We start from the raw sequence: 56649 nt of genomic DNA on the forward strand, positions 1-56649 counted from the left end.
AGCAGCGCTGGAGCGCATTCAGGCTGAGCCCGGCCTGTCGGGCAATGTGGCTGAAATCGTAAATAAAGCATTAACTCTTTGACCTCGGAGTCTGTCTTGAAGAAAAACCTTACTCAGTATCTGGTAGAGCAACAACGCCAGAAAAAAACGGTCACCGCCGATGTGCGCCTGCTGCTCGAGACCGTCGCTCGCGCCTGCAAGGCCATCGGTCATGCCGTCAGCAAAGGAGCGCTGGGCGGCGTTCTGGGCTCTCTGGACTCCGAGAACGTCCAGGGCGAAGTGCAGAAGAAACTGGATGTACTGTCCAATGAAATCCTGCTGGAAGCCAATGAATGGGGCGGCAACCTGGCGGCCATGGCCTCCGAGGAAATGGACACCCTGCACCGCATTCCCGACTACTACCCCAAGGGCGAAAACCTGCTCTTGTTCGATCCGCTGGATGGCTCGTCCAACATCGACGTGAACGTCTCCATTGGCACCATTTTCTCGGTGCTGAGCGTACCGCCCGAAGCACGTGACCGCGTGATCGAAGAGCAGGACTTCCTGCAACCCGGCGTGCGTCAGGTGGCCGCCGGTTATGCTATTTACGGCCCACAAACCATGCTGGTGCTGACGGTAGGTGATGGCGTGGCCGCCTTCACGCTGGACAAGGAAATGGGCTCCTGGGTGCTGACCACCGAGCGCATCACCATCCCTGAGGACACCTCGGAATTTGCCATCAACATGTCCAATATGCGTCACTGGGAAGCCCCGGTAAAACGCTATATCGACGACTGCCTGGCGGGTCCCGAAGGCCCGCTGGGCAAGAACTACAATATGCGCTGGATTGCCTCCATGGTGGCAGACGTCCATCGTATCCTGACCCGCGGTGGCATCTTCATGTACCCACGCGATGCGCGCGCCTCCGGTCGCAAAGGCAAGCTGCGTTTGATGTACGAAGCCAATCCCATGAGCTTCCTGGTCGAGCAGGCCGGTGGCATGTCGATTGACGGCACCCAGCGCATTCTGGACGTACAGCCTACCGAACTGCACCAGCGTATTGGTGTGATTCTGGGTTCACGCAACGAAGTCGAGCGCGTGCGTCAGTATCACGAGCAAGGCTGATTCCAGACCGATGAGTATCGGCAGCCACCTCGCTGCCAGATGACAATGGCCTCCTTAGCGGAGGCCATTTTTTTTTAGCGCTTCTTATACGACAAGGCTGTCGGGTTTACAGCAAGACAGGGCGGTCAAGCTGCCTTGTGCCCTCGCGGCAAGCAGAATAAAGCCGATACAAAACGAGGCTGTGCACCTGAAAACCCGGACGGCTTGTCTTAACGCGACCACGCACTACAATCCTGGCCCGCGTCAATCCAGGGTCAAGACCGTGGAACCGGTCGTGCGGCGTCCCGCCAGGGCTTCATGAGCCTGAGCCACCTGATCCAGCGGGAAGCGCTGACCAATCAATGGCTTGATCTTGCCTTGCAGTACCAGCTCGAACATCTCATCGGCAGCAGCCTGCATGGTTTCCTGTGTCGGCACATAAGCACCCAGCACAGGGCGAGTCACATACAGGGAGCCCTTGGATGCCAGCGTCGCCAGATTCACGCCTGTCACCGGGCCGGAGGCATTGCCAAAACTGACCATCAAGCCGCGTGGCTGCAAGCAGTCCAGCGAGCGCTCCCAGGTATCCTTGCCCACGCCGTCATACACAACAGGTACTTTCTGGCCATTGGTCAATTCCAGCACGCGCTGCACCACGTCTTCGTGGGAATAATCAATCACTTCCCAAGCGCCATTTTCTTTCGCCAAAGCGGCTTTCTCGGGACTGGAAACCGTACCAATCAACTTCACGCCCAAGGCACGCGCCCACTGGCAGGCGTACAAACCGACGCCACCGGCCGCCGCATGAAACAGAATCGTCTGGCCTTCGTGCACGCGATAGGTCTGGCGCAGCAAATACCAGCAGGTCAGACCTTTCAGCATCATGGCTGCAGCCTGCTCAAACGTGATTCCATCAGGAATACGCACGACTCGATCGGCAGGCACGTTACGTGCCTCGGCATACGCTCCCAAGGGGCTTTGACCGTAAGCAACACGATCGCCCACTTTCAGGTGCCTCACCCCCTCCCCGACCGCCTCAACAATGCCGGAGGCCTCAAAACCCAAGCCATGTGGCAACGGGCTGCTATAGAGACCATTACGGAAATAAATATCGATAAAGTTCAAACCCACCGCCTTTTGGCGTATGGTGACTTCCTTTTCCTGCGGGGCAGGCAAGGCTACCGAAGCCCACTGCAATACTTCAGGGCCGCCATTACGTTCAATCCGTATCGCCTTGACCATCTGGGTCATTGTTTTACTCCTTTGATGAGGGGCCCTTGGCAATGTCTTAGAATAATGCCTTGCACCGATTGCCTGCCCCGCTCGCCCTATCACTGGCTGACATAAAACACCAGAATAGCCTAAATTGACTTCTTTTTTTCTGGGATCGCTATCCATGACGCATGGACGTGCCCTGGCTGCCATACATGTGGCGGCCGTTCTGTTCGGACTGACCGGTATTTTTGGTGAACTGATCCAGGTCGGCGCCATGCTGATTACCGCAGGCCGAGCCAGCTTTGCGGTTCTGGCCTTGTTTATCAGCATCCGCTCGCAAGGGCGCGGTTTGGGTCAGGGCATGAAAGCAGCGGACTTTCGTACCTTGCTCCTGGCCTCCATCATGCTGGCCATTCACTGGGCCACTTTTTTTGTGGCCGTCAAAGTGGGCGGTGTGGCCATTGCCACCCTGGGCTTTGCCAGCTTCCCGGCCTTCATTACCTTGTGTGAATGGGCCGTGCTGCGCGAGCGCGTTACCGTATCGGAATGGGTCATTCTGGCCCTAGTCACCTTGGGCTTGTTATTGGTTACCCCATCTTTCGACTTCCAGGACCAATCCACTATTGGCCTGGCCTGGGCGGTTGCCTCGGGCTTTACCTTTGCCATGTTCACCTTGATTAACCGCCGTGCGGCCAAGCACCTGTCGGCACAACAAGTGGCCTGGTGGGAAAACCTGTTTGTCGCCCTGATGTGCTGGCCCTTCGCCCTGCCACTGCTGGGCGACAGTACTTGGATGGACTGGGTATGGATTGCGCTGCTGGGGGTGTTTTGTACGGCTTTGTCGCACTACCTGCTGGTCTCTGCGCTCACCGTGCTGAATGCCCGCAGCGCCGGGATTGTGATCGCCCTGGAGCCTGTCTATGCCATCGCCTTTGCGGCACTGCTTTTTGCTCAATACCCCAGCAGCCGTGCGCTGCTGGGCGGTGCCATCATGATTGGCGCCATCACTTGGGCAGGCTTGCGCCCACCCAAGTCCCGCTAATGGTCTAGGCCATCGCCTCCAGAACCTGGGCAATGGCGGCACCGACTTCTGCGGTGCTGGCCTGCCCACCCAGATCCGGCGTACGTGGGCCATTGGCCAGAACCTGCTCGATGGCTTGCACCACTTCGGCGGCTGCCTGGGGGTAGCCCAGGAAATCCAGCATCAAGGCACCACTCCAGATCTGACCGACCGGGTTGGCAATGCCTTTGCCGTAGATATCCGGTGCCGAGCCGTGTACGGGCTCAAACAAGGATGGGAACACGCGCTCGGGATTCAGGTTGGCCGACGGCGCAATGCCAATGGTGCCGGTACATGCCGGGCCCAGATCGGACAAGATGTCGCCAAACAGGTTGGAAGCCACCACCACATCAAACCAGTCCGGGTGCTGCACAAAGTGCGCACACAGAATATCGATGTGATACTTGTCCCACTTCACGTCAGGGTAGTGCTCGCCCATGGCGGCCACGCGCGAATCCCACCACGGCATGGAGATCGAAATACCGTTGGATTTGGTCGCCGCAGTAACGTGTTTACCGCGTTTTTTTGCCAGTTCAAAAGCGAACTTCAAGACACGGTCTGTACCGGTACGGGTAAACACACTTTCCTGAATCACCACCTCGCGCTGCGTGCCTTCAAACATGATGCCGCCGCTATTGGAGTACTCGCCTTCGGTATTCTCGCGCACGATAAAGAAATCAATATCGCCAGGCTCACGACCTGCCAGCGGCGAACGCACGCCGGGCATCAAGCGCACCGGGCGCAAGTTGATGTACTGGTCAAATTCACGACGGAACTTGAACAGGGACTCCCACAGGGAAACATGATCCGGCACCAGATCGGGCCACCCCATTGCGCCAAAGAAAATGGCCTCGGTATCCATTAGTTGGGCTTTCCAGTCCGAGGGCATCATGACACCATGCTTCTGGTAATAGTCCGAGCTCCAGTCCAGCACCTTCCAATCAAAATTGATGGCGTGACGACGAGCGACCACCTCCAAAATACGCAGCCCTTCTGGCATGACTTCCTTGCCGATCCCATCTCCCGCGATCACGGCAATACGATGAACGTTACTCATTCCTCTTTCCTTGTGGTTTTACATGGCCGCAACGGCCTTATTCTGACAAGATGCTGCCCCGCTCAGGAAACAGCAAGCGGCCTGCCCGCGTCCCCGGTGCTGGCAGGCTGACCGAAACTGAAAATGCTTAATACCCCAGCGTGTGATCGACTTGCCCTGAAGCAGGCTTGCCTTGCTGCAACAGCACGATACGCGAGCCGATCTGCTCCAAGGCCAGGTCACGCACGGTGATGCCCGAGATATGCGGCGTAACCATCACAGAGGCAATACCCCAGTAGGGATGATCAGCCGGCAAGGGCTCCTGGGTAAACGCATCGAGCAAGGCGCCAGACAAATGGCCACTTTGAAGTGCTTCCACCACGTCAGCATCCACCAGATGCCCACCACGAGCCACATTGATCAAAAAGCCGCCCGGCTGCAGATGCGACAGAAGCTCGCGATTGATCAGACCTTCGGTTTGCGCAGTCAAGGGCAACGCATTGACCAGAATACGACTGGCCGAGACACAGTCTTTCAGCCCCTGATCACCGGCATAGCAAGGGAAATCCGCTTCACGCAGCCGACGGGACCAACCCTGTACGGGATAACCCAGACTGGCGATCACCTGGGCTATCTTGCTGCCAATCGCCCCCAATCCCAGCACCGCGACCGGCCACTGGCGACGATCAATCGGGCGATACGCCTTCCACGTACCCTTTCGCGCTTGCTCCTCATAAGGCGTGAAACGACCCACAGCACGCAAAACACCGTACAAGGCATATTCCGCCATTTGCTCGGCCATGCCAGCATCTTCAAGGCGATATAAGGGCATGCCAGCCGGAATAGAACCGGCCACTGCGTCCACGCCCGCGCCCAGATTAAACGTAGCGCGTAAGTCGGGCTCCTGCTGAAACAGGATCGGGTCCGGTTGCCACACCACGGCGTAAGTCGCACCCGTGCTGGGCTGTCCGGGGACGAACTCATCAACCTTCCAATCGGGATAGGCGTTGCGAAACTCCTGCGCCCACCGAGCGGTTTCAGTTGACCGCGCCGTAGCGATGATCAAATGAGGCTGTGATACTGGCATTAACGCTTCCCCCCGAACAAAGATCCCAACACCCCACGCAGCACTTTGGTCGCGGCCCGTTTGGTTTCCGTTTTGATCATGCTCTGCACCAAACCATCCTTTTTGCCACCTCGTGGCCCGGTTGATCCAAACAGAAAATCATTGACCACACCCATCAGCCCTTCGTCCTTGACTGCTGGGCCACCGGCTTGTGTTGCTCCAGCCGCCCCATTGGCAGCCGCATCCGCCGCCTTTTTCGCCAGCACCTCGTACGCCGATTCCCGGTCAATGGCCTGGTCATACTTCAAGCCGAGCAAGGAGGCCTGACGCACCATCTGTCGCTCAGCCTCCGTAGCCGGGCCAATCCGACTGCCCGGCGCCACCAGCCAGGCGCGCTCGGTAGGTGTGGGAATACCCTTGGCATCGAGCATGGATACCAGCGCCTCGCCCACACCCAGCTCGGTAATGGCCGCCTCAATGTCCAGGCCGGGATTGGGACGCATGGTTTGCGCCGCTGTTTTGACCGCCTTCTGATCGCGTGGGGTAAAAGCGCGCAAAGCATGTTGAACCCGATTGCCCAGTTGACCCAATACCGTGTCGGGAATATCCAGCGGGTTTTGCGTCACGAAATAAATACCTACCCCTTTGGAGCGGATCAGGCGCACCACCTGCTCGACTTTCTCCAGCAAGGCCTTTGGCGCGCCGGTAAACAATAAGTGGGCTTCATCAAAAAAGAACACCAGACGAGGCTTGTCCAGATCCCCCACCTCCGGCAGGCGCTCGTACAAATCAGCCAGCATCCAGAGCAGAAACACCGCGTACAAGCGCGGCGACTGCATCAGCTTGTCGGCAGCCAGTACATTGATCATGCCGCGCCCGGAGGCATCGGTACGAATCCAGTCCATGACATCCAGAGCAGGTTCGCCAAAGAAACGATCCGCCCCCTGGGTTTCCAGACGCAGCAAGGCGCGCTGGATGGCTCCGACACTGGCCGCGGCAATATTGCCGTACTGGCTGCGCAGTTGGGCCGCACGATCCGACACATCCAGCAGCAAAGCCCGCAAATCTTTCAAATCCAGAATCAGCTGCCCCTCGTCGTCGGCCACACGAAACACGATATTCAGAATGCCTTCCTGGGTATCGTTCAATTCCAGAATCCGGGAGAGCAGTAACGGCCCCATGTCGGAGATCGTGGCGCGAACCGGATGGCCCTGCTCGCCAAAGATGTCCCAGAAGGTGACCGGGTTTGCCCCCCAGACCGGCTCTGGCAGGCCCAGCCGCTGCAGGCGCTCCTGCAGTTTGGGGTTGGCTTGTGCTGCCTGGGATATGCCGCTCAGGTCGCCTTTGGCATCGGCCAGGAAAACGGGCGTTCCCAGCCGGGAGAAGGCTTCGGCCAACACTTGCAAGGTGACGGTCTTGCCGGTCCCGGTGGCGCCCGTAATGCAACCGTGACGGTTGGCCAGCGCAGGCAGCAGATAGACGGGAGTATGGCTGTTTTGAGCAAGCAAAATCGGATCGGCCATGATTGTTTGTTCTCTTCCAGATAGAATGCCAAGTGCCTAGATTCTAGCGACTTTCACCCAAGCTCGGGCCTTGTCGCCCAGACAGGTTAAAATAGATCTGTTTTTCTTTGAACGTAGTCTACTGAATTGGTAATACTTTATGGCCGGACATAGTAAATGGGCGAATATTCAGCACCGTAAGGGTCGTCAGGACGCAAAACGGGGCAAACTTTGGACCAAGATCATTCGTGAGGTCACCGTGGCCGCACGTACCGGCGGCCCTGACCCCGAGTCCAACCCACGTTTGCGCATGGCCTGGGACAAGGCAACCGCAGCCAATATGCCCAAAGACAATATCCTGCGTGCCATCCAGCGCGGCGCAGGCGGCGCGGATGATGCCAACTACGAAGAAATTCGCTACGAGGGCTATGGCATTAACGGTGCTGCCGTGATCGTGGACTGCATGACCGACAATCGTCAGCGCACCGTCTCGGATGTGCGTCACGCCTTTACCAAAAATGGCGGCAATCTGGGTCTGGACGGCTCGGTGGTGTTTCAATTCCGCCACTGCGGCCAGTTCCTGTTCGCCCCGGGCACCTCGGAGGACACCATCATGGAAATCGGCCTGGAGGCCGGTGCCGACGATATCGTCACGGACGAAGAGGGCCTGATTGAAGTGCTGTGCGCTCCCTCGGACTACCCGGCTGTGCAGGCTGCCTTTCAGGCCGCAGGCCTGACGCCTGAGGTCGAAGGCGTGGTCATGAAGGCGCTGAATGAAACCGAACTGAGCGGCGAGGACGCCGCCAAAATGCAAAAACTTCTGGACGCACTGGAAGGCCTGGACGATGTTCAAGAGGTCTACACCACCGCCGTCATGGACGAAGCCGAATAAGCCATTTCTGTAACCTCCTCTTTGCGGGCCCTGCCCGACTCATCACTATGAAGCTACTTGTTGTCGGCAGCGGCGGCCGTGAACACGCCTTGGCATGGCGCCTGGCCCAATCTGCACGTGTGCAGACTGTCTACGTTGCCCCTGGCAATGGCGGCACTGCGCGTGCCGAACGTATTGAAAACCTGGCCATCACCGATATCCAGGAACTGATTGCCTTTGTGAAGCAAGAGAAAATTGCCTTCACCGTCGTCGGCCCGGAGGCCCCGCTGGCAGCCGGTATCGTGGACGCTTTCCGGGCGGCCGGCCTGAAGATCTTCGGCCCCACCCAGGCAGCAGCCCAGTTGGAAAGTTCCAAAGACTACGCCAAGGCCTTTATGGTGCGTCACAACATTCCAACGGCGGCCTACGCCACCTTTACCGACCCCGAGGCGGCCAAGGATTACATCCGCCAGCAAGGCGCTCCGATTGTGGTCAAGGCCGATGGCCTGGCCGCCGGCAAGGGCGTAATCGTGGCCACCACGCTGGAAGAAGCGCTGGGTGCGATTGACGACATCCTCGGTGATGGCCGCTTTGGTGCTGCCGGTGCCCGCGTCGTGGTGGAAGAATGCCTGACCGGCGAGGAAGCCAGCTTCATCGTGATGTGTGACGGCAAAAATGTGCTGCCCATGGCGACCAGCCAGGACCACAAGCGTTTGAAAGATGGCGACCAAGGCCCCAACACCGGCGGGATGGGCGCGTACTCGCCTGCGCCTATCGTCAGCCCCACGCTGCACAACCGCATCATGCGCGAAGTCATTCACCCCACCATGCAGGGAATGGCCAAGGAAGGCCTGCCCTACTCCGGCTTCCTGTATGCCGGCGTCATGATTGGCGATGGCCCGGATGCCACCCGTCCCATCAAGGTACTGGAATTCAACTGCCGCATGGGCGATCCTGAAACCCAGCCCATCATGATGCGCATCAAGAGCGATCTGACCGAAACCTTCGAGCTGGCTCTGGCCGGCAAACTGGACGAAGCCACGATTGAATGGGATCGTCGTACTGCTATTGGTGTGGTTCTGGCCGCGGCCAACTACCCCGAAGAACCCCGCACGGGCGATGTCATCACCCAGTTTGCCAACGATACCGACGAGTGCATCACCTTCCACGCTGGCACCCAGATGAAGGACGGCGTCGTGGTGACCACGGGCGGCCGTGTGCTCTGCGTGACCGCAATGGCCGATTCCATCCGTCGTGCCCAGGAAGCAGCCTACCAGGCCATTTCCCAGACTCATTTTGACGGCAAACAATTTCGCACCGATATTGGCTGGCGCGCCCTGCCCAGCAGCGAAACCTGATTTACGCAGCAAGGTCTTTCCATGTCTTTACCCATTGATACCGTCCAGGCTTATTTCCGTCAGTTGCAAAGCCACATCGTGGACACCCTGGAGCAATTGGACGGCACGCCCTTCGAGTCGGACCAATGGGATCGTCCAGAAGGCGGGGGCGGCTTGTCCCGCCTGCTGGAGAACGGCCCCGTGTTCGAACGGGCAGCCGTTTTGTTCAGCCACGTCAAGGGGCATACCCTGCCCCCCTCGGCCAGTGCTCACCGTCCAGAGCTGGCCGGTCGCCCCTGGGAGGCCATGGGGGTATCGCTGGTGATTCACCCGCGCAACCCCTTTGTGCCCACCACGCACATGAACGTGCGTATGTTTGTGGCTCAGGCCCAGACAGCGGACCAGGCCGATGTGTTCTGGTTTGGCGGCGGTATGGACTTGACGCCCTACTACCTGAACGAGGACGATGCCCGTCATTTCCATCAGGTCTGCCACGACGCCCTGGCCCCACATGGTGAGGATTACTATCCGCGCTACAAGCGCTGGTGCGACGAGTATTTCTATCTGAAGCATCGCAACGAAACCCGCGGTATTGGCGGCATTTTCTACGATGACCTGAACGAGCCCGGCTTTGAGGCCAGCTTCGCACTGACGCGCTCGGTAGGCAATGCCTTTACCGACGCCTACGTACCCATAGTGCGTGCCCGCATGGATCACGCCTATACACCAGCGCACCGGGACTTCCAGGCCATACGCCGTGGGCGCTACGTCGAGTTCAATCTGGTGTTTGACCGGGGCACCCTCTTTGGTCTGCAGTCGGGAGGACGTACTGAATCCATCCTGCTGTCCATGCCTCCTCAAGCAAACTGGCGCTACAACTGGTCGCCCGAACCGGGCACGCCGGAAGCGGCCCTGGCGCAATATCTGGTGCCGCGCGAATGGATTTAAAGCGTGTAGGGCTTCTGGGAGGCAGTTTTGATCCCATCCACAAGGCTCACGTCGCGCTGGCGCTCGCCGCGCTTGAGCAATTGCAGCTGGATCAGGTACAGCTTCTGCCTGCCGCCCAGCCCTGGCAACGCGATGCGCTGGGCGCCAGCGCCCAGGATCGTCTGGCCATGGCGGAACTGGCGGCGCAAGGCCACTCCGGCTTGCGGGTGAACCCGGTAGAGATCGAACGCGGCGGCCCCACCTACACCATAGACACCGTGCGCCAGTTGCCTGCCGGAACACGGTTTTTCTGGATTTTAGGCAGCGATCAGTTGCATAATTTTTGCAGCTGGAACGACTGGCAGGAAATTCTCGAGCACGTCGAACTGGCTGTTGCCCAGCGCCCTGGCAGCCCCTTGGAAACGCCCGCGGCCTTGCAGCAGGAACTGAGCCGGCTTCAACGCCGTTTACATCAGATCGACTTTCTTCCCATGGATGTCTCGGCGACCCAGATTCGGGAGCGAGTGCAGCGTGGTGACAACATCACAGCCCTGGTCCCGGAAAAAGTCGCTCAATACATTGACAAAAAACGGCTCTATCTTTCCCACCCACAGGCGCGCCCTGTATAGTTCTTTTTATGAATATAGAAACACTTCAACGACTCGTCATCGATGCCCTCGAGGACGTCAAAGCTCAAGACATCAAGGTCTTTAGCACAACCCACATGACCGGCCTGTTCGATCGTGTGGTCATCGCCAGTGGTACGTCCAACCGGCAAACTCGCGCTCTGGCCCAGAGCGTTTCTGATAAAGCACGTCAAAACAAAGTCGAAGTCCTGGCGCATGAAGGCGAGGACACCGGTGAATGGGTGCTGCTGGACTTGGGTGACATCGTGGTGCATTGCATGCAGCCCGCCATCCGCCAGTACTACAACCTGGAAGAACTGTGGGGCGAGCGCCCCGTCGAAGTGGAGCTGCTGCCGCAATCGCGTCAGGTCCCACCGGCTGGTTTCTTCGCCAGCGCTGCCGACGACGAAGACTAAGCACCCCCTCCGCCCTTTCCCGGCGGTACTCAGGCCGCAACCAAGCTTGCGGCCTTTTTATTGCCGGGCCGCTCCCAAAGCTCGGCGCCTGCGGTAAAAAATGTCCCCTGGCGAATCCAAGCGGCTTGCTGGCCGCGAGGTGGAGCGCAAACCGAAGGCGCAGCGTGAGGGCTTTTTACCGCCGGGCCGCCCCAAGGTAACAAGCGCCCCGTCGGGAGAAGCAAGCCGAAGGCGTAGCGTGGGGGCCCTTTTTTCCTTCATTTCTTTTTTGTTTCTTCTGACGACGTTTCATGAAACTCATTGTCATCGCGGTAGGTCAGCGTATGCCCGACTGGGTGGAACAGGGCTGGCAGGAATATGCACGCCGCATGCCCCAGGACTGCGCCATAGAACTCCGTGAAATCAAGGCCGAACCCCGTACCAGCGGCAAAACGTCTGCCCAGATGATGCAGGCCGAGGCAAAACGTATTGAAGCGGCCATTCCCGCCCAGGCGATGCGCATTGCCCTGGACGAACGCGGCAAGGATCTGACCACCGTCAAACTGGCCCAGGAGCTGGAGCGTTGGCGCAATAGTGGTCAGGACATTGCGATTCTGGTGGGCGGCCCGGATGGCCTGGATTCGACCTTAAAGCAGAGCTGCCATGGCATGTTGCGTCTGTCCTCGCTAACGCTCCCCCATCCGCTGGTCCGCATCTTTCTGGCCGAACAACTGTATCGCGCCTGGTCCGTGATGACCGGGCACCCTTATCATCGCGCCTAAACCTATTTTTACTTCTGGTTCCTATGCCTTTTCAGCCCATCTACCTGGCTTCAGCCAGTCCTCGCCGCCACGACCTGCTCAACAGCATACAGATCACGCATGAGGTTCTGGCTGTTCCCAGCCCTCCCGGCGAGGACGAACCCCGTCTGGCACAAGAAACCGTACTGGAGTACGTACGTCGCACGGCTCGTGACAAGCTACAGCGGGCCCTGCAGTGGCGCGCGCAAAACAGCCAGCTGGATCAGGAGCGCGCCATTTTGAGCGCCGACACCACCGTGAGCATGGGCGAGGACATTTTTGGCAAACCCGCCGATCCGAGCGATGCGGCGCGTATCCTGCGCGAACTCTCGGGCCGCCGCCACAAAGTGACGACGGCCTTGTCACTGGGCGTAGGTGGAGTGGAATTTGAGAGCATCAGCATCAGTGAAGTCAGTTTCAAAACCTTGAGTGAGCAGGAAATCCAGGAATATTGCGCGGGCGGGGAACCGATGGGCAAGGCGGGTGCCTATGGTATTCAGGGTCTGGGCGGAGCGTTTGTCAGCCACCTGAGTGGCAGCTATACCGGTGTCATGGGACTGCCCGTCCATGAAACCTACCGCCTGCTGGAGCTGGCCAACCTGAAGCTGCGTACTTAAGTCCAGACCACAGCGGAAATACAGCCCGCTCGGAACAGGAATGGGGAACTATCCCTGCGCGACCTAGTCCCATTCTTTTATTCCATTTGGCTCTTAGTATATGTTTTCTGGATATATACATTCACCGACTGTTTTGCAGGATTAACACCATGCCGCTTTCCTCTTTTTCGATTCGTCTGGCTCTGGCCAGCCTACTGTACGCCGGCACCGCCGCTTACGCGGCTGAGCTTCCGGCTGCCTTGAAAGCCCTGGAAGAACAGGGGCTGTCTGTTGTGGGTGAATTTGACGCCCCGGGCGGGCTGAAAGCCTGGGGGGCCTACAGTGGCAATCAGGCGCTGGCCATTTACAAGCTGCCCGATGGACAACACATGATGGTGGGCACCATGATCGATGCCAAGGGCGAGGAAGTACGCCCGGCGGGTCTGGACAAGCTGGTGCAGCCGGTCATTGCCAAGGACATGCTGGGCAAGCTGGAAAAATCCCGCTGGATCAAGGATGGCGAAGACACAGCACCTCGCATAGTCTATGTCTTCACCGATCCCAACTGCCCTTACTGCATGCAGTTCTGGCAAATGGCCCGCCCCTGGGTCGAGTCCGGAAAAGTACAGTTGCGCCATGTGATGGTGGGTATTCTGGCTCCCAGCAGCAGTCTGAAGTCGGCTGCCATTCTCGCCGCCGACAATCCCACCCAGGCCTTGAACGAGCATTCCCTGGCCATGCTTAAAGACCGCAGCGCCGGTATCAAAGGCCTGGACAGCGTGCCCAGCGACATTGAGGCCGACCTGACCCGCAACGAAGATTTGATGATGGGATGGGATCTGCGCGCCACGCCCGCCATGATCTGGCAAGATGAGCAGGGCCGTATCCAAATGCAGACCGGAGCCTCACCCGACATCAGCGAACGGGTTTTCGGCCCTCGCTAATTCACCAGGAAAACCGACTCATGACAAGCCGTGTACTCTTGCATGCCCCCACCCCCGACGCCCTGGAGCGGGCCCGCAGCAATGCGCGTAACCTGCTCAAGGACATGCCCGAGGCCCAGATTCGCATCATTGCCAACGCACAGGCCGTTCAGGCTTGTGTCCAGGGCATGGAACACGATCTGGACACCGTGACCTTCCTGTGCCCGAATACGCTGCGCAATCAGTCGCTCCGCGCACCTGAACGCTTTCAGGTTCTGGCGCAGGGAGCCATCACGACGCTGGTGCAATTACAGGCTGAAAACTGGATTTATATTCGCGCCTGAGGGCATGTAGGGTCAGAACAACAGACCATACAGACCGGTCATGATTTTGTCGCCGCTGCCCCAAACCTTGATACGATAACGAGGCCCGCCACAAGCGGGCCTGTTTTTACCCGTATCACAAGGAAATCTGCCATGCCCACTCTCATTCGTTCTGCACTGCGTCCCTGCCTTTTAGCCATTCTGTGTACCGTAGGAACCAGTCAGGCACTGGCGCAGCAAACCACGGTGGGCGTGGGTGTCGGTTTTACACCCAAGTATGAAGGGGCTGACAGCTACGGCGGCCGCTTCTATCCCCTGCTGTCACACCGCAATGGGCACTTCTTTCTGGCCCCTAAAGCTGGCATGCCTGCCCTGGGCCTGCAAACCAATCTGACCGACAACTGGACCATCGGCACCTATGCATCTTTGGCCCGTGCCCGTGAATCGGGTGATGCTGACCGCCTGCACGGCACGGACGATATTGACCGTCACGGCAACCTAGGGGTGTTTACGGCCTACCGTCTGGGCAATGCCAAAATCGAGGGCAGTTACTATCAGGCGCTGAAAAGCGGCTACGGTGCCACAGCCGTTCTGGACTTGAGCTACCGCCTGTGGAATGACCAGGACAGCAGTTTCTCGATGGGTGCCGAACTGAAATGGTCCAATGAAAAAGCCATGCGTACCTACTTCGGGGTGAAATCGCATGAGGCCGCCGCCAGCAATGGTCAGTTGCAACGCTACCGCCCCGATGCTGGCCTGCGCTCCTATGCGCTGTACGGCCAGTACACCCACAAGCTCAGCGAAAGCTGGTCCCTGCAAGGACTGGTGGGCGTAAACACCTTGGGTGAAGAGGCCAAAGACAGCCCCTTGGTGGAGAAAAAAAGCAGCGTCTTTGGCGGAGTAGGCCTGGGTTACAGCTTCTAATTGGCTCTCAGGGTCTGCCTACCCGTTTGACCGTCAAGCCCTTTTCTTCCAGGCGCGCCTGCACAAGGGCTCGATGGTCTCCCTGAATTTCCAGACCTGCCTCTTTCAGTGTCCCGCCTGCCCCGCAGGCGTTTTTCAGCTCCTTGACCAAGGCCTTGAGCTGCTCCTCAGGCATCACCAGTCCTGTGACCACGGTCACGCCTTTTCCTTTGCGCCCTTTGGTCTCCAGACTCAAACGCACAGGCCCCTGCTCCTGGGCCAGCTTTTCCTGACGGCGCTTCTCCTCGCAACAGCACTGGTTTTTCGGCTGTTCACAGTCCGGGCATACGCGCCCCTGGTCCGTGCTGTAGACCAATCTGGACAACTGATCCGCTAAGCTGGCCATTAAATCCGCTCCGTTTTAAACACAAGAAACAAAAAAGGCCACATCCACGGTTTGCAGCCCCACACTAAAAAGCCCACCGGACTCCGGTGGGCTTTGCACTGGACCAGGTCCAGACCAATTACATCATGCCCATCAGGACCAGGCCCAACAACTGCTCGGACGTAAAGCGCTGACCGTTGATGTCGAACACACGATCCTGACCGTTGTACTTGATCGTGGTCGAAATGCTGTTCTCATCATTGTTGAGCATCTTGGACTCGGCATAAGGAGCCACGGCGGCATCCAGAACCATATCCAGCATGGCGGCATTGCCCTCTTCGGCGGACAGGCCCTCTGCCTTGTCCATCTCCGCGGCCAGGCCACGCAGCATAGGCTTGGAGATCAGGACATCCAGCTGGGCAGCAGGAATTGCCTCAACCCACAGCTCGGGACTTTCCAGCAATTCTTGTTGCGTCGCATTGGGCTTTTGGAACTCCATGCGCAGATTGGCCTTGGATTCACCAGCCTCTGTGTACCAACGCAGGGGTTCGATACGCAGCACAGGCTTGTGCTCCAGCGCTTGCAGCGCCAGCTCCATCACCTTCTGGGCGGTAGGCCCGTCAACCGCTTCCAGATCGTCTTGCACCTTGGTGTCAGAAATCAGTTTGGAGATGGCGGAGATAGCCGGCGCATACACGCGATCAAAACCCATGACCAGCTCAACTGAGCCCAGCTTGACCTTGTCCTCAAACACCAGGTCGGTCAACAGGTAGCTCACCTTGGTATCGCTGATGGAGTCTTTGGTGACGGCATCCGAATTGACAGCGATCTGCTTGAAGGTAATACCCTCGGTCTCGGCCGACTGCATCTTGACGTCATCTACGCTCAGCTTGCCGACCTGGTTACCATTGACATTGATGTCACCGGTCTGCTTGAAGTCCATGATGAAGTTGGAGGCTTCCAGCTTCAACGGCTCTTCGCTGATGTCATCGACAAACAGCTTGGGGAAGCTGCCGGTCACAACAATATCCTTGCTCTTGCCGCCGGCTTTGGTACGCAACTGGCCGCCGCTGAACTCGACCTTGATCTCATCGCCTTGATGCTTGATGGCTTCAAAGTGAACATTGGAGTCCACCGCGCCGTCAAAGCCCACCAGACTGTCGGCCCACAAGGGAGTCTTGTCGCCCGTCAGCTTGAACCAGCCTTCCGTATCTTTGGTCTTGACCAGGGTGCTGTGCGACAAGGCCGCAACAGGGGTGAAGTTGCCCATTGCCAAAGCGGACATGGGCAGCGGACCGTGGCTGATCTTGTCGTCGAAGGTCAACTCCAAGGGTTGCTCTTGTGCGTCGGCTGGCGTGAGTGTGAGGGTGTAACGAGCGGTAGAGGAAAACACGCCACGCTGGTAGTCGACTACATTCATGACGACCGTCTCGTTCATTCCCATTTGCTGCATTTGCTCGGCAGCCAGGGTGTTGAACTGGGCCACTTTCTCGCCCACGAGCGCTTCTGTTTTCTTGCCGGTGTACCAAGTCGAACCGCCATATGCGGCCGCTAGCACGACAACCAGTGTGACCAGCCCTGTACTTTTCTTCATGACTTCCCTTTTGTAGACCTACAGTCCCAACTTCAAATAGCCGACATAATACCGAAACTAAGTTTGACTGATGGTAGTTTATTCCCCGTAATTGTAACTATTCACCTGCGTAATGCGAGCGACATCTTCCTTACCCAGTCCCATCCGGTGGGCGTTACGGTACGTTTGTTGGGCAGCATGGGCCACCGGCATGCTCGTATGACTGACACTGGCCAACTGCGCCACCGTGTTCAAATCCTTCAGCATGGTGTCCACCGATGCCTTGACCTGCGTGTCCGGACGGGTCATGCGGGGCACGAACAATTGCAGCAAAACCGAATCGGCCCAGCCGCCCCCCAGCGCCTCGCTGATTCGGGAAGCGTCCACGCCATTGTCATTGGCCAGGCTCAACGCCTCGGCAATCGCCGTCAAAGTTGTGGCCACAATGGTCTGATTGCATAATTTTGTTACCTGACCAGCGCCCACCGCGCCCATCAGGGTCACGCGCTGTGAATAAGCGGCCAGCACAGGACGAACCCGCTCCAATGCCGCTGCCTGTCCTCCGACCATAATGGCCAGCGTACCTTGTTCGGCGCCACCGACACCGCCTGACACGGGGGCGTCCAGCCAGTGCGCGCCACAACGTTGCTGCAACTGGGCTGCCATGTCACGGCTTGCCTGCGGTGAAATCGAGGAATGGTCCACTACGATGCGCAACGCGCCCTGGACGCTGGCCAGCCCCTGTTCACCCAGAACGGTATCGTATACCGCCTGCGCATCAAAAACGCACAGAAACACGGCCTCACATTGCTCGGCCATCTGTGCCGGCGTATCGCAACAAATGGCACCAGCCTCTACCAAGGGGAGCACCTTGTCCCGGGAACGATTCCAAACCCGAACCTGATAACCCGCCTGTAACAGACGCCTCACCATAGGCTGGCCCATCCGGCCCAGCCCACAAAAACCAATCATCATGTTTCGTCCTTTACGCCCTCCTGCCAGGAAGCTCCCAGCAAGAAGTCAAGAAAAACCCGCCTGACAGGCGGGTAACATCCGGTCGGCCCCCGACCGGATCACCGTCACACCGCGCGTTCAAGCAGCATCGGGTTGACGGTCGGGAGCTGCTTCCTGAAAGGCAGACAGTTCCAGGCATTTCTCTTCTATGGCCAACAAGCGGGGGAAGGCGGTCAGATCGATGTCAAAGCGACGGGCATTAAACATTTGCGGAATCAGACAAATCTCGGCGATGCTGGGGAGATCACCAAAAATGAAGGCCTGACCCTTTTTGCCATGCCGCAGCACCAGGGCCTCCAGCCCTTCCAGGCCAACGCTGACCCAGTGGCGATACCACTGGTTGCGCGCATCCTCCTGAACATGTAAATCATTTTTCAGGTACTGCAATACGCGCAGATTGTTCAGGGGGTGAATATCGCAGGCTACCGTCTGAGCCATGGATCGCGCCCAGGCCCGATCTGCCGAGGCCTTGGGCAACAAAGGCAGCTCGGGATAACGCTCGTCCAGATACTCCAGAATGGCCAGAGATTGCGTAATGATCAGACCGTCATCATCCAGGGCGGGCAACAGTTGAACAGGGTTGACCTGCACATAATCGGGCTGATGCTGCTGTCCCCCATCTTTGAGCAGATGAACCGGCCTGATCTGATAATCCAGACCTTTGAGATTCAGACCGATCCGCACCCGGTACGCGGCGGAACTGCGAAAGTAGCTATATAGAATCATCTTGTCTCCTGTCCACCCTGCAAAATTCGTTTTTTTATTTGTTCAGGCTTTCAATCTTGCGCGACAGCTCTCGGGGCAGCGGGAAGGCAATATTTTCTTCCACCCCATCCAGGGCCCGCACTTTGCCTACGCCCAATTCCTGCAAGCGCTGAATCACCTGATTGACCAGAACTTCCGGTGCCGATGCGCCCGCTGTCACGCCCACGCGCTTTTTACCCACCAGCCAGGCCGGATCAATCATCTCCGGCTTATCCAGCAGATAAGCTTCCGCGCCCTTGCGCTCGGCTACTTCACGCAAACGATTGGAGTTCGAGCTATTGGTACTGCCGACCACCAGAACCAGATCACACTGCGGAGCCATGATCTTGACCGCATCCTGGCGGTTCTGGGTGGCGTAACAGATATCGCTTTTCTTGGGCTCGACAATGGTGGGGAAACGTTCGCGCAAGGCTTGGGCCACGACCGCCGCATCATCTACCGACAAGGTGGTTTGCGTCACAAAGGCCAGTTTGTCGGGGTCGGCCACATTCAGCTTGGCTACATCTTCCGGCGTCTCGACCAAGTACATCCCTCCGTCGGCTTGACCCAATGTGCCTTCGACCTCGGGATGGCCCACATGACCAATCATGATGATCTCGCGACCTTCGGCCCGCATACGGGACACTTCAATATGCACCTTGGTCACCAGCGGGCAGGTGGCATCGAACACTTTCAGGCCACGCCGCTCGGCCTCGTCACGCACCTGACGCGACACGCCATGCGCTGAAAAGATGACGATCGCACCGGCCGGTGCCTCGTCCAGCTCTTTAATGAAGATGGCCCCCTTGCTGCGCAGATCTTCCACCACATACCGGTTGTGAACAATTTCGTGGCGCACGTAGATAGGCGCGCCGTGCAACTCCAAAGCACGCTCGACAATATCAATCGCACGGTCAACCCCCGCACAGAATCCGCGGGGCTGGGCCAGAACAACCTCAGCGTTCTGAACAGGAGCAACTTGACTCATTACAGAATCCCCAAAATATGAACATCCAGACGCAAGGCCACACCGGCCAAGGGATGGTTGAAATCGAACAAGGCAGTCTTTTCGTCAATTTCCTTGAGCACGCCCGAGTAGCGGCTGCCATTAGGGGCAGCAAACTCGACCATATCACCGGGTACGAACTCCACGCCTTCAGCGGCGTTGCTGGCCAGCATTTCGCGGGTGATACGCTGCAAAAGGTCAGGATTACGGGCGCCGTACGCCTCCTCAGGGGCGATGTCGAGCTGAAAACGCTCATCTTCACGGTGCCCCAGCAACTTCTCTTCCATACCGGGGGCCCACTGACCGTTGCCCATCTGCAAGGTCGCCGGACGGCCCGTAAAAGTATCCGCAAACACAGAGCCTGCTGCCGGGCCGCTGGCCAGCTCTATACGATAGTGCAAAGTCAGGTAGGAATCCTGACGGACAATTCCAAGCTCGGAACTAGCAGAGTTACTCACGATCGCTCACTATAGAAAATCATTCAATTACCGCATTTTAGCGTTTCTTATGGCCACATCCACTTTACGCCGCCAAGGGCCCCGTGAGCGCATGTTGGCGCACGGCCCCACCTGTCTGACGACCGCTGAACTGCTGGGTATTGTGCTGCGCACCGGGACACGCGAGCGCAACGCTGTCGAGCTGGGCCAGATGTTGCTCGATCATTTTAACGGACTCAAAGGATTATTATCGGCCGATGCTTCAGCCCTGCGCCAACTGGATGGAATCGGCCCAGCCAAATGCACGGAACTATTGGTCATCCGCGAGCTGCAACGCCGCTGCGCCCTGGAATCCCTAAACGGCCTGCCAGTGCTGAACCATGCCGACAAAGTGCGCGAATACTGTCTGGCCCATCTGGGTCATTTGCCAGTGGAACACTGTCTGGCCCTGTTCCTGGACAACCAGCTTCGCTTGATCTGTGCGGAAGAGATCGCCCGGGGGACGATAAATCAAGCATCGGTCTACCCTCGGGAAATTGTGCGCTCAGCCCTGCGCCATCACAGCTGCGCCTTGATTCTGGCCCACAACCATCCCTCGGGCGCTGCGCACCCCAGCGCCTCCGATATCCGTCTGACCCGCCATATTCGTCAGGCCTTGGCCTTGGTGGATATCCGCTTGCTGGACCATATTATTGTCACCCCCAGTCAGACCGTCTCCATGGCCGAACGCGGAGATCTGTAGCCTGCTGCCCGACGGCGCATACCGGTTTTTGCCACCGTTTGACACGCTTGCCCGTAAAATCCAGAACACACCAACGCTGAGTACGGAACCTTATGTCTGATACCGCCGTGAAGTCCTTTGTCGGACGCATACGTGACATTCTTCACGATCTCTCCCCATCTGAACGACGCCTGGCGGAATTTGCCCTGGACTTTCCGGGGGATCTGGCGGGCTACACGGCCTCCGAACTGGCGTCCCTGGCCCATGTATCCAATGCGACTGTCACCCGCTTCATCCGGCGACTGGGTTATCGGAATTATGAAGCGGCCCGCAAACAAGTCCGATCTGAAAAAAAAGCGGGTTCTCCTCTGCTGCTGGCAGCCACCGAAACGGAAGCCGAACGATCACTGACGACGCATTTGCAGCAAAGTCAGAACAATCTGGCCTCCACATACCGACGCCTGCCCGAATCGCTGCTCAAGGAGGTGGCTCAGTCCATTCTGGATGCGCGCAAGGTATGGGTGCTGGGATTTCGCTCCAGCCAGGCCCTGGCCAGCTACTTTCGCTGGCAATTGCTCCAAATCGTCCCCGAGGCTCAACTGATTCCTGGCCCGGGTGAGACCATGGGCGAACATCTGGCAGGCATACATGCCGACGACGTGGTGGTCATTTTTGCCCTGCGCCGTCGGGTGCGCAATATGGACCAGCTTATTGAACAGATGGCGCAGCTGAACCCGAATGTGCTGCACATCACTGACCAGCTCAGCGCAGAGAAAAGCGCCTGTCGCTGGACCCTGCGCTGTGACGTCCAATCGCCCGGTGTGCTGGATAACCATGTGGCCGTGATCGGCCTTTGCCATTTGATCCTGAGCCAGGTCATGGATCAAGCCGGTCCTGCCGGACGTCGTCATTTAGGCCTGGTAGAGGCTTTCCACGACAGCTTTCTGGAGCTGTAGCTTACCGCCCTCGCCTCACAGGCACTTATCCAGCACGCCCACCCAGGCAGGTGTGGCCGCCCCCGGCGATGTCATGGCAGGAATCGTATAAGGATCATACGCAAATTGCGATGATCCTTTTTTTATTAAAAATCCTTTTATATCAACATCCCGCCCTAGTCTTACGCAAGACTTGCAAAAACTTTCTCGTTTACCCTAGTTTTGAAAATATTTTTTCATTTTCATAATGAGTGAAAAAATGATGTTGGGCCATACGCGTCCTGAAACGAGGAGAAACCATGTCTAGCAAGCAGCAAACCTTGCCAGCCGACACCGGGCCGGCACCGGCCAGTTCTACGGCCAGCGATCACCCTACGGTTCAGCAGCAACTGGAAAACTCGCTGGAAACCATAGGCGTCACCCATTCGCACCGCAAAGTGCTGGCCCTGATTTTGCTGGGCGTGCTCTTTGATGTGCTGGAGCAAAATGCCGTGGGCCTGGTCGGCCCGCTGCTGCAGGAACACTGGGGGCTGACACCGCGTGACGTCGGCTTTCTGAACACCCTGACCTTCGCCGCTGCTGCCCTGGGGCGCTTGCTCTCGGGCTATATCGCCGACCACTATGGTCGACGCGTCATGCTGACCATCAATCTGGCGCTGTTTACGCTGGGAGCCCTGATCTGCGCCCTGGCCCCCAGCTACTGGGTGTTAGGGCTGGGCCGGGTCATTGTGGGCTTTGGTCTAGGCGGCGAAATCTCGATTGCCGTCACCATGCTGGCCGAGTTCTGCTCCTCGCGCTTTCGCGGAACCGCCGTGGGCACCATCAACGTGGCAGGCGGCGGCCTGGGCAATATGCTCGCCCCCGCTTTCGGCCTGCTGGTCTTCACCCTGTTCCCCGGCCCTGAAAGCTGGCGCTGGGTATTTGGCCTGCTGGTCATGCCCGCTTTTATGGTGCTGTTCTATCGTCGCTACATACCTGAAACGCCGCGTTTTCTGGTGTCGCAAGGCCGGATCGAAGAGGCCAATCAGGTTTTGAACATTCTGGCTTCGGGCAAGCTGGGCCGCCCTGTTGCCCAGCCCTACCCTTATCTGCACAGCGGTCCGCAAGGGCAAAAAGTCGAACGTGTGCGCTTGGGCGAGATTTTCCAAGGCCCTCTGGCCATGCGTACACTGGTCACCGGCATCGCCGTGTGCATGACCTACGGGGCACAACTGACGGTTCTGACGCTGATGCCCACCTTGCTGGTCGAACAAGGCTACTCGCTGGTGAAAAGCTACACCTTTACGATCCTGATGCAATCAGGCAGTCTGCTGGGTGCCTTGACCGCCTCCTGGCTGGGGTCGCGTCTGCCCCGCAAACGTGTCTTTACCACGGGAGCCTTGCTGGCCTGCGCCAGTGGCCTGGCCTTCGGATTTCTAAGTACCAATATTTATCTGGTGCTGCTGTTTGGCGCAGCTTTCCAGTTTTGCGTCCTGCTGCTGAACACCACCATCTGGATTTTCGCCCCCGAGCTTTATCCCACCCGTGTGCGAGCCTTTGGAACCGCATTCATTCTGGCCCTGGGTACCCTGGCGGGCGCTTTCATCCCGACGCTGAGCGGCTGGGTACTGGAAGCTCATGGCGTAGCCGGCATGTTCTCCCTGATGGCGGGGATGTACATCACCTTTGCCGCGGTTCTGCAATTGGCACCCGAAACCTTTGGTCGCCCCCTCGATACCTGATTTCAATTGGATAAGCCGTGTTGCTGCGGCCCTCGTATTTATGTCTCATACCGTACTGCTCATCAATCCCAACACCTCCCGCCCCACGACGGACATGATGGTGGCGCTCGCCCAGGCGTGCTTCCAAAGCCTGCAGCGAAGCGATATCCAGGTCCGGGGGCTAAGCGCTCCCCAAGGCCCAGGCATGCTGACCACCCAGGAGGAGTTGGAGCAGGCTGCCGCCATGGCGGAACACCCGCTGGTACTGGCTCAGGTCAGGAACGCGGACGGTGTCATCATCGGCGCTTTTGGTGACCCTGGCCTGCAGCCCCTGAGCCAGAGCGTGAGCATACCGGTGATCGGTATAGGACAGGCTGCCATGCAGCAAGCCGTGCAGGTAGGCTCCCCTTTTGGCATCGCCACCACCACGCCACAGCTGGAGCAATCGATTCTGAATCAGGTCAGACGCTATGGCTGGATCGAACAATTCTCGGGCCTGCGCCTGACCCCCACCGCTCCGCTGGATCTGGCCCAGGCGCCGCAGCGTCAGTATCAGGAATTGGCCGACAGCGTCGCGGCATGTATTGAGCTAGACGGCGCGCGGGCCGTCATCATCGGCGGCGGGCCCCTGGCACAAAGCGCACAGGCGCTGCAAAACAAGCTGGCCGTCCCCGTCATCAACCCCATCGTTGCTGCCTGCGAGCTGATGGCCCAGCGCCTGCCCCCCACTTAGCCTTAACACGCGGTACCCACCTCAGGAGACTTCAATGACGAGCAGCACCCTCGTGGACGGCGAGCGCGCCTTGTCCGCTGATAAACAAGAACTGGACCAGATCTACAAGAAGGTCATGTGGCGGATCTTGCCCTTTATTTTTCTGCTGTGGATGCTGGCCTGGATAGACAGGCTCAATATTGGTTTTGCCAAACTGCAAATGCAGCCCGAACTCGGGTTCTCCGAAACGGTGTACGGCATAGGCGCGGGGATCTTCTTTCTGGGGTATTTCTTTTTTGAAGTACCCAGCAACTGGTTGCTGCTGCGCATTGGTGCGCGCAAGACCTTGGCCCGTATCGCCTTTGGCTGGGGGCTGATCTGTGTACTGATGATGTTTACCAAAACAGCTGCCTACTTTTATGTGATGCGCTTTTTGCTGGGTGCGTTCGAGGCCGGCTTTCAGCCTGGCGTGCTGCTGTTCCTGACGTTCTGGTTCCCGGCTCATCGGCGAGCCAAAGCCTTCGCGGTCTTCATCTCGGCCTCGGCGGTGGCCTCGGTGGTAGGCGCGCCCCTGGCGGGCCTGATCATGACCCGCCTGGACGGGGTCAACGACTGGTCTGGCTGGCAATGGTTGTTCCTGCTTGAAGGGCTGCCCACAATTTTTGCTGGCATTCTGGCCGTGATGTTCATCGTCGACAGCCCCGAAAAAGCCAGTTGGCTCAGTCAACGGGAAAAAGATCTGATCAAGCAAGAACTGGCTCTGGACGCCAAGGCCGCAGGACCACGCGAACACAGCTTCAAAAAAGCCTTGGGCAACCCCGACCTGTGGACCTTGACCCTGATGTTTTTTGGCATTGTGGCTGCCAACTCCACCTTGGCCTTTTTCGCGCCCACCCTGGTTCGCTCACTGGGCCCCAGCGATCCTTTACAGGTTGGCCTGCTGGTCGGACTGGTCTATGTCTTTGGAGCGGTCTTTCAACTGGCGCTGGGCTTTAGTGCCGACCGTCATCGCGAAGCCCGTCTGCACACCGGCGTCCCTGTCATCATCGGAGCAATCGGTCTGGCGGGGGTAGGACTGTTCCTGGGCAATAACACTGCCCTGGCCTTTATCAGCCTGATTATTGCCGTGTCCGGCACCATGGGATGCATTCCTGTTTACTGGCAATTGCCCAACGCGGTCCTGGCGGGCTCGGCGGCAGCTATCGGGGTGGCCTTCATTAACTCTGTCGCCAATCTGGCCGGCTTTGGCGCGCCCTTTATGTTGGGCGCCCTCAAAGACTCCAGCGGCAGCTTCCAAAGTGGCTTGTGGATTATCGCGGCTCTGGAGCTGGCCGTGGGCTTATGGATTCTGTCCTTTCGCAAGCGGCAGCATAAAGGCTGAAACAGTGTGCCCGCCTTGAGCGGGACGCAGCCCGAAACGCAACCGTGACACGGATTTCGGGCTGCTTTTTTACAGCGCACAATGGTGGCGCCCCGTGCAGTGAGACTGGGTAATGCGCTGATTTCGATGCCCGATACAGGACCTTGTCACGTTGTCGCCCGGATCAGGCTAGAGCCAAGCGCACCGCACCGCCAGGCCAATGGGCCGGGAATCCTCTACACTGACTCTTACTTCTTTTAGCAGCAGCGAGCACAGCATGCGTACGATCTGGGACATTTCCCCGCCTGTCAGTGATCGATCGCCGGTTTTCCCCGGTGACACCGCCTACCAGCAACGCTGGACAGCCACCCTGGACACCCACTGCCCGGTCAATGTGGCGGAAATCCGCTTGTCTACCCATCTGGGGGCGCATGCCGACGCCCCCCTACACTACGACCCTCACGGCCCAAGTGCCGGCCACATGGCGCTGGAGCCATTTCTGGGACCCTGCCGCGTCATCCACGCCCGTCATGGCCGCCCACTGATCGAGCCAGCCGATCTGCTGCCTCATTTGAGCAATTGCCCGCCGCGCATCCTGGTCAGTACCACCGCCAAGGCCAAGTACGATGCCTGGAGCGATCATTTCACAGCCTTCGCCCCTTCAAGTTTGCAATTATTAGCCGACCAGGGCATACAGCTGGTGGGCATCGACACGCCCAGCGTCGATCCGGCCAGCAGCAAGACACTGGAAAGTCATCAGGTCCTACGTCATCATGCTATGCGCGTGCTCGAAAATCTGGTGTTGGACGAAATTGCTCCGGGCGACTACGAGCTCATCGCTTTGCCTCTGGCCCTGATTCAGGCAGATGCGAGTCCGGTTCGTGCCATTCTCCGCTCTCTGGACTGACAGCAGGACGCGAACTGCCAACCATCCACTGACCTTCTCGACTCGACCTGGTCCGCACGATAGAAAGCACCCGCCACCAGCACTAGGCACCCCGTGTTCGAACACATAGAGCTGCCACTTCTCTGCGGCACGGCCAGGCACGGTTTTGCGTGCTTTCCAGGCAGACACGGGGCGGTTCAATCCACGCCTTGTTGCACTTGTGCCGCGCTTTTGCCGAGTTTTCTTTGAAAAGCGCCTGCTCAATGCTAAAATTTCAGGCTTTATCGGATACGTGGCAAAAAGTCTTTAGGCATTATTCAATCGGGCGCTTTACAAACCCGGTTAAAAAAACAGTCCTCTAGCTTTTTAGTGCCGGTATTTACAGGACGAGGACGTGAGCCCTGCTTTACGCCATTTTTTGTAGATACGTGCCTTGCTGGCGGTCCTAACTTGTCAAAACAGGAATCATCATGAAAGAAGGCATTCACCCAGAATACCGTGACGTGGTGTTTCTGGACCTGCAAACGGGCAACTCCTTTATCACCCGTTCCACCGTCCAGACTCGCGAAACCACCGAAAAAGACGGCAAGACCTACCCGCTGTTCAAGTGTGACGTGACGTCCGAGTCGCACCCCTTCTACACGGGCGCTCAAACCCGTATCGTGGAAACTGGCCGCGTTGAAAAATTCCGCGCCCGTTTTGCCCGTACGGCTGGTACCGTCAAGAAAGGCGAATAAGCTCTCTTTCTCGGCATACCGCGTTCAGCGCAAAAAGGCAGCTTTGGCTGCCTTTTTTTATCCGCCGGGCCGCCCCAAGGTCAATAGCCCCCTCGGGGATGAGTCCGGATACACAACAGCTCATTGCGAACTGCTGTGTGCCTGGCGAATCCAAGCCGCATTCAGGCCGCGAGGTGGAGCGCAAGCCCAAGGCGCTGCGTGGGGGTCCTTTTTTACCGCAAATTTCGCGGCCAAGGCGCCCCCTTTGCATTAAGATAGGGCGAATCAACAGACTGTTTTACCCTAGACGTGTCATCCAGCCTCATACCCACCTCCACCCCTGCCCGCCTGACCGCCACCGCTGCCGTCAAACTCCCCCGCCTGGTTCTTCTTGTTGTTGGGACCATCTATATTCTTGCGGGCCTATTTTTTCGTGACCCCTGGAAAGCAGACGATGTCATCGGGCTGGCGACCATGTTGACCGCTTTGTCCGACCCCAGCGGTCAGGCCCTGTTGTTGCCCCAGGTAGGAGATCTGGCCCATGCCCAGGACGGCCCACTGAGCACCTGGCTGGGTGCCCTGTTCATCACGCTCTTTGCCCCCCTGCTCAAACTCTTCACCTCCGAGCTGAATGCCAACATCGTGGCATCCCGCCTGCCCAATCTGCTGTGGTTCGGCATGCTGGCGGCCTCGGTCTGGCACAGCGCATACTGGCTGGCCCGCCGCCCAGAGGCTCAACCGCTGCGTCTGCCCTTCGGAGGCGAGCCGTCCTCCACCGCATATGGACGCATGATTGCCGATGCCACCTTGCTGCTGACCGTTGCAACCGTGGGCATCATCTGGCGCATGCATGAAACCTCGGAAGTGCCGGCCATCATCGCTTTGCAGGCACTGGCTTTATACAGCCTGGTGCGCATGTTCGACCGCCCGGCATCGGGAGCGATCATGCTGGGCCTGTCCCTGGGCGCCTGCTTCCTGACCCGTGGCTGGCTGGGAGCCGGCCCCATCATGCTGGCAACCGTTCTGTGCTTTATTCCCCGGGGCCCCTTGCGCCAGCATAGCCAATGGCTGGCCCTCAGTGCCGTCCTGACGCTGGCAATCATCATGGCATGGTGGATACCCGCCAAACGGGTCAGCGTGTATTGGACCGAGCAATGGCGTCTTTGGCATCTGGCCGCCTTGGGGTGGGCCGGCTTCAAGGAGCAGTTGAACAACCTGCGCGATCTGCTGTGGTTCCTCTGGCCGATCTGGCCTTTGGCCTTGCTGGCGCTGTGGCAATGGCGCAGTTGGCTCAAGGCGCCCCACATTTATGTGCCCGCCATCAGCTTTCTGGTCCCCTTGCTCAGCCTGCTCTTCATGCGCGATGCTTTCGAGCCAGAATATGCCTTGCTGGTGGTTCCCTGCGCCATTCTGGCTGCCTTCTCGCTGCCCACCTTGCGTCGGGGGGTCATCAACACCCTGGACTGGTTTGCCATCATGTGTTTCTCACTGACGGCAGCCACGGTCTGGCTGGGCTGGATCGCCCAGCAAACGGGCTGGCCACGGCAGATTTCACACAATATTGCCCGCCAGACCCAGGGATACGACACGTTCATCTCCTGGCCGGTCATGATCATTGCCGTGCTCGGCACGCTTGCCTGGATTGCGCTGGTGCGCTGGCGCCTGTCAAGCAATCCGCCTGGCTTGCTGCGCGGTACCGTCTTGTCGGCGGGTGGCCTGATTACGACCTGGCTCCTGCTGGTCACGCTGTGGATGCCTTCGTTAGACTACGTACGTAGTTACCGCGAAGTGTCTGGCGAATTGTCCGCGGCTTTGCGTGAACACAAGCAGCCCGGCGAATGCCTGCGCTCCTGGGGACTGGGCTCGGGACAACGGGCCTCCTTCCTGGTGTTTGACAACATCAACATCAACTTCGACAATCGCTGCTCCCTGGTACTGGAACAGTTCTCCTTGCGCGATCTGCAGGACGGCAAGGCCCCTATTCCGGACAATGCCGTCCAGCTCTGGCAAGGCAAACGCGGGCCAGATCGTCACGAAGCATTTCGTCTGCTGCGCATACAGGCTCACTAAGTTTTCATCATGTCCTCCGTGTTTCATCACAACTGGAAGGGTCAGGCAGGCCAGATCCTGCGCCAGGCCTGGCCCGTGCTGGTCGGCTCCTGGGCAGGTATCGCTTTTGGCGTTCTGGATACGGTGATGGTTGGCCACAGCAGCGCCATAGACCTGCAGGCCATGGGCCTGGGCGTTTCCATTTACATCACCGTTTTTATCGGTTTAATGGGGGTCATCCACGCCCTGATCCCGATCATTGCCCAGCAATTTGGCGCACGCCGCCTTACAGAAGTGGGCCGCTGGTGGGGGCAAGGAGTATGGCTGGCCCTTTTGCTCACCCTGATCGGCACCTTGGGGCTGGCGTTTCCGGATATATGGCTGCGCTGGTCAGGTGACCTGAGCCCTGAGGTTCATGAGCGGGTCACCTGGTATCTGCGCAGCCTGATACTGGCCTTGCCTGCCGCTCTGGTATTCAGGACAATTTACTGCCTGGGGACGGCAACCTCGCATCCCAAGGCGGTCATGTTGATCAACCTGTTCAGCGTGGCCTTCAAGGCTCTATTCAACTGGGTGCTGATTTTTGGCAAACTGGGTTTGCCGGCAATGGGTGCCGTAGGCTCAGGTCTGGCGACCACGGTCGTGTCCTGGCTGATGCTGGCCGCCGGCCTATGGCTGCTACGTGCCGACCGCTATTACCAACCCTTTAGCCTCAAACTGGGCCTGCCCACCTGGGCAGCACAGAAAGAACTGCTGCGCCTGGGTCTGCCCATGGGCGGCTCTTACCTGATTGAAATCTGCGCCTTCAGCTTCATGGCCTTGCTCGTCGCGCGTGAAGGTGTATTTGCGTCTGGCGCTCACCAGATCATGGCCAATCTGGCCGCCGTCTGCTTTATGGTGCCTATGGCAGTGGGCGTAGCAGCCGCCTCAGTCAGCGCACAGGCGATTGGCGCGGGACAGTTTCATCGTGCCCGCCATGTGGGCATGTTAAGCCTGGCCATCGTACTGGCCGGGGTTGCCCTTACCATTACCTTGCTGGTGCTGCTGCGACCCAGCCTGGCCAATGCCTACACCGACGATCCCGATGTCGCCCTGCTGGCCCTGCTCTTGCTGCAGCTACTGCCTTTCTTCCACTTTTGCGATGCGTTCCAGTGCCTGATCTCCTATCTGCTGCGCGCTTACAAAGTGGCTTTTGTACCCATGCTGCTGCAGTTTTTCGCCTTGAGCGTACTGGGCCTGGGTGGAGGCTGGTGGTTTGGTTTTGGCCCAGGCGCCGGAGCATTGGACAGTATCATTCAATGGCTGGCACCAGGCGCTCCACTAGGCGCCGCAAGCCTGTGGACCATGGCCAGTCTGGGATTGGGAGCCTCCGCCTTGCTGCTGCTGTTCTGGTACAGCCACATATTGCGTCTCTACAATCCCGCGCGGCGCAAGACTTGCACCCATCAATAGGCAAGAGGCTGCCGCTTAGCGCCTTTAGCTCGCCGCACTTATAAAAGGGCGGGTAAAGGCGCCCCTGAGTTGGGAGGAACAGGCACCCCTACCAGTGGGGGCCGACAAACCCATCCGGTACTGCCTGCAGCACGAAGAACCCAGCAAGAAAAGGGCCTGTTAGGAAACAGGCCCTTTTCTTGTTTGCTGCGGCACAACAACACGTTCGTCAACGCACTTGGCTGCCCTCAATGGCCTCCAGAACTGCCGCCGTATCGTCTTTGACGGTGTTGGGTGATGCCTCGACCGCATCAATGAGTGGGCTAACCAGATCCACTACCTTGCTGCGCGAGAGCAAACCCAGAAACTCGTCGTTCTCACCGGTAACCGCCAAGGGCTCGCTGCTACGCAGCAATTGACCGAGAATCTCATCCAGTCCCATGGTGGCGGGTACCGAACTCATCTCATCTACGAACGCGGAAATATCCCGCGCACCTTGCTGCACAGCTTCCTGCGCCCGCGAACGCATCAGCACGCCCGCCAAGCGTTTGCCATCGAGCACCGGTGCATAACGCACGCCGCGCTCGCTCAAACGCTCAAGCGCATGAACCGCCCGGGTACGCATGGTAAAGGTCAGGGTCTTGCTGGAATCGCGCACGGCATGGGCGGCATTGAGCACTTTGCTGCGGTTCACGTCCTGCAGGAACGCCTGAACATAATCGCTGGCCGGTGACAGAAGGATGTCCTCGGGAGACCCTTCCTGAATCAGCTCGCCATCTTTCAGAATGGCTATCCGGTTCCCCAATCGCAGGGCCTCGTCAAGATCATGCGTAATGAACACAATGGTCTTGTTCAAACGAGCCTGCAGCTCCAGCAACTGATCCTGCATTTCGCGCCGAATCAAGGGGTCCAAAGCCGAGAAGGCCTCATCCATCAAAAGGATGTCGGCATCGGTTGCCAGGGCACGAGCCAGACCCACACGCTGCTGCATACCGCCAGACAACTGGTGCGGATACTGCTTTTCAAAGCCCTGCAACCCAACCTGCTCAAGCCAATACGTGGCTTTTTCTTCGCGAGCCGCGCGCCCCATGCCTTGTACCTGCAGGCCATAGGCCGCATTTTCCAGCACGGTGCGATGCGGAAACAGGCCAAAGCGCTGAAAGACCATGCTGATCTTTTGCTGACGGAACTGCATCAGTGCCTTGCCGTCCAGACTCATCACATCCACATCGTCCACCAGAATTTGCCCGGCAGTTGGCTCAATCAACCGGTTGAAGTGGCGGATCAAGGTGGACTTGCCCGAACCGGACAAGCCCATAATGACGTAAATGCTGCCGTGCTCAATAGACAGGCTGATGTCACGCAAGCCCAGGGTATGGCCGCTTTTTGCCAGCAGTTCGTCCTTGCGCACACCATTGCGAGCCTCATCGAGCCAGCGCTCGGGTTGAGAGCCGAAGATCTTGTAAATATTGCGCACTTCAATCTTGCTCATGAGGCCTCCCGAGTCTGAAAGCGACGGCCGAACTCTTGCGTAATCCGGTCAAACAGGATGGCCAGCAGCACAATACCCAGGCCAGCCATCAGGCCACGGCCCACTTGCAGGCGGTTAATGCCTTGCAGCACTTCGTAGCCCAGCCCCCGCACACCAATCATGGAGGCGATCACCACCATGGCCAGGGCCATCATGGTTGTCTGGTTGATGCCGGCCATGATGTTGGGCATGGCTAGAGGCAATTGCACGCCATAGAGCTGCTGCCAACGATTGGAGCCGAAAGAGCGGGAGGCTTCCAGCACTTCGCTGTCGACCAGGCGTATACCCAGATCGGTCAGGCGAATGACGGGAGCAATGGCATAAATAATCGTGGCAATCAGTGCGGCGATCTTGCCCAGATTGAACAACATCACCACGGGGATCAAATACACAAAGCTGGGCATGGTTTGCATCACATCCAGCACCGGCATCATGATACGACGCAGCCAATTGAAGCTGGCCATCAGCAAACCCAGCGGTATGCCTATCAGCACAGACAGAAAAACGGCCACAATCATGAGCGCCAGGGTCTGCATGGCCGCATCCCACAGGCCAATCAGGCCGATCACAAACAACATGGCCCCCATGGCCACGGAGAACAGCACACGGCGGCTGGCCAGCCAACCGAGCAGAACCACCACCAGCACCACGGCCCACCAAGGGCTGCTGCGCAGGACCGACTCCATGAAAACCAGCATATCCAGCAGGGGCTGGGTCATGGCCCGCAGGGTACTGGAATAATTGGCCACCAGATCGCCAACGAACTGATCGATGGGCAAACGTAAGGCGCGCGGATCAATCAACTCAGGAAACATAAAAAACACTCCGTAAAACTCGTGCTTGCAGCGCGGGCTTGTGGCCCGGCCATGATCCTGCCGACCCAGGACGGGCCAGGCAGAAAAGCGAGGTACGGCTCGGTTCCTGCACCCTGACCGGATGCAGCCACCAAGGCCGGCCTCGCCCTACACCATCACGAATACTAAAGAGCGGCTTTTACGCGCTGAGCCACTTCCATAGGCACCCACTTGGACCAGGTGTCCTCGTGTTCTTTCAAGAACCAGTGCGCCACATCTTCGGGTTCACCTTCGGTTTTTTCCATGTGCGCCATGGTTTCGTTCATCAGCTCCAGGGGCATGCTGACATTGGCCAGGAAAGCCGTCAGTTCGGGAGCCTGCTTGGAGAATTCCGTATTCACGGCCGTGAATACCGGGTTTTCGGGGTAGTCACTAGGCTCTGGATTGGCACAATTGGGGTCGGTCAGACACCCATGCTTTTTCTCGTCGTAAGCCGGCAGTTCCAGCTTGACCAGATCCATAGAGCCCACCAGTGGCGTGGGGTACCAGTAGTAGAACACCACGTTTTCCTTGCGCTGATACGCAGAAGTCAGCGCAGCCTTCTGGGTGGCACCAGTACCGGGCGAGAACAAGGTGTAGGTATCCCCCAACTTCAGGGCATTGAACAAATTGCCACTGACCACTTCACATCCCCAGCCTGCCGGGCAGCCATAAAAACGGCCTTTACCAGGCTCTTCCGGGTCCTTGAACTCATCCTTGAATTTGGGCAGGTCGGCTGCCGACTTCAGTTCGGGCAGGCGCTCAGCGGTATAGCGTGGGATGAACCAGGCTTCGCCGCCCATATAGATGTCGCCAATACGTTTTACATTTCCCTTGGCCTCGGCCTGTTTCCAGGGGTCAGCCACACTGTTGAGCCAGATTTCCGAGTTGACATCCAGGTCGCCTCGCTCCAGTGCAGCCAAGGCCGGGAGCGTCTCGACCGAGACGACCTCGGTCTTGCAGCCATAACCTTTGTCAGCGATAAAACGCTCAACTTCAGTCAGGACCAGATTCGATTCCCAATTCATGCCACCAAAGCGGACTGCGCGGTCCAGCTCGCAGGCTGCCGGACTTGCCGCCTGCGCGGCAGAGGACAGCCCCAGCAGAAGGCTGGTCAGCACAGAGGCTTGAATCAGGGGAAAACGGTGCAAGCGCGACTTGGCACCGGCGTGAGGGAAGTATGAAGACATGATGCTCCTCCTTGAGTTACTGTGGACGCGTCCTGCATGATCAGTCGGCGCCAAGGCTAAAGGGGTGTGCGGAAGACGATGCTCTTATCGCCAATACATACCTACGTAAAGAGCGAGTGCCAGGCACTCACGAAAAACCCGGAACGGTCAGGGGGTCAAGCCCCTTTTTCCTACCGCTCCCTGCCTTGACCGAAACAACACGGCTGGGCCAGGGTTACACCGCGCGGGGCGATGATTGCTGCGAACAAAACACGCTGTTCGGGCGGTTCTGAATCGAATTGATGAATCTGATAAGGAGGCCATTCTACGGCCCTTTGCAATCAAAAACAAATTCTTACCGTATAAAGACCGAAAAAACAGCGAATATGTCAATGGTAAAAACACAACAAAACCCTTGTTTGACGTGGTTTTAGCCATTTTATGAATTTTTTTTTGTTACTTATTAATTCAAAATCTCAGGAACGAAGCGCTGCCAGGGTCGTTACGTGCACGAGAAAAACAAATGACAAGGCATCAAACCTTGTCATTTGCCCTTTAAAACAATAAGTTAGCGCTGGTACATATAATCCCGGCGCCAGGGGTACATCAAGTTCGGCGCGTAATCCAGCTCCTGCGCCCTGACAGCGCTTTGTGCCTGAGCCAAAACCTGATGAAGCGCAATCCAGCCGTGCTCAAACCCCATCGCGCAGCCGGCCAAGTACACCCGGTAGGCACGCAGGGACTTTTCCCCCTGCTCGGAATTAAGGGTTGCCCTGGCTTTATCCAACTGTTTCTCCAAGGCGTCGCTCCAGGCCCATAAGGTACGGGCATAGTGAGGGCGCAAATTCTCAATATCCAGCCCCTCCAAACCTCCCTCGGCCAAGTGACGCAAGACGTGACTGATATGGGTCAGTTCTCCACCGGGAAAAATATATTTCTCGATGAAGTCGCCCATTCCCGCTCCCAGCTGGCTATTGTCAACCCCACCGGCGGTAATGCCATGATTGAGAATCAGCCCCCCTGGCTTTACCAAACGCCGCAGCTTGTCAAAATAGGCGCTGAGCTGAGCGCGGCCCACATGCTCGAACATCCCCACCGACGCCAGTTTGTCATACGGTTTGAGTTCATCCAGCTCGCGATAATCGAGCAACATCATGCGGGCCCGGCCCGACAGGCCTTTTTGCTCGATCAGCCCGTTCACATAGGCATGCTGATTACGAGACAGGGTGATGCCTGTTACATCCACATCGTAGTTTTCGGCGGCCCACATCAACAATCCACCCCATCCGGCCCCTACATCCAGAAAGCGCTCGCCGGGCTGCAAACGCAGCTTGCGGCAAATGAGATCCAGTTTTGCTTCCTGAGCCTGCGCCAGCGTCATGTCCGGTTCACGATAATAGGCGCAGGAATAGACCCGGCGAGGGTCCAGCCACAAGGCATAGAAGTCGTCCGACAAGTCATAATGAAACTGAATCTGCCTGGCGTCCTTTTCCTGAGTGTGACGCCACACGGAGGTCAAGTGCTTGATGATCGAAGTCAGCCAGCCTGCTTGGGCTGCATCAACAGGCGAACCGGGCAAAATATCGGCGGCCAGTTGCATCAGATCCCGCATGGAGCCTTCAAAATCCATGCGCCCTTCCACGTAGGCCTCGCCCAACTGACCCGATTGTCCGGCAGCCAACTGCGCCAGCGTCGCATTGTCCTTGATGCTCAGATGCACTGACGCATTGGCATCGCCCACCTGCTCCCCGCTAGGCAGGGTCAGCCGAACCGGAATGCTGAGCTGATCGAGTTTGGCCTGGACCATTGATGAAATTGAACTCAACTTCGCCTCCTTGTATGTAAACAAACAAAGATGACGATGTGTCATCTGTGTCGACACACCGCCTGTAAGCCGTCAATCCTGTAGCCTAATACATCTTGACCCTAAATCCGTTGCACCAAAGTCACGGACCGTGTACTTCAAACCTAAAGCACTTACGCCGAAATTGATCGTCCCCCATGCTAAACTGCCTGCCTTTGGCCCTTTGCATCGGCTTGTATTGATGCGCGGCAGACGGTAGTGGGTTCAGGCTCTCGGCCAGGATCTGCCTCACCTTAATACTTGGCCCGATGACACGCAACCACTCTCCTGCATTTCCTCCCTGGCTCGTTTTGATGGGGCTGCTCACTGCCCTGGGCCCCCTGGCCATTGATATGTACCTGCCCGCCTTCCCGGCGATGGCCCAGGGCCTGAATACCTCGGCGGGCATGGTAGAGCGCACGCTGGCCGGTTTTCTGCTGGGCGTGGGCCTGGCGCAACTGGTCTATGGCCCCATGGCAGACCGCTTCGGGCGCAAGCGGCCGCTGCTGTTTGGCGTCCTGCTCTTTACATTGGCCTCTTTTTTCTGTGCTCGCGCCAGCACGATTGATGAGCTTACTGTCTGGCGCATTATCCAGGCCTTTGGGGGCGCGGCCGGTATGGCGATCCCACGCGCGGTCATCCGCGATCGCTTTGAAACCCGGGAAGCCGCCCGCGCCTTGTCCATGCTAATGCTTATCATGGGAGTGATGCCTATTCTGGCGCCTCTGATCGGCGGCCAGATCCTGCTGTTCAGTGACTGGCGAGGCATTTTCTTCTTCATGACCGGCAGTGGCATCTTGCTCTGGCTGCTGACTTTTTTCACCATGAAAGAGTCTCTCGCTCCCGAGCGTGTGCTGCCATTGCAACCTAAATTGATCGCTCATAATTACAGCGCCTTGCTGCGCGACCGGCCCTTCATGTTTTATTCCCTGGCTGCCGGTTTCAGTTCTGCGGGCATGTTTGCCTATATCGCCGGATCGCCCCGCGTCTTTATTGATTTATTTTCTGTCGAGCCGCGTCATTTCGGTTTTTATTTTGGCGCCAATGCCGCCTGTCTGATTGTTTTCTCTCAAGTCAGCGCCCGTTTGCTCAATACGTATAGCCCACCCACGTTGTTGCGCGTGGCACAGGGACTGCAGGTGATCTTTACTCTGCTGGGTGCCATTTTGACCCTGCTAGGCGTGCTGGACCTGACCTGGTTGATGGTGACCTTAATGGGCTTTATGGCTTGTCAGGGTTTTGTAAACCCCAACTCCGCCGCCCTGGCCCTGTCCGAACAGGGCCATCGCCTGGGAACCGCCTCCGCCCTGATGGGAGCCTTGCAAATGCTGTGTGGCGCCCTGGCCGGTTTTGCAGTCAGCAGTTGGGCATCTTCCGATGCCCTGCCCCTGACCGCGGTCCTGGCCGGCTGTGGTGTCTTATCGTGGCTGTTTGGCCGCAATGCAGCAAGGAAAGCACGGTAAAACTTGATCTAAGTGATTTTTCCATATTAGAATAATCTTCTTTGTACCCCAGCACTGGGGTTAACACGATCCTAATTTTACAATCGCCCGCGGCTTTTTTCGTTTAGCGGAGGCTGATTTAGATCTCAAGGGGTATGACCATGGCACGCGTATGCCAAGTGACCGGAAAAGGCCCAATGTCGGGCAACAATGTTTCGCACGCCAACAATAAGACCAAGCGTCGCTTCCTGCCAAACCTGCAGTCCCGTCGTTTCTGGGTTGAAAGTGAAAACCGCTGGGTTCGCCTGCGCGTTTCCGCTAACGCTATCCGCACCATCGACAAGAACGGTATCGACTCCGTTCTGGCCGAAATGCGCTCCCGCGGCGAAAAGTACTAAGCTGCGCTTCTTAAACATTTAACCAGGAGCTCATCATGGCAAAAGGTATACGCGAAAAAATCAAACTCGAATCGTCCGCCGGTACGGGCCACTTCTACACCACCACCAAAAACAAGCGCAACATGCCTGAAAAGATGGTGATCAAGAAATTTGACCCCGTCGTTCGCAAGCACGTCGAGTACAAAGAAACCAAGCTGCGTTAATTCGCGCCCGCTCCTGCAGCGGATTGGTTTTCAAAAAAACCCCTGCCCTGCAGGGGTTTTTTTTGCCCTTCACAGGCTGCTGTGACAGGCCCGCCTCCTGTCTGCCATTACGCTCATGCACACTGCCCGCCTTGCAGCCGTCCACAGCGAGATTTGCCCCGTATAATGGCGGATACTCCTTTACTTCTGTCTAAAACGGTATTGCCACTCATGCAGGAACGTTACAACCCCAGCGAGGTCGAACAACTCGCTCAGCAAAACTGGACCGATCGGGACGCCTATCGTGCCGTCGAGAACGCCACCGCTCCGGATGGCTCGCTCAAACCCAAGTTTTACGCATGCTCCATGCTGCCCTACCCCAGTGGCAAGCTACACATGGGCCACGTGCGCAACTACACCATCAACGACATGATGGCGCGCCAGCTACGCATGCGCGGTTTTAACGTTCTCATGCCCATGGGCTGGGATGCTTTTGGCATGCCCGCCGAAAACGCCGCCATCAAGTCACAAGTGCCGCCTGCCAAGTGGACTTACGACAATATCGCCTACATGAAAAAGCAAATGCAGGCGATGGGGCTGGCAATCGACTGGTCGCGCGAAATGTGTGCCTGCGATCCCGAATACTACAAATGGAACCAGTGGCTGTTCCTGAAGATGCTGGAAAAAGGCATTGCCTACCGCAAGACCCAGACGGTGAACTGGGACCCAGTGGACCAAACCGTTCTGGCCAACGAACAGGTAATTGAAGGCCGTGGCTGGCGCTCCGGTGCGCTGGTTGAAAAGCGTGAAATCCCCGGCTACTACCTGCGCATTACCGATTACGCCGAAGAGCTGCTGGATACCGTGAAAACCGGCCTGCCCGGATGGCCCGAGCGTGTGCGCCTGATGCAGGAGAACTGGATCGGCAAGAGCCAGGGCGTACGCTTTGCGTTCCCTCACGACATTCGTGACGAGCAAGGCCAACTGATTCAGGACGGTCGTCTGTACGTGTTCACCACCCGCGTGGACACCATCATGGGCGTTACCTTCTGTGCGGTTGCTCCTGAGCACCCGCTGGCTGCCCTGGCTGCCCGCAACAATCCCGAGCTGACGGCCTTTATTGAAGAATGCAAGAAAGGCGGCACCACGGAAGCCGACATGGCTACCCGCGAAAAAGAAGGTCTGCCTACCGGCCTGAGCGTCAAGCACCCCTTGACGGGCGCGGACGTTCCTGTCTGGGTCGGTAACTATGTCTTGATGAGCTACGGTGACGGTGCCGTGATGGGCGTGCCTGCTCACGACGAGCGCGACTTCGCCTTCGCCCTGAAATACCAATTGCCTATCAATCAGGTCATTGGGGTAGAAGGCAAGGAATACGACGCCACCCAATGGCAAGACTGGTACGGCGACAAGCAGCAAGGTCAAACCATCAATTCCGGCAAGTACGACGGCCTGACGCACGTCGCGGCCGTGGATGCCATTGCCGCAGACCTGAACGCCAAGGAACTGGGCGAAAAACAAACCACCTATCGTCTGCGCGACTGGGGCATTTCCCGTCAGCGTTACTGGGGCACCCCGATCCCGATCATCCACTGCGACGATTGCGGACCGGTTCCTGTTCCAGAAAAAGATCTGCCCGTGGTCTTGCCCGAAGAGCTGATTCCCGATGGCAGCGGCAACCCGCTGAACAAGCATGACGCCTTCCTGAAGTGCGCTTGCCCTTCTTGTGGCAAACCCGCACGCCGTGAAACGGACACCATGGACACCTTTGTGGACTCGTCCTGGTACTTCCTGCGCTACACCACACCCAATCTGAACGATTCCATGACCGATCCACGCACCGATTACTGGATGCCCATGGATCAGTACATCGGTGGTATCGAACACGCTGTGCTGCACTTGCTGTACGCCCGCTTCTGGACCAAAGTCATGCGCGACATGGGCCTGGTCAAGATTGACGAGCCCTTCACCCGCCTGCTGTGCCAGGGCATGGTGCTGAACCACAGCTACACCCGCCGCACCCCACAAGGGGGTATCGAATACTTCTGGCCTGAAACTGTCGAAAACGTTTACGACGAAAAAGGCGCGATTATCGGTGCCCGCTTAAAGAGCGATGGTCAGCCCGTGCAGTACAACGGCATTGGCACCATGTCCAAGTCCAAGAACAACGGCGTGGACCCTCAATCCCTGATCGACACGCTGGGTGCGGACACCGCCCGCCTGTTCATCATGTTCGCCAGCCCGCCAGAACAGACGCTGGAGTGGTCTGATTCGGGTGTGGATGGCGCCAACCGCTTCCTGCGTCGCCTGTGGGCCTTCTGCTACAACCACGCCGATGCGCTGCGCGCCGGCAACGCCCAAGCTACCGATTGGAGTGATCTGGACGCCGCTGCCAAGCGCGCACGCCTGGAAATTCACTCGCTGCTCAAGCAAGCCAATTACGATTACGAGCGCATTCAATACAACACGGTTGTTTCGGCGTGCATGAAAATGCTCAACACGCTGGAACAGACGCAGTGGGAAGACACACCGGCAGCACAACGTGCGCTGGCCGAGACCACCTCCATCCTGTTGCGTGTTCTGTACCCGGTTGTCCCCCACATCACCTGGCAGTTGTGGCGTGAGCTGGGTTGGGCTGATACGCTGGGTGATCTGCTCGATGCAGCCTGGCCCGACGTTGATGAACAGGCCTTGATTGCCGACGAAATTGAACTGATGCTGCAAGTCAACGGCAAGCTGCGCGGCTCACTGGTCGTGCCTCAGGGAGCAGAAAAAGCCGCCATTGAACAAGCCGCTGCCCAACACGCCGCCGTGCTCAAGTATTTGGAAGGCCGCCCTGCCAAACGCATTATCGTCGTGCCCGGCAAACTCGTTAACGTCGTAGGTTAATCATGCACTCAGCCCGCCTGTTTTCTTCCAGCTCCATGTCTGCTCCTGCACCCAGGTTCTGGGGACTGGCGGGTCTGATCGTCCTGCTCAGCCTGGTGTTGACCGCCTGCGGTTTCCATCTGAAAGGCGTGTCTCCGCTGCCGTTTGACACGCTATACACGAACATTACGGACAACAGCGCTTTTGGCGCGAACCTGCGCCGCACTTTATCGGCCAGCTCGCCGCAGACCCGCTTTGTTGAGCGCCCGCAAGAGGCAGAGGCCCTCTTGCAACAGCTCTCGCTCAACCGTAATCAACGTGAGATCTCCATCAACGCCAAAGGTCAGGTGGAAGAGTACGAACTGCAGCTGACCTTCGTGTTTGAACTGCTGGACGCCAAGGGCCGCCCCATCCTGCCTCCCACCACCTTGAACGTGATTCGAGAGGTGCCTTATGACGCTGAAGCGGTTCAGGCCAAAGACAGCGAGATCGAGATGATTTTCCGTGACATGGAACAGTCACTGATCAACCGAATCGTGCGCCGCCTGAGCTCTCCCGATGTCGCCAGCGCCTACCACTTCCTGCGTAGTCAGCCCGAGGCCAGCTCGATGGAAGAGATGGAACTGCTGCCCGCGCGAGAACAGGCGCCGTTGTAAGTATGGGACGCAGGGCCGACCACGACACCTTGCTGCGCGAACTGGCTACGCCATCCGCCGCTTTCCAACCACTTTATGTGGTGTCTGGCGACGAGCCCCTCTTGCTGGTTGAAGCAGCCGACGCGGTACGCGCCCGTGCCCGTCAGGATGGTTTTACAGAACGCAGCAGCTTTACGCTGGATGCACGCGCAGACTGGTCCCAGCTATTTGCGGTGGCCCAGAACATCTCCTTGTTTGGCGATCAAAAGCTGGTGGATATCAACATCCCCAGTGGCAAACCCGGCAAACCGGGGGGCGACGCCCTGCAAAAACTGTGCGAACTGATTAGCGGTGGCCAGATGGACGGCACCAGCTTTCTGATCCAACTGCCCAGATTGGACAAGGCCACGCGCAACAGCAAATGGTGTCAAGCTCTGGAACAAGCGGCCTACTGGGTTGAAATTCAGCCCATCAGTCGCCACTCCCTGGCGGGCTGGATTGCCCAGCGCCTCCAGGCTCAGGACCAAAGCCTGGAGCGCAACAGCCTGGAATGGATGGCTGACAAGGTTGAGGGCAATCTGTTGGCTGCGCATCAGGAAATCCAGAAACTGGCCCTGATTTACCCACCTGGACAGCTCACCCAGCAAGAACTGGAGAGCGCGGTACTGAATGTGGCACGATACAGCGTGTTTGATCTGCGCGACGCCATGCTGGCGGGCCATAGCCAACGGGCGCTCACCATACTGGATGGCTTGCAGGCAGAAGGCGAGGCCTTGCCTCTGGTCTTGTGGGCCGTGGGTGAAGAGGTCCGCACCCTGGCGCGCCTGTCGCAAGCGCGTCAGCAAGGGATGGATTTATCCAACCTGTTTCGTCAATACCGCATTTTCGGTCCGCGTGAAAAACTGGTACGCCAGGCGCTGGATCGCATCCCGCCCCACAGCTGGCCCGCCTCGGTTCTGCACGCCCACGATATAGACCGTTTGATTAAAGGCCTGCACCCCAACGGACGTCAGCAAGACCCGTGGGAAGAAATGCGCCGCCTGACCATGCGTATCGCGGTCGCGACACAAGCGCCCCGTCGCTAAGCGTCCAATACCCCTTAATGTCTTAATTGTTGCGATAATGCTCTCTTGAACCGGAGAGTTACACGGCTATGAACGATATCACCCAGTCCTCTGCCGCCACCCAGGTCGGCGATCTGTCCTCCATGATGCAAGATTTGGGCAAGCGTGCCCAGCTTGCTGCACGCCGCATGCGCGCCGCCACCGGCAAAGCCAAGGCTGACGCCCTGCGCTACATGGCTGACGCCCTGATTGAACAAAAAGCCCAGTTGCAGGCGGCCAACGAGCTGGACCTGCAAGCGGCACGTGAACGTCAGATTGCCCCGGCCATGATCGAGCGTCTGGCCCTGTCCGACCGTGCCCTGGAGATCATGACCACAGGCCTGCGTCAGATTGCCGACATGGACGATCCGGTCGGACAGATCAGCGCCTCGCGTACTCGCCCCAACGGCATGCGCGTCGCCCAGATGCGCGTGCCATTGGGCGTGATCGGCATCATTTACGAATCGCGCCCCAACGTGACCATTGACGCCGCCGCCCTGTGCCTGAAATCGGGCAATGCCACGATTTTGCGCGGTGGCAGCGAAGCATTCCACTCCAACCAGGCTTTGGCGCAGATTATTTCCAACAGTCTGGAGCGCGCCGGATTGCCCAAAGACGCCGTGCAAGTAGTGCCCACGACCGACCGCGATGCCGTCGGCCTGCTGGTGACCATGAATGACTACGTGGACGTCATCGTGCCGCGTGGTGGCAAAAGCCTGATCCAACGCCTGAGCGCCGAAGCAACCGTGCCGCTGATCAAGCATCTGGATGGCAACTGCCACGTATACGTGGACGAGTTCGCCAATCTGGAAAAAGCCAATCGTATTGTCTTTAATGCCAAAACCTACCGCTATGGTATTTGCGGCACGATGGAGACCTTGTTGGTTCACCGCAGCATTGCACCGGCTTTCCTGCCGGAAATGGCCCGCCAACTACAGGAAAAAGGCGTGGAACTACGAGGCTGTGAGCAGACCCGTGCGCTGGTCGCCAATGTCGCTCCCGCTACCGAAGAGGATTGGGAGACCGAGTTTGCCGCGGCCATACTGGCCGTACGCATTGTGGACTCCATGGATCAAGCCATGGACCATATCGCTCAGTACAGCTCCGAACACACCGAATCCATTGTGACGGAAAACCTGAGCCAGGCCGAACGTTTCCAACGTGAAGTCGATTCCAGCTCTGTCATGGTAAACCTGCCCACCTGTTTTGCCGACGGCTTCGAGTATGGCCTGGGAGCCGAAATCGGCATTTCCACCAATCGTCTTCATGCCCGTGGTCCAGTCGGCCTGGAAGGGCTGACGACTTATAAATGGGTGTTGCACGGCAACGGCCAGATGCGTGGTTAAATGATGCTTTGGCTAAAGACCTTTCACATCCTGTTTGTGACCTCCTGGTTTGCCGGGCTCTTCTACCTGCCCCGCATTTATGTCAACCTGGCCCAGGAGCACGACCCCAAAACCCATGAAACGCTGCTGGGCATGGCTCGACGCCTGTATCGCTTCATGGCGCCCCTAGCCGTCCTGACCTTGCTGACGGGCCTGGGGCTGTTTTTGTATTACGGCATAGGCAAAGGACAGGGATGGATGCACGCCAAGCTGACCCTGGTTCTGGTTCTGTTTGCCTTTCACGGTGTGTGCGGACGCTATCTACGGCAGTTCCAGCAAGGACAGCAAAACCGCTCACACGTATTCTTCCGCTGGTTCAATGAAATTCCGGTCATCGTTCTGCTGCTGGTCCTCATCCTGGTGGTTATAAAACCCTTCTAATACCTTATTCATGTCAGACCAATCTGAACGCAAGACACTAAGCCTGAACCCAGGCGCCAAAAAGAAAGCCAGCAACGCGGAACCCCGCGTGCGTTCGGGTGCACGCGCCCGAGCAGCCAGCCTGCAGCAGGACCGCCAGGGCGGTGCCCAACGAGAGGCCCGTCCCTACGTAGAAAAGCGCGATCAGGAGCGCCGTGAACGCCCCGCATTTAACCGTGACCGCGACAGCCGCCCACAATCGGGTGAACGTCGCGAGTTCTCCGGTGAGCGCCGTGAACGCCCCGCATTCAACCGTGACCGCGACAGCCGCCCACAATCGGGTGAACGTCGTGAGTTCTCCGGCGAGCGCCGTGAACGCCCCGCATTTAACCGCGACCGCGACAGCCGCCCACAATCGGGTGAGCGTCGCGAGTTCTCCGGTGAGCGTCGCGAACGCCCCGCATTTAACCGCGACCGCGACAGCCGCCCACAATCCGGTGAACGTCGTGAGTTCTCCGGTGAGCGCCGTGAACGCCCCGCATTCAACCGCGACCGCGACAGCCGCCCACAATCGGGTGAACGTCGTGAGTTCTCCGGTGAGCGTCGCGAACGCCCCGCATTCAACCGTGACCGCGACAGCCGCCCACAATCGGGTGAACGTCGTGAGTTCTCCGGTGAACGCCGTGAACGCCCCGCATTCAACCGCGACCGCGACAGCCGTCCACAATCCGGTGAGCGTCGTGAGTTCTCCGGTGAACGCCGTGAACGCCCCGCATTCAACCGCGACCGCGACAGCCGTCCACAATCCGGTGAGCGTCGCGAGTTCTCCGGTGAACGGCGTGAACGGCCTACCTTCAAAGACAACTCCGAATCCTCAGAGCGCCCTGCGGCTGGCAATATGCCTAGCGGGCTGTTTAGTCCGGCCAGTGATTCTGACGCTTTCCCCCAGTATATCTCCCCTATTCAGCGTGTAGACAGCCCCCAGGCCCCTAAACCCGGCCAACGCCTGCCCGATAGCAATATCGAACAAAACGAGCGTGTCCAGGTCAAGGCCCTGCAAGGCGAGCGCTACCGGTTGTTTGCACCCTGCCCTCAAGGACTGGAAGAAGCACTGGCTTTGGAGCTGCAGGCTCTGGGCTATGAAAACGTTCTGGCCGGTCGTGCCGGCTGTCATTTTGATGCAGACTGGATTGGCGTCATGCGCGCTAACCTGTCCTCACGACTGGCGACGCGCATTTTGCTGGAAGTCTCGCATGCTCCTGTCACCAACGAGGAAGACATTCTGGCCTTGGCCCGTGTGACGCCGTGGGAGCGCTGGTTTGGCCCCGAGCACACACTGCGTGTCGATACCTCGGCCGTACGCAGTCCGATGCAAAGCCTGCAATACTGCAATCTTCGCGCCAAAGACGGAATTTGCGACCGACTCAGGGACCTGGAAGGTGCCCGTCCCTCGATCGACACGGTGCGCCCCGACGCCAAGGTACATTTGTTCCTGGACGAGACCACGGCCACTTTCTATCTGGACACCAGCGGCGAGTCCTTGTTCAAACGCGGCTGGCGTCATGACAAGGGCGACGCTCCCTTGCGTGAAAACCTGGCAGCCGGTCTGCTGGTCCTGTCAGGATGGGACCCAAGCAAACCCTTGATCGACCCCTTCTGCGGTAGCGGCACCATTCTTATCGAAGCCGCCTGGATGGCTCTGGGGGCTCCTCCCGGCATCTGGCGTCCATTCCACTTCGAACGCCTGCGCTGCCATGATCAGCGTCTGTGGCGTGACATCAAGGACGAAGCGCGTTCCATGATCGCCCCTCGTCTGGATACCCCGCTGATTGGCTACGACATCAACCCCACCGTTCTGGATGCCGCCCGTTCCAACCTGGAGCGCTCGCACCTGACCTTGGAGACGATTCGCTTCGAACAGGGCGATGCCCTGAAGATTCGCCCCGAAACAGAAGCTGGCTGGATTGTGACCAATCCTCCTTACGGAGAGCGTCTGGAACATCAGGACGAGGACTTCTGGCCCAGCTGGGCCAGTAACCTCAAGCAGAACTTTGCCAACTGGAGCGTAAACATGATCAGCAGCGACCTGGAGCTGCCACGTCATATGCGCCTCAAACCCAAGCGCCGTTACCCCTTGTATAACGGTGCGCTGGATTGCCGCCTGTTCTGTTTTGACATGGTTCCGGCCAGTTATCGCAATAACGATGCAGCCTCGGACGCCAGCGAAGACTCGGCCAGCGCTGAATAAGCGTCAAGCAGTCTTGTAAAAGGCGACAAGGGCCAGGACCATGCAAATGGCTTGGCCCTTGTTTATGGGGACAAGCCCCCCATATCATGGTTACCGCTCACATTTTTAACGCTTCTCTCGACACCAGGCCGTGTTCCAGACCCCAGCACACCTTGCTGGTCAGCCCTGAACGGGCAGCATTCCGTTAGCAGGCGATATACGCGATAATGGAAGTCTTCCCTGCATCAAGACGCACCATGACACCCTCCTTTACTACACCAGGCCGCTGGCGACGCTTTGCCTGCATGATGTATGAATCCATTCTGCTGTTTGGCGTCATTTTCACCACTGGCTATCTGTTCGATACCTTGACCCAAAGCCGTAGCGGCCTGGATCTGCGGCATGTGCGTCAGGTCGTTCTGTTCATTGCTCTGGGGGTGTACTTTGTGCTGTGCTGGCGCAAAGTGGGTCAAACCTTGCCCATGAAGACCTGGCATATACGCCTGGTTGACGAGCACGGCCAGATTCCTGCCCTGCGCACCCTGGTGCTGCGTTATATTCTGCTATGGCCCCTGCCCTTGCTCGGGGCATTGCTGGTTCAGCTCCTGTCTGGCTACACAGGTTTTGCCTCCACAGACCTGCTTATCGTCTTTACGCCGTTTCTGAACTTTATCTGGACCTGGTTCGACAAAGACCAGCAGTTCCTGCACGACCGTCTTAGCAAGACTCGTCTGATCAATGCGCGCCCAAGCCGGGTTAGCTCGGCTGCTGCCTGATCGGGCAAGCTGCCTCTTCATTTTTTAGTAGTACAGCAAAGTCATGACTGACATTTTAAAAAAATACCTGTTCGCCGACCAAAGCACACGCGCCCAGATTGTTCATCTTGAGCAAGCCTGGCAAATGGGTCTGGAGCATCAGCACTATCCTGCCTGCATCCGCGACCTGCTGGGTGAACTGGTTGCGGCCTCGGTGCTGCTGGCCGGCAATCTCAAGTTCGATGGCTCCTTGATTCTACAGATTCAAGGCGATGGCCCCATTGCCCTGCTGGTCGTCGAATGCACCTCGGACATGGACATCCGCGCTACCGTGTCCCTGCGCGAAAATCATCCTGTCCCCCAAACGGGCACCTTGCAAACCCTGCTGAATCCACAGGGCCAGGGCCGCTTTACCGTCGTGCTGGCGCCACGCCAAAGCAGCAAGGACTTCCGCCCTTATCAGGGCGTCGTCCCTCTGGAAGGCGAGACTGTTGCCGAGGTATTGCAAACCTATATGCGTACCTCCGAGCAATTGGATACTCACCTGTGGCTGGCTGCAGATGAAAACCGATGCGCGGGCCTTTTGTTGCAACGCATCCCGCCACAAGGTGGCCACAGCCTGGCTCAGAACCTGGACACCTGGGAGCGTGCGCTGGCGCTGGGCTCAACCGTCCAGACGCAGGAACTGCTGCAGCTGGACAGCGATACCCTTATTCACCGTCTGTTCTGGGAAGAAGACCTGCAGGTCTTTGAACCCCAATCCGTGCGTTGGCACTGCCCCTGTTCCCGTCAACGGGTCAGCAATATGCTGCGCATGCTGGGACAGGCAGAAATCGAACAGATGCTGGCAGAGCAAGACACGATCAATGTGTCCTGCAATTTTTGCGGCAAGCCCTATCAATACGACGCAATTGATTGCGCCTCTCTGTTTGTCGATAAAGGGGATACGCAGCCCGGTGATGACACCCTGCACTAAGCCCTGATCCCTACGAAGCACTACGCTGGTACAAGTGCTTCTATCAGGCTCAAGGACAATCAGCCATGATGGCAACATCATGGCTGATTTCTTTCTCTCATCACATCGCCAATCGGGCCTGGCGGGCTCTCACATTCTGGGAGCCCTTCTAGCCATGATTCTGCTCAGCTGGCTGGTGCTGGACGTCTTGACGCTGTACTCCTTACGCGTGCGTCTGCAGCACGGCCTGCTACAAGCAGCCCGCCAAGCCAGCGTGCATCATGCCCGGCCTGAAACCATTGCCGTGGCATTCAGCCAAACACTGGCCGCTGCCAAAGTGCCACTGCACGATCAGTGGCAAATCCAGATTCTGTCTCCCTCAACACAGGCTTTTATATTGCATGGCAGACCTTCCAGGCTGCATGAGGGGCGAACCAGCATTACCCAGGGCTGGCAGGCGCAACAAGCGGAACAAAGCAGCCATAGCGGCCCCAACATTTACCAGGCCAACACACTGCATTTGTATCTACTCTACGCCCATAAGCCCGGGCCCCTTTCCTTGCTTCGTCTGCTACCCAAGCTTGCCCTGAGTATGCCTAACCCCGTGGGGTCGACAGCAGTGTGGCTACGCCTGGAAATCAAACACCCCATGCAATCTGATGCCGTACAGTGGAATGACCTGGCTGACGGTCGAGTCATCTATGCCCAGCAGCTTGAGAACACGCGTGTCTTGCCCGTTTCCCAAACAAGCGGGTTAGCAGAACGGGAGCCCGCGAAAACGCCCTCACCGGACGTGAATGCCCGTCTGCCGTCATGGGATGGTGCTGCCCCAGGGCCAGACACGGGTTCGCTTTCTCCAGAGCCTGCCGCCCCCACTCCAGACTCAGGAGGAGCTCCAGCCTCGCCCCCACCCCCCGCCTGCTACTAATCGACGCATCAGCCAGTCTCAACAACGAAGGGCGCCAGAAAGCCCGGATCACCGATCCAAACACACAGCAGAAGAATCATCAGAAATGAACTGGCTGATCAGCCGTTCTAGCCGCACATTGCGCGCTGCTTGTTATCGCGGATTGGCATTCGTGGCCGACGAACCACCGGGAGGCACAATCTGCACAAAAATCTCGCCTTCCCGCATCATGCCAAACTCGCTGCGGGCACGCTCTTCGACAGCGTGGGTTCCCGAACGCAAATCCTGAACCTCGGCCAGCAAGGCGTTGTTGCGCGCCGTCAGGGCTTCATTGGTTTCTTTTTGCGCGACCAGCCTGGTCTGCATTTGCCGTACATCCAGCCAGCCGCCCTTGCCCCACCATAATGCGTAATGGGTGATCAGGGTCAGACATAGCAGCAGCAGAACAATAAGGCGCATGGCGATATAAGAACCGGGTCTTGCGACCCGGTTCCTCAAACAGAATTAGCGCAGATTATAGAACGCTTCGCGACCTGGGAAGGTAGCAACTTCTGCCAATTCTTCTTCAATGCGCAACAACTGGTTGTACTTGGACATGCGATCGGAACGGGACAAGGAGCCTGTCTTGATCTGCATGGCGTTGGTTGCCACGGCGATGTCAGCAATAGTGGAGTCTTCGGTTTCGCCGGAACGGTGCGAAATAACAGCGGTATAACCGGCTCGCTTGGCCATCTCGATGGCGGCGAAAGTCTCGGTCAAGGTGCCGATCTGATTGATCTTGATGAGGATGGAGTTGCCAATACCCATCTCGATACCCTTTTTCAGGATCTTGGTATTGGTTACAAACAAATCATCACCCACCAACTGGATCTTGTCGCCCAGTTGCTGGCTCAGAATGCGCCAGCCATCCCAGTCGTCCTCGGCCATCCCATCTTCGATGGAGATGATGGGGTACTTGTCGCACCAGTTAGCCAACAGATTGGCAAAGTCTTGCGAGCTTAGAGACACGCCGCCTTCGCCAGCCAGGTGGTATTTGCCGTCACGGTAAAACTCGGACGCTGCGCAGTCCAGAGCCAGTGCAATTTGCGTACCGGCTTCATAGCCTGCTTGTTCGATAGCACGCAGAATCAACTCGATAGCCGCTTCGTGGTTGGCCACGTTAGGAGCAAAACCACCCTCGTCGCCCACGGCGGTGGACATGCCTTGGTCGTGGATCAGGCCTTTGAGTGTATGGAACACTTCGGCACCCATACGCAAGGATTCGCGAAAGCTCTTGGCGCCCACGGGCATGATCATGAACTCTTGCAGGTCCAGGGTGTTGTTGGCGTGCGCACCGCCGTTGATGACGTTCATCATCGGTACAGGCATGGCCATGGCACCACTGCCGCCAAAATAGCGGTACAGGGACAGGCCTGAGTCATCGGCAGCAGCACGAGCCACCGCCATACTGGCAGCCAGCATGGCGTTGGCGCCCAGGCGGCTCTTGTCTTCGGTGCCGTCCAGTTCGATCAGGGTGCGATCGATAAAGGTTTGTTCCTGCGCATCCAGACCCATCAACGCTTCGGAGATTTCTGTGTTCAGATTTTCGACAGCACGCAAGACGCCTTTACCCAGGTAACGGCTCTTGTCACCATCACGCAGCTCCAACGCTTCGCGAGCACCCGTGGATGCGCCAGACGGCACGGAGGCACGCCCCATTGCACCCGACTCGAGCAATACATCACACTCCACCGTTGGATTACCACGGGAGTCCAGAATCTCGCGGCCAATAATATCTACGATTGCACTCATGATTTTGACAGTCCTGCCTGAAGTAGCATTAAGCTAGATAAGTTAAACAATCCTGCTGCCGGGCCTACTGCGCCGGGCCAATCGGAAGATCGACTGAAAAAGGCGCCTGGCCTGGAAGTTGAAAAGATCAGCAAGCGCGACCGCTACCCTGCAATCTGCGCCCCTGCCCTCCTGCTAAAACAGGATTGTACCTGCCCATGACACAGCCGTGCCATGTCTGGTTTCAAAAGCTGGAAAAAAGCCCGGATTCATACCGTGGCCCTTACGCAGCTGGAACCGGCACGTGTTTATTATCACCAGAAATTCCGAGACTAGGCGGCGTCTCTGTAAATACAAAAAGTACCGATGCGTCTCAAAGTAAATCTTTGTCGCCCGCTTTGAGCAAGGCGCTCTCCCAGTTGCTCAACAAGGTAATCAGCTGGTTCAAATCCTGATCGGAAAAGTCCTGCAGCATGGCTTCAACCAGGCGCCGCCGCCGGGGCAATGTGGCTTCCACCAGCTCACGCCCCGCCTGACTAAGGCGCACATTGGTGAGACGATTGTCCTGCTCATCGGTGAACCGTTCGATCAAACCCAGGGTTTCAATGCTTTTGAGCTGCCGGGTTACCGCGGCCGGATCAATGCGCAACAAGCGTACCAGTTGCTTTTGAGACAGGCAGCCATTTTCTTGATACAAGCCAATCAAAATACGCCAGCGGGGCAAGGGCATGCCCAATTGCTGGTCAAACGCGGCCATCAAACTGCGATACGTGCGCCCCAATTGCTGCGCCGCTTGAAGTTGCGGAAATTCGTTCATCATGCTCAAGACTGTTCTTGACGAGTAAATCGTATCGGTGGCACTTTACGTACCCAATAAAAACACCAGATGATCAGCAGCAAGGTCACCGCCATGCCCATATTGACGGCATGTGCCAGGGCATCGCGGGCCAAACCCAGATACATCTGCCCCTGCTCCCCCGCCTGCTCCAGAAACTGCGTCTGTTCACTCACACTCATCAGTACCTGCGGGTCTTGCAAAGCATGAGCCACCGTTTCGGGCAAGGCGACCAACTGAGTGCGAATGGCCTCGCCGTACTGGTAATTGATCAGCGTTCCGATCACAGCGGTTCCCAACATGCCGCCCACCATGCGCATGGACTGTAGCATGGCCGTCGTTATCCCCAACATGGAGCGCTCGACAATTTCCTGCGCAAACACCGTCAGATTGGGCATGATGCAGCCCACTCCCGTACCGGCAAGCGTGGCATACAGCACGAAATGCCAATGCGGGTCGGTTTTCCTGTTAAACACCATACCCAGACACGCGATGGTGAGCAGTACCAGCCCCAGATACAACATCATGGCAGGACGCCGCAAACGAGTAATTGTGCGGCCATTGATAATACTGCCTACCGTAATGAACACGACCAGCGGGGTAATCAAGAGGCCCGCAGTTTGCGGCCGCAACCCGTACCCGCCCTGCAACAATAAGGGGGCATAAAACAAAAGCCCGAACAAGATAAAGCCCAGGCCAGCCGATAACACCAGCAGAGACAATTGGGCGGGGCTACTAAACAACACCAAGGGCAGCAAAGGCTCAGCTACTCGACGCTCCCAGGCGACCAGCAGCGAAAATGCGACCAGACTACATAGTCCCAGCAACACCATCAGGTAACTGCCCCCATAGAGCGGCAGCAATTCCACCAGCAACTGAATGCACGCCAAGCCGATCATCAGCAACACAGCCCCGAGCCAATCCAGACGGACCTTGTCCTGACGAAAATGCCGAATCTGCGGCAGGTAGCGATAAACGAAATACAGACTGAGCAAACCCACCGGTAAATTCACATAGAACACCGAGCGCCATCCATAATATTGGGTCAGCACCCCGCCCAGAAACGGCCCAATGCCATTGGCAATACCAAACGAGGCGCTTAGCATGACCTGCCAACGCAAGCGCACCCGTGGGTCAGGAAACAGGTCCGGGACACAGGCAAAGGCAGTGCCAACCAACATACCACCGGCCACGCCCTGCAACCCTCGGGCCAGCACCAGTTGCATCATGCTTTGCGCCATGCCACAAAGCACAGAGGCCAGCGTAAACAGCACGATGGACACCAGCACAAACCGGCGGCGTCCATAAAAATCCCCCAGGCGCCCGAAAATCGGCACGGTGATCACGGACGTGAGCAAGTAGGCGGTCGCAACCCAGGCGTACAGCTCAAAGCCATGCAGCTCCGAGACAATGGTAGGCAAAGCCGTGCCCACGACGGTCTGATCAATGGCGACCAACATCACCACAAAGCACAGCCCCATCATCGCCAGAATGGATTCGGTGACCGACAAGACACGACCTGGGTTTTTTTGTTCTGTTTCCGATACCTTTGCCATTTTATTGACCAAACAATAATTGCCTAGTCAATGATTTTACGGGACAGTTAAAAACCTGACAAGCGAGCGCTGAATCTCAGTCGACCCAATCCAACTGGTTCACAATAACGATCTGGAAGAAAACCGACTCACCGCAGAATCTGCTTACAGGAAAAGTGCATGGACATCATGATTGTGGGCGCCAGTATGGGCCTGGGGCGCGCCTTGATGGATGGTCTGGCGCAAGACGGACATACGATGCACGGCGTAGCCAGACGAGCTCCTGCTGCGGCAAGCAGCGCTTTACCCCCGGACGCCTTTTCCAAGCAGCATTGGATCAGCGCCGATCTCTCCCACGCCGACGCCGCGCCAGCGCTGGCCGCCGCCTGCCCCGATGCACTGGACGTACTGATCTATAACCTGGGTATCTGGGAAGACACGGCGTTCACCGAGCAATATGATTTCCTGTCGCAATCCGACCAGGCACTGCGTCGCCTGGTCGATGTCAACCTGACGGGTGCCTTATTGACCCTGCGCCACTTGCTGCCCTATCTGCTGCGCAGTAGCCAGCCTCGTTTGATTCTGACGGGCTCAACGTCGGGGCTGCGCCAAAGTGGTCGTCCCGAAGTAGCGTTCGGGGCCACAAAATTTGCCTTGAATGGCTTGGCAGACAGCCTGCGCGAAGGCTACCGCGATCAAGGGTTGGCGGTCACCTGCCTGCAACTGGGATACCTGAACACCACGGATGGACTGGACGTCCCCCTCCAGGCGGCAGCTCAACGAGACTTGGGTGAGACTATTCCCGTGCATGACGTGCTCACAATCGTGCGCAGCCTGCTGCAATTGTCCCCCGCCAGCTTTGTACGCGAACTGACGCTGCCCGCCCTGCGTGATTCCCGCTTTTAAGCTCCCGGCTTGATCTGTCTACGCTTCATAAGCCGCCCCCCATCGCCTCAGGGCAAGCTCAAGGCTCTCTCCCCGATCACAGAGATCTGTCCTTTACTGGCTCCTACCCTGCCCCGCCACTCCCTTTACACCCAAGAGCCAGGTAGCACCAACAGCCTCGCTCAGGCCTGGCAGGCGCTAAGTGCTCATCCAAAAAAAGAGAGTGTTTCCACACTCTCTTTTTCACGCGTTCCAGCAGAACATAAGCTGCTTTTTACAGCCCTTGCACCACGTACATGGTCATTTTGGCAGCGCCTTCACGAGCTTTGCGGGCGCGACGGTATTCCTCGGAATCATGGAAAGCCTGGGCCTGTTCCAGGGTATCAAACTCCATCACCACAGTACGCACAGGCGCAGTCCCTTCCAGGGCAATCGTTTCACCACCCCGCACCAGAACTTTCACGTTGTGGGTTTTCATGGCAATGCTGGAAAATTCCTGGTATTGCTTGTACTGCTCGGGGTTGCTGACTTCAACATTAGCAATCAAATATGCGGACATAGTGTCTCCCAACTACCTTTAATAGCCGTGCTGCAAGGCACCGCTGTTTTTAACAATCGAATCAATCTGTTGCAGTGTCCGCAACAAGTCTGCCATCTGTGATAACGGAACAGCATTCGGGCCATCGGACAGGGCCTTGTCGGGATTAGGGTGGGTTTCCATGAAAACGCCCGACACCCCGGCAGCCACCGCAGCACGTGCCAATACCGGAACAAACTCGCGCTGACCACCCGACGAGGTCCCCTGCCCACCCGGCAATTGCACCGAGTGAGTGGCATCAAATACGACAGGGCACTCGGTGGCACGCATAATCGCCAAGGAGCGCATGTCCGATACCAGATTGTTATAGCCAAACGAGGCGCCACGTTCACAGACCATGATGGTGGAGCCATCTCCGCCCATTTCCAGTGCAGCCGCACGCGCCTTTTCCACTACCTGCACCATGTCCTGAGGGGCCAGGAACTGGCCTTTCTTGATATTGACGGGTTTCAGCGTCGCGGCGCAGGCTTGGATAAAGTCCGTCTGACGACACAAAAATGCCGGTGTTTGCAGCACATCCACCACGGCGGCCACATCGTCGACCTGATCTTTATCGTGCACATCCGTCAGGACAGGCACCTTGTAGTGGGAACGCACATCGGCCAGAATCTGCAAGCCTTCCGCCATGCCGGGGCCGCGATAGGACTTGCCTGAACTGCGGTTGGCTTTGTCAAACGAGCTCTTGTAGATAAAGGGAATACCCAGAGCCGCGGTGATCTCAACCAATTGCCCCGCTGTGTCGAACGCCATCTGGCGCGACTCAATAACACAAGGGCCAGCGATCAGGAAAAAAGGCCGATCCAGGCCGACGTCGTAACCGCATAAATCCATAATAGACCTCGTTTCAGTATTGCTGCATTCTCCCACATTCCTGAAAGCCTGGACACCGCAGCGCAGCAGGACTGTCAGCCCAATCGTTTGGAGATTTCGATCGGTTTCTAATCCGGGTCGCACCCGTGGACGGCGCAAAGCCGCCCTGTTGCGTCGGCATGCTGAGCCGGCCCGGCCTACCAACCGCCCGTTTCGTCCTCTCATACGGAATGAAAAAGCCCGCATAACGCGGGCCTTTTCAATCATAACAAACGATCAAGCCGACTTTTTCTGGTGTTCCAGCGCCGCTTTGATATAGCTGGTAAACAGCGGGTGTCCATCACGCGGAGTCGACGTGAACTCCGGATGGAATTGCACCCCCATAAACCAGGGGTGGTTAGGCAATTCCATGATTTCCGGCAGGTTCTCGGTAGGCGTACGCGCCGAGATCACCATACCCACCTCTTCCAGACGCGGTACGTACAAGGTGTTGACCTCGTAACGGTGACGGTGACGCTCGTTTACCTCAGGCCCATAAATGGCTTCAGCACGCGAACCGGGTTTGACCGGGCAACGTTGTGCACCCTTGCGCATGGTACCGCCCAGATCGGAAGAGCCATCACGATGCTCGATCTTGCCATCGCGATCTGCCCACTCGGTAATCAAGGCCACCACAGGATGCACCGCCGAGGGATCAAACTCGGTGGAGTTCGCGCCCACCAGATTGCCCACATTGCGCGCAAACTCGACCACAGCCAATTGCATGCCCAGGCAGATACCCAGGAAAGGCACGCCGTTTTCGCGAGCGTATTGAATCGCGCGGATCTTGCCTTCGGTACCGCGTTTGCCAAAACCGCCTGGCACCAAAATGGCGTCCAGACCTTTCAGGCAATCGGTGCCTTCGTTCTCGATGACTTCCGAATCCAGATACTCGATCTGGATGCGGGTGCGGGTATGAATACCGGCATGAACCAGGGCTTCACTGAGCGACTTGTAGGACTCGGTCAGGTCCACGTACTTGCCGACCATACCGATGCGCACTTCATGCTCGGGATTTTCCAGGGCCTGCACCAAACGGTCCCACATCGACAGATCTGCCGGTGGTGGCGACAACGCCAGTGCATCACACACCAGGCTGTCCAGACCTTGCTTGTGCAGCATGGCCGGAATCTTGTAGATGGAATCCGCATCCCACACCGAGATCACGGCATCCATGGGTACGTTGGAAAACAGCGAAATCTTGGCCAGCTCATCATCAGGAATGACACGGTCGGCACGGCACAGCAAGGCG

56 protein-coding genes (2 of these 56 cut by a window edge) are annotated in these 56649 nt (G+C 57.8%); 35 read left to right on the plus strand and 21 right to left on the minus strand.

Going from position 1 to position 56649, the window contains the following annotated elements:
• Positions 1 to 82: the 3' portion of an aminopeptidase N gene (pepN, locus tag VF694_RS02850; RefSeq protein WP_440163665.1), read on the plus strand. The gene continues 2597 nt to the left of window position 1, outside the view; only the last 82 of its 2679 coding nucleotides appear in the window; its start codon lies beyond the left edge, outside the window; its stop codon occupies positions 80 to 82.
• Entirely contained in the window at positions 79 to 1104 is a 1026-nt protein-coding gene (locus VF694_RS02855; protein WP_003802856.1) for a class 1 fructose-bisphosphatase, read from the plus strand. Before pepN ends, VF694_RS02855 begins: the two co-directional genes overlap by 4 nt.
• Before the next feature lie 243 nt (positions 1105 to 1347).
• On the opposite strand, the gene VF694_RS02860 is transcribed toward VF694_RS02855, so the two are convergent.
• Complete coding sequence (locus tag VF694_RS02860; RefSeq protein ID WP_165477518.1) at positions 1348 to 2334, minus strand: quinone oxidoreductase family protein; 987 nt, start codon at positions 2332 to 2334, stop codon at positions 1348 to 1350.
• Between the two features lie 145 nt (positions 2335 to 2479).
• On the opposite strand from VF694_RS02860, the gene VF694_RS02865 reads away from it, so the two are divergent.
• Positions 2480 to 3340 (plus strand): DMT family transporter, encoded by an 861-nt coding sequence (locus VF694_RS02865; protein ID WP_131070714.1) that lies wholly within the window; start codon positions 2480 to 2482, stop codon positions 3338 to 3340.
• A 4-nt stretch (positions 3341 to 3344) separates the two neighbouring features.
• On the opposite strand, the gene VF694_RS02870 is transcribed toward VF694_RS02865, so the two are convergent.
• The 3 genes from VF694_RS02870 to VF694_RS02880 all read right to left on the minus strand — a co-directional run bounded on the left by VF694_RS02870 (position 3345) and on the right by VF694_RS02880 (position 6983).
• The gene (locus VF694_RS02870; protein WP_059317973.1) at positions 3345 to 4415 is read right to left on the minus strand and encodes a tartrate dehydrogenase; all 1071 of its coding nucleotides are present in this window, start codon (positions 4413 to 4415) and stop codon (positions 3345 to 3347) included.
• 127 nt (positions 4416 to 4542) lie between these two features.
• Entirely contained in the window at positions 4543 to 5481 is a 939-nt protein-coding gene (locus VF694_RS02875; protein WP_131070715.1) for a 2-hydroxyacid dehydrogenase, read from the minus strand.
• Positions 5481 to 6983 carry a helicase HerA-like domain-containing protein gene (locus VF694_RS02880; RefSeq protein ID WP_131070716.1) on the minus strand — a complete coding sequence of 501 codons (1503 nt, stop codon included), beginning with the start codon at positions 6981 to 6983 and terminating at the stop codon, positions 5481 to 5483. Before VF694_RS02880 ends, VF694_RS02875 begins: the two co-directional genes overlap by 1 nt.
• A 139-nt stretch (positions 6984 to 7122) precedes the next feature.
• On the opposite strand from VF694_RS02880, the gene VF694_RS02885 reads away from it, so the two are divergent.
• The 10 genes from VF694_RS02885 (at position 7123) to VF694_RS02930 (ending at position 14684) form a co-directional block, all read left to right on the plus strand.
• The gene (locus tag VF694_RS02885; RefSeq protein ID WP_003802844.1) at positions 7123 to 7854 is read left to right on the plus strand and encodes a YebC/PmpR family DNA-binding transcriptional regulator; all 732 of its coding nucleotides are present in this window, start codon (positions 7123 to 7125) and stop codon (positions 7852 to 7854) included.
• A 47-nt stretch (positions 7855 to 7901) separates the two neighbouring features.
• Complete coding sequence (gene purD / locus VF694_RS02890; protein ID WP_003802842.1) at positions 7902 to 9191, plus strand: phosphoribosylamine--glycine ligase; 1290 nt, start codon at positions 7902 to 7904, stop codon at positions 9189 to 9191.
• 21 nt (positions 9192 to 9212) lie between these two features.
• Positions 9213 to 10118 carry an oxygen-dependent coproporphyrinogen oxidase gene (gene hemF, locus VF694_RS02895; RefSeq protein WP_003802840.1) on the plus strand — a complete coding sequence of 302 codons (906 nt, stop codon included), beginning with the start codon at positions 9213 to 9215 and terminating at the stop codon, positions 10116 to 10118.
• Entirely contained in the window at positions 10109 to 10726 is a 618-nt protein-coding gene (gene nadD / locus VF694_RS02900; RefSeq protein WP_003802838.1) for a nicotinate (nicotinamide) nucleotide adenylyltransferase, read from the plus strand. The genes hemF and nadD overlap by 10 nt, the downstream gene beginning before the upstream one ends.
• A gap of 8 nt (positions 10727 to 10734) precedes the next feature.
• Positions 10735 to 11139: a ribosome silencing factor gene (gene rsfS / locus VF694_RS02905; RefSeq protein WP_039943627.1), complete on the plus strand. Its 405-nt coding sequence runs from the start codon at positions 10735 to 10737 to the stop codon at positions 11137 to 11139.
• A gap of 290 nt (positions 11140 to 11429) precedes the next feature.
• Positions 11430 to 11900 carry a 23S rRNA (pseudouridine(1915)-N(3))-methyltransferase RlmH gene (gene rlmH, locus VF694_RS02910; RefSeq protein ID WP_440163669.1) on the plus strand — a complete coding sequence of 157 codons (471 nt, stop codon included), beginning with the start codon at positions 11430 to 11432 and terminating at the stop codon, positions 11898 to 11900.
• A 23-nt stretch (positions 11901 to 11923) separates the two neighbouring features.
• Positions 11924 to 12535, plus strand: a complete 612-nt coding sequence (locus VF694_RS02915) for a Maf family protein (protein ID WP_003802832.1) — start codon at positions 11924 to 11926, stop codon at positions 12533 to 12535.
• Positions 12536 to 12684: 149 nt separating this feature from the next.
• Positions 12685 to 13458 carry a thiol:disulfide interchange protein DsbG gene (gene dsbG, locus VF694_RS02920; RefSeq protein ID WP_003802829.1) on the plus strand — a complete coding sequence of 258 codons (774 nt, stop codon included), beginning with the start codon at positions 12685 to 12687 and terminating at the stop codon, positions 13456 to 13458.
• A 20-nt stretch (positions 13459 to 13478) separates the two neighbouring features.
• Positions 13479 to 13781: a DsrE family protein gene (locus tag VF694_RS02925; RefSeq protein WP_003802825.1), complete on the plus strand. Its 303-nt coding sequence runs from the start codon at positions 13479 to 13481 to the stop codon at positions 13779 to 13781.
• A 132-nt stretch (positions 13782 to 13913) separates the two neighbouring features.
• Positions 13914 to 14684: a MipA/OmpV family protein gene (locus VF694_RS02930; RefSeq protein WP_440163670.1), complete on the plus strand. Its 771-nt coding sequence runs from the start codon at positions 13914 to 13916 to the stop codon at positions 14682 to 14684.
• A 7-nt stretch (positions 14685 to 14691) separates the two neighbouring features.
• Here the strand turns inward: VF694_RS02930 and VF694_RS02935 are convergent, their stop codons facing one another.
• The 6 genes from VF694_RS02935 to VF694_RS02960 form a co-directional block, all read right to left on the minus strand.
• A complete protein-coding gene (locus VF694_RS02935; protein WP_059317975.1) occupies positions 14692 to 15069 on the minus strand; it encodes a translation initiation factor in 378 nt (125 codons plus the stop codon).
• A gap of 118 nt (positions 15070 to 15187) precedes the next feature.
• Positions 15188 to 16642, minus strand: coding sequence for a YdgA family protein (locus VF694_RS02940; RefSeq protein ID WP_003802816.1), 1455 nt, complete (start codon positions 16640 to 16642; stop codon positions 15188 to 15190).
• Between the two features lie 78 nt (positions 16643 to 16720).
• The gene (locus tag VF694_RS02945; protein WP_059317977.1) at positions 16721 to 17596 is read right to left on the minus strand and encodes an NAD(P)-dependent oxidoreductase; all 876 of its coding nucleotides are present in this window, start codon (positions 17594 to 17596) and stop codon (positions 16721 to 16723) included.
• 117 nt (positions 17597 to 17713) lie between these two features.
• A complete protein-coding gene (maiA, locus tag VF694_RS02950) occupies positions 17714 to 18361 on the minus strand; it encodes a maleylacetoacetate isomerase (RefSeq protein WP_003802813.1) in 648 nt (215 codons plus the stop codon).
• Positions 18362 to 18395: 34 nt separating this feature from the next.
• The gene (gene ispH, locus VF694_RS02955) at positions 18396 to 19367 is read right to left on the minus strand and encodes a 4-hydroxy-3-methylbut-2-enyl diphosphate reductase (RefSeq protein WP_003802811.1); all 972 of its coding nucleotides are present in this window, start codon (positions 19365 to 19367) and stop codon (positions 18396 to 18398) included.
• The gene (locus VF694_RS02960; RefSeq protein WP_240209419.1) at positions 19367 to 19843 is read right to left on the minus strand and encodes an FKBP-type peptidyl-prolyl cis-trans isomerase; all 477 of its coding nucleotides are present in this window, start codon (positions 19841 to 19843) and stop codon (positions 19367 to 19369) included. The genes ispH and VF694_RS02960 overlap by 1 nt, the downstream gene beginning before the upstream one ends.
• A 49-nt stretch (positions 19844 to 19892) precedes the next feature.
• Between VF694_RS02960 and radC the strand changes: the two genes are divergently transcribed.
• The 9 genes from radC to VF694_RS03005 all read left to right on the plus strand — a co-directional run bounded on the left by radC (position 19893) and on the right by VF694_RS03005 (position 30353).
• Complete coding sequence (gene radC / locus VF694_RS02965; protein WP_003802807.1) at positions 19893 to 20564, plus strand: RadC family protein; 672 nt, start codon at positions 19893 to 19895, stop codon at positions 20562 to 20564.
• A gap of 92 nt (positions 20565 to 20656) precedes the next feature.
• Entirely contained in the window at positions 20657 to 21499 is an 843-nt protein-coding gene (locus VF694_RS02970) for a MurR/RpiR family transcriptional regulator (RefSeq protein ID WP_003802806.1), read from the plus strand.
• A gap of 278 nt (positions 21500 to 21777) precedes the next feature.
• Entirely contained in the window at positions 21778 to 23199 is a 1422-nt protein-coding gene (locus tag VF694_RS02975; protein WP_131070719.1) for an MFS transporter, read from the plus strand.
• 40 nt (positions 23200 to 23239) lie between these two features.
• Positions 23240 to 23911, plus strand: coding sequence for an aspartate/glutamate racemase family protein (locus VF694_RS02980; protein ID WP_003802802.1), 672 nt, complete (start codon positions 23240 to 23242; stop codon positions 23909 to 23911).
• 34 nt (positions 23912 to 23945) lie between these two features.
• Positions 23946 to 25271 carry an MFS transporter gene (locus VF694_RS02985; RefSeq protein WP_440163674.1) on the plus strand — a complete coding sequence of 442 codons (1326 nt, stop codon included), beginning with the start codon at positions 23946 to 23948 and terminating at the stop codon, positions 25269 to 25271.
• A gap of 256 nt (positions 25272 to 25527) precedes the next feature.
• Positions 25528 to 26157: an arylformamidase gene (kynB, locus tag VF694_RS02990; RefSeq protein ID WP_003802798.1), complete on the plus strand. Its 630-nt coding sequence runs from the start codon at positions 25528 to 25530 to the stop codon at positions 26155 to 26157.
• Positions 26158 to 26606: 449 nt separating this feature from the next.
• Positions 26607 to 26873 (plus strand): type B 50S ribosomal protein L31, encoded by a 267-nt coding sequence (locus VF694_RS02995; RefSeq protein ID WP_003802796.1) that lies wholly within the window; start codon positions 26607 to 26609, stop codon positions 26871 to 26873.
• A 288-nt stretch (positions 26874 to 27161) separates the two neighbouring features.
• Positions 27162 to 28922: an ArnT family glycosyltransferase gene (locus tag VF694_RS03000; RefSeq protein ID WP_440163675.1), complete on the plus strand. Its 1761-nt coding sequence runs from the start codon at positions 27162 to 27164 to the stop codon at positions 28920 to 28922.
• 9 nt (positions 28923 to 28931) lie between these two features.
• The gene (locus VF694_RS03005) at positions 28932 to 30353 is read left to right on the plus strand and encodes an MATE family efflux transporter (protein WP_003802793.1); all 1422 of its coding nucleotides are present in this window, start codon (positions 28932 to 28934) and stop codon (positions 30351 to 30353) included.
• Between the two features lie 208 nt (positions 30354 to 30561).
• Here the strand turns inward: VF694_RS03005 and VF694_RS03010 are convergent, their stop codons facing one another.
• From VF694_RS03010 to VF694_RS03025, 4 genes are all read right to left on the minus strand, one after another.
• Entirely contained in the window at positions 30562 to 31824 is a 1263-nt protein-coding gene (locus tag VF694_RS03010; protein WP_003802791.1) for a quaternary amine ABC transporter ATP-binding protein, read from the minus strand.
• On the minus strand, positions 31821 to 32678 hold the full coding sequence (locus tag VF694_RS03015; RefSeq protein ID WP_003802789.1) for an ABC transporter permease: 858 nt from the start codon (positions 32676 to 32678) through the stop codon (positions 31821 to 31823). The genes VF694_RS03010 and VF694_RS03015 overlap by 4 nt, the downstream gene beginning before the upstream one ends.
• Positions 32679 to 32842: 164 nt before the next feature.
• Positions 32843 to 33886, minus strand: a complete 1044-nt coding sequence (locus VF694_RS03020) for an ABC transporter substrate-binding protein (protein ID WP_003802787.1) — start codon at positions 33884 to 33886, stop codon at positions 32843 to 32845.
• A 547-nt stretch (positions 33887 to 34433) separates the two neighbouring features.
• Entirely contained in the window at positions 34434 to 35672 is a 1239-nt protein-coding gene (locus tag VF694_RS03025) for a class I SAM-dependent methyltransferase (protein ID WP_003802786.1), read from the minus strand.
• Positions 35673 to 36022: 350 nt separating this feature from the next.
• On the opposite strand from VF694_RS03025, the gene VF694_RS03030 reads away from it, so the two are divergent.
• From VF694_RS03030 to VF694_RS03085, 12 genes are all read left to right on the plus strand, one after another.
• A complete protein-coding gene (locus VF694_RS03030; RefSeq protein WP_003802784.1) occupies positions 36023 to 37171 on the plus strand; it encodes a Bcr/CflA family multidrug efflux MFS transporter in 1149 nt (382 codons plus the stop codon).
• A gap of 140 nt (positions 37172 to 37311) precedes the next feature.
• On the plus strand, positions 37312 to 37548 hold the full coding sequence (rpmB, locus tag VF694_RS03035) for a 50S ribosomal protein L28 (RefSeq protein WP_003802782.1): 237 nt from the start codon (positions 37312 to 37314) through the stop codon (positions 37546 to 37548).
• A gap of 35 nt (positions 37549 to 37583) precedes the next feature.
• Positions 37584 to 37751: a 50S ribosomal protein L33 gene (gene rpmG / locus VF694_RS03040; RefSeq protein ID WP_003802781.1), complete on the plus strand. Its 168-nt coding sequence runs from the start codon at positions 37584 to 37586 to the stop codon at positions 37749 to 37751.
• A gap of 210 nt (positions 37752 to 37961) precedes the next feature.
• A complete protein-coding gene (gene leuS, locus VF694_RS03045) occupies positions 37962 to 40619 on the plus strand; it encodes a leucine--tRNA ligase (protein WP_059317982.1) in 2658 nt (885 codons plus the stop codon).
• A 2-nt stretch (positions 40620 to 40621) separates the two neighbouring features.
• Positions 40622 to 41254: an LPS-assembly lipoprotein LptE gene (locus tag VF694_RS03050; protein WP_003802779.1), complete on the plus strand. Its 633-nt coding sequence runs from the start codon at positions 40622 to 40624 to the stop codon at positions 41252 to 41254.
• 2 nt (positions 41255 to 41256) lie between these two features.
• Entirely contained in the window at positions 41257 to 42318 is a 1062-nt protein-coding gene (holA, locus tag VF694_RS03055; protein ID WP_003802778.1) for a DNA polymerase III subunit delta, read from the plus strand.
• Between the two features lie 68 nt (positions 42319 to 42386).
• Positions 42387 to 43682 carry a glutamate-5-semialdehyde dehydrogenase gene (locus tag VF694_RS03060; RefSeq protein WP_440163677.1) on the plus strand — a complete coding sequence of 432 codons (1296 nt, stop codon included), beginning with the start codon at positions 42387 to 42389 and terminating at the stop codon, positions 43680 to 43682.
• A 3-nt stretch (positions 43683 to 43685) separates the two neighbouring features.
• Complete coding sequence (locus tag VF694_RS03065; protein WP_003802776.1) at positions 43686 to 44102, plus strand: CopD family protein; 417 nt, start codon at positions 43686 to 43688, stop codon at positions 44100 to 44102.
• A 10-nt stretch (positions 44103 to 44112) separates the two neighbouring features.
• Positions 44113 to 46329 carry a THUMP domain-containing protein gene (locus tag VF694_RS03070; RefSeq protein WP_440163678.1) on the plus strand — a complete coding sequence of 739 codons (2217 nt, stop codon included), beginning with the start codon at positions 44113 to 44115 and terminating at the stop codon, positions 46327 to 46329.
• Positions 46330 to 46565: 236 nt separating this feature from the next.
• Positions 46566 to 47084 (plus strand): RDD family protein, encoded by a 519-nt coding sequence (locus VF694_RS03075; protein WP_131070722.1) that lies wholly within the window; start codon positions 46566 to 46568, stop codon positions 47082 to 47084.
• A gap of 43 nt (positions 47085 to 47127) precedes the next feature.
• Positions 47128 to 48039, plus strand: a complete 912-nt coding sequence (gene hslO / locus VF694_RS03080) for an Hsp33 family molecular chaperone HslO (RefSeq protein WP_003800884.1) — start codon at positions 47128 to 47130, stop codon at positions 48037 to 48039.
• 79 nt (positions 48040 to 48118) lie between these two features.
• The gene (locus tag VF694_RS03085; protein WP_440163679.1) at positions 48119 to 48946 is read left to right on the plus strand and encodes a hypothetical protein; all 828 of its coding nucleotides are present in this window, start codon (positions 48119 to 48121) and stop codon (positions 48944 to 48946) included.
• Positions 48947 to 49078: 132 nt separating this feature from the next.
• Here VF694_RS03085 and ftsB read toward each other — a convergent pair whose 3' ends face one another.
• The 4 genes from ftsB to VF694_RS03105 all read right to left on the minus strand — a co-directional run bounded on the left by ftsB (position 49079) and on the right by VF694_RS03105 (position 53086).
• The gene (ftsB, locus tag VF694_RS03090; protein WP_003800886.1) at positions 49079 to 49384 is read right to left on the minus strand and encodes a cell division protein FtsB; all 306 of its coding nucleotides are present in this window, start codon (positions 49382 to 49384) and stop codon (positions 49079 to 49081) included.
• Between the two features lie 45 nt (positions 49385 to 49429).
• Positions 49430 to 50716, minus strand: a complete 1287-nt coding sequence (gene eno, locus VF694_RS03095) for a phosphopyruvate hydratase (protein WP_003800888.1) — start codon at positions 50714 to 50716, stop codon at positions 49430 to 49432.
• Between the two features lie 352 nt (positions 50717 to 51068).
• On the minus strand, positions 51069 to 51515 hold the full coding sequence (locus tag VF694_RS03100; protein ID WP_003800890.1) for a MarR family winged helix-turn-helix transcriptional regulator: 447 nt from the start codon (positions 51513 to 51515) through the stop codon (positions 51069 to 51071).
• A gap of 2 nt (positions 51516 to 51517) precedes the next feature.
• Positions 51518 to 53086, minus strand: coding sequence for an MFS transporter (locus VF694_RS03105; protein WP_059317986.1), 1569 nt, complete (start codon positions 53084 to 53086; stop codon positions 51518 to 51520).
• 159 nt (positions 53087 to 53245) lie between these two features.
• On the opposite strand from VF694_RS03105, the gene VF694_RS03110 reads away from it, so the two are divergent.
• Positions 53246 to 53971, plus strand: a complete 726-nt coding sequence (locus tag VF694_RS03110; RefSeq protein ID WP_301605887.1) for an SDR family NAD(P)-dependent oxidoreductase — start codon at positions 53246 to 53248, stop codon at positions 53969 to 53971.
• A 253-nt stretch (positions 53972 to 54224) separates the two neighbouring features.
• On the opposite strand, the gene VF694_RS03115 is transcribed toward VF694_RS03110, so the two are convergent.
• From VF694_RS03115 to VF694_RS03125, 3 genes are all read right to left on the minus strand, one after another.
• Positions 54225 to 54509, minus strand: coding sequence for a DUF1330 domain-containing protein (locus tag VF694_RS03115; RefSeq protein WP_003800895.1), 285 nt, complete (start codon positions 54507 to 54509; stop codon positions 54225 to 54227).
• A gap of 18 nt (positions 54510 to 54527) precedes the next feature.
• Complete coding sequence (kdsA, locus tag VF694_RS03120; RefSeq protein WP_003800897.1) at positions 54528 to 55379, minus strand: 3-deoxy-8-phosphooctulonate synthase; 852 nt, start codon at positions 55377 to 55379, stop codon at positions 54528 to 54530.
• A gap of 255 nt (positions 55380 to 55634) precedes the next feature.
• Positions 55635 to 56649, minus strand: partial view of a CTP synthase gene (locus VF694_RS03125; protein ID WP_003800899.1) — the 3' portion only. Its footprint extends 632 nt past the window's final position; the window shows 1015 of its 1647 coding nt (coding positions 633-1647); its start codon lies off the right edge, out of view — the gene reads right to left on this strand; its stop codon occupies positions 55635 to 55637.

This window comes from Alcaligenes sp. Lyrl_28 (assembly GCF_051948705.1).
GTDB lineage: Bacteria > Pseudomonadota > Gammaproteobacteria > Burkholderiales > Burkholderiaceae_B > Alcaligenes > Alcaligenes ammonioxydans.

What these genes read in the sequence shown, in the direction of transcription:
- VF694_RS02860 (WP_165477518.1), bottom strand. Translation starts at nt 2,334, where the DNA reads ATGACCCAGATGGTCAAGGCGATACGGATTGAACGTAATGGCGGCCCT.
- VF694_RS02865 (WP_131070714.1), top strand. Translation starts at nt 2,480, where the DNA reads ATGACGCATGGACGTGCCCTGGCTGCCATACATGTGGCGGCCGTTCTG.
- VF694_RS02870 (WP_059317973.1), bottom strand. Translation starts at nt 4,415, where the DNA reads ATGAGTAACGTTCATCGTATTGCCGTGATCGCGGGAGATGGGATCGGC.
- VF694_RS02875 (WP_131070715.1), bottom strand. Translation starts at nt 5,481, where the DNA reads ATGCCAGTATCACAGCCTCATTTGATCATCGCTACGGCGCGGTCAACT.
- VF694_RS02880 (WP_131070716.1), bottom strand. Translation starts at nt 6,983, where the DNA reads ATGGCCGATCCGATTTTGCTTGCTCAAAACAGCCATACTCCCGTCTAT.
- VF694_RS02885 (WP_003802844.1), top strand. Translation starts at nt 7,123, where the DNA reads ATGGCCGGACATAGTAAATGGGCGAATATTCAGCACCGTAAGGGTCGT.
- purD (WP_003802842.1), top strand. Translation starts at nt 7,902, where the DNA reads ATGAAGCTACTTGTTGTCGGCAGCGGCGGCCGTGAACACGCCTTGGCA.
- hemF (WP_003802840.1), top strand. Translation starts at nt 9,213, where the DNA reads ATGTCTTTACCCATTGATACCGTCCAGGCTTATTTCCGTCAGTTGCAA.
- nadD (WP_003802838.1), top strand. Translation starts at nt 10,109, where the DNA reads ATGGATTTAAAGCGTGTAGGGCTTCTGGGAGGCAGTTTTGATCCCATC.
- rsfS (WP_039943627.1), top strand. Translation starts at nt 10,735, where the DNA reads ATGAATATAGAAACACTTCAACGACTCGTCATCGATGCCCTCGAGGAC.
- rlmH (WP_440163669.1), top strand. Translation starts at nt 11,430, where the DNA reads ATGAAACTCATTGTCATCGCGGTAGGTCAGCGTATGCCCGACTGGGTG.
- VF694_RS02915 (WP_003802832.1), top strand. Translation starts at nt 11,924, where the DNA reads ATGCCTTTTCAGCCCATCTACCTGGCTTCAGCCAGTCCTCGCCGCCAC.
- dsbG (WP_003802829.1), top strand. Translation starts at nt 12,685, where the DNA reads ATGCCGCTTTCCTCTTTTTCGATTCGTCTGGCTCTGGCCAGCCTACTG.
- VF694_RS02925 (WP_003802825.1), top strand. Translation starts at nt 13,479, where the DNA reads ATGACAAGCCGTGTACTCTTGCATGCCCCCACCCCCGACGCCCTGGAG.
- VF694_RS02930 (WP_440163670.1), top strand. Translation starts at nt 13,914, where the DNA reads ATGCCCACTCTCATTCGTTCTGCACTGCGTCCCTGCCTTTTAGCCATT.
- VF694_RS02935 (WP_059317975.1), bottom strand. Translation starts at nt 15,069, where the DNA reads ATGGCCAGCTTAGCGGATCAGTTGTCCAGATTGGTCTACAGCACGGAC.
- VF694_RS02940 (WP_003802816.1), bottom strand. Translation starts at nt 16,642, where the DNA reads ATGAAGAAAAGTACAGGGCTGGTCACACTGGTTGTCGTGCTAGCGGCC.
- VF694_RS02945 (WP_059317977.1), bottom strand. Translation starts at nt 17,596, where the DNA reads ATGATGATTGGTTTTTGTGGGCTGGGCCGGATGGGCCAGCCTATGGTG.
- maiA (WP_003802813.1), bottom strand. Translation starts at nt 18,361, where the DNA reads ATGATTCTATATAGCTACTTTCGCAGTTCCGCCGCGTACCGGGTGCGG.
- ispH (WP_003802811.1), bottom strand. Translation starts at nt 19,367, where the DNA reads ATGAGTCAAGTTGCTCCTGTTCAGAACGCTGAGGTTGTTCTGGCCCAG.
- radC (WP_003802807.1), top strand. Translation starts at nt 19,893, where the DNA reads ATGGCCACATCCACTTTACGCCGCCAAGGGCCCCGTGAGCGCATGTTG.
- VF694_RS02970 (WP_003802806.1), top strand. Translation starts at nt 20,657, where the DNA reads ATGTCTGATACCGCCGTGAAGTCCTTTGTCGGACGCATACGTGACATT.
- VF694_RS02975 (WP_131070719.1), top strand. Translation starts at nt 21,778, where the DNA reads ATGTCTAGCAAGCAGCAAACCTTGCCAGCCGACACCGGGCCGGCACCG.
- VF694_RS02980 (WP_003802802.1), top strand. Translation starts at nt 23,240, where the DNA reads ATGTCTCATACCGTACTGCTCATCAATCCCAACACCTCCCGCCCCACG.
- VF694_RS02985 (WP_440163674.1), top strand. Translation starts at nt 23,946, where the DNA reads ATGACGAGCAGCACCCTCGTGGACGGCGAGCGCGCCTTGTCCGCTGAT.
- kynB (WP_003802798.1), top strand. Translation starts at nt 25,528, where the DNA reads ATGCGTACGATCTGGGACATTTCCCCGCCTGTCAGTGATCGATCGCCG.
- VF694_RS02995 (WP_003802796.1), top strand. Translation starts at nt 26,607, where the DNA reads ATGAAAGAAGGCATTCACCCAGAATACCGTGACGTGGTGTTTCTGGAC.
- VF694_RS03005 (WP_003802793.1), top strand. Translation starts at nt 28,932, where the DNA reads ATGTCCTCCGTGTTTCATCACAACTGGAAGGGTCAGGCAGGCCAGATC.
- VF694_RS03010 (WP_003802791.1), bottom strand. Translation starts at nt 31,824, where the DNA reads ATGAGCAAGATTGAAGTGCGCAATATTTACAAGATCTTCGGCTCTCAA.
- VF694_RS03015 (WP_003802789.1), bottom strand. Translation starts at nt 32,678, where the DNA reads ATGTTTCCTGAGTTGATTGATCCGCGCGCCTTACGTTTGCCCATCGAT.
- VF694_RS03020 (WP_003802787.1), bottom strand. Translation starts at nt 33,886, where the DNA reads ATGTCTTCATACTTCCCTCACGCCGGTGCCAAGTCGCGCTTGCACCGT.
- VF694_RS03025 (WP_003802786.1), bottom strand. Translation starts at nt 35,672, where the DNA reads ATGGTCCAGGCCAAACTCGATCAGCTCAGCATTCCGGTTCGGCTGACC.
- VF694_RS03030 (WP_003802784.1), top strand. Translation starts at nt 36,023, where the DNA reads ATGGGGCTGCTCACTGCCCTGGGCCCCCTGGCCATTGATATGTACCTG.
- rpmB (WP_003802782.1), top strand. Translation starts at nt 37,312, where the DNA reads ATGGCACGCGTATGCCAAGTGACCGGAAAAGGCCCAATGTCGGGCAAC.
- rpmG (WP_003802781.1), top strand. Translation starts at nt 37,584, where the DNA reads ATGGCAAAAGGTATACGCGAAAAAATCAAACTCGAATCGTCCGCCGGT.
- leuS (WP_059317982.1), top strand. Translation starts at nt 37,962, where the DNA reads ATGCAGGAACGTTACAACCCCAGCGAGGTCGAACAACTCGCTCAGCAA.
- VF694_RS03050 (WP_003802779.1), top strand. Translation starts at nt 40,622, where the DNA reads ATGCACTCAGCCCGCCTGTTTTCTTCCAGCTCCATGTCTGCTCCTGCA.
- holA (WP_003802778.1), top strand. Translation starts at nt 41,257, where the DNA reads ATGGGACGCAGGGCCGACCACGACACCTTGCTGCGCGAACTGGCTACG.
- VF694_RS03060 (WP_440163677.1), top strand. Translation starts at nt 42,387, where the DNA reads ATGAACGATATCACCCAGTCCTCTGCCGCCACCCAGGTCGGCGATCTG.
- VF694_RS03065 (WP_003802776.1), top strand. Translation starts at nt 43,686, where the DNA reads ATGCTTTGGCTAAAGACCTTTCACATCCTGTTTGTGACCTCCTGGTTT.
- VF694_RS03070 (WP_440163678.1), top strand. Translation starts at nt 44,113, where the DNA reads ATGTCAGACCAATCTGAACGCAAGACACTAAGCCTGAACCCAGGCGCC.
- VF694_RS03075 (WP_131070722.1), top strand. Translation starts at nt 46,566, where the DNA reads ATGACACCCTCCTTTACTACACCAGGCCGCTGGCGACGCTTTGCCTGC.
- hslO (WP_003800884.1), top strand. Translation starts at nt 47,128, where the DNA reads ATGACTGACATTTTAAAAAAATACCTGTTCGCCGACCAAAGCACACGC.
- VF694_RS03085 (WP_440163679.1), top strand. Translation starts at nt 48,119, where the DNA reads ATGGCTGATTTCTTTCTCTCATCACATCGCCAATCGGGCCTGGCGGGC.
- ftsB (WP_003800886.1), bottom strand. Translation starts at nt 49,384, where the DNA reads ATGCGCCTTATTGTTCTGCTGCTGCTATGTCTGACCCTGATCACCCAT.
- eno (WP_003800888.1), bottom strand. Translation starts at nt 50,716, where the DNA reads ATGAGTGCAATCGTAGATATTATTGGCCGCGAGATTCTGGACTCCCGT.
- VF694_RS03100 (WP_003800890.1), bottom strand. Translation starts at nt 51,515, where the DNA reads ATGATGAACGAATTTCCGCAACTTCAAGCGGCGCAGCAATTGGGGCGC.
- VF694_RS03105 (WP_059317986.1), bottom strand. Translation starts at nt 53,086, where the DNA reads ATGGCAAAGGTATCGGAAACAGAACAAAAAAACCCAGGTCGTGTCTTG.
- VF694_RS03110 (WP_301605887.1), top strand. Translation starts at nt 53,246, where the DNA reads ATGGACATCATGATTGTGGGCGCCAGTATGGGCCTGGGGCGCGCCTTG.
- VF694_RS03115 (WP_003800895.1), bottom strand. Translation starts at nt 54,509, where the DNA reads ATGTCCGCATATTTGATTGCTAATGTTGAAGTCAGCAACCCCGAGCAG.
- kdsA (WP_003800897.1), bottom strand. Translation starts at nt 55,379, where the DNA reads ATGGATTTATGCGGTTACGACGTCGGCCTGGATCGGCCTTTTTTCCTG.